This is a genomic window from Exiguobacterium sp. GL_137, assembly GCF_057834585.1.
Genome location: NZ_CM174406.1, coordinates 726285 through 783955, shown reverse-complemented (window position 1 = coordinate 783955; position 57671 = coordinate 726285). Strand labels below are relative to the sequence as shown.

50 protein-coding genes (2 of these 50 cut by a window edge) are annotated in these 57671 nt (G+C 45.0%); 16 read left to right on the top strand and 34 right to left on the bottom strand.

Features of this window, described 5'->3' with window-relative positions:
• A protein-coding gene (locus AC3IRK_RS04085; protein WP_131503911.1) for a carbohydrate ABC transporter permease crosses the window boundary here: on the bottom strand, positions 1–754 show its 5' portion. It extends 599 nt beyond the left edge of the window; only the first 754 of its 1353 coding nucleotides appear in the window; its start codon is at positions 752–754; its stop codon lies beyond the left edge, outside the window.
• A gap of 115 nt (positions 755–869) precedes the next feature.
• On the bottom strand, positions 870–2129 hold the full coding sequence (locus AC3IRK_RS04080; protein WP_426355384.1) for an extracellular solute-binding protein: 1260 nt from the start codon (positions 2127–2129) through the stop codon (positions 870–872).
• A 457-nt stretch (positions 2130–2586) separates the two neighbouring features.
• Between AC3IRK_RS04080 and AC3IRK_RS04075 the strand changes: the two genes are divergently transcribed.
• Both AC3IRK_RS04075 and AC3IRK_RS04070 read left to right on the top strand, forming a co-directional pair.
• The gene (locus AC3IRK_RS04075) at positions 2587–4374 is read left to right on the top strand and encodes a glycoside hydrolase family 13 protein (protein ID WP_426354835.1); all 1788 of its coding nucleotides are present in this window, start codon (positions 2587–2589) and stop codon (positions 4372–4374) included.
• 116 nt (positions 4375–4490) lie between these two features.
• A complete protein-coding gene (locus tag AC3IRK_RS04070; RefSeq protein WP_489170430.1) occupies positions 4491–5642 on the top strand; it encodes a cation:proton antiporter in 1152 nt (383 codons plus the stop codon).
• A 59-nt stretch (positions 5643–5701) separates the two neighbouring features.
• Here the strand turns inward: AC3IRK_RS04070 and AC3IRK_RS04065 are convergent, their stop codons facing one another.
• On the bottom strand, positions 5702–6475 hold the full coding sequence (locus tag AC3IRK_RS04065) for an enoyl-CoA hydratase/isomerase family protein (RefSeq protein WP_489170429.1): 774 nt from the start codon (positions 6473–6475) through the stop codon (positions 5702–5704).
• Positions 6476–6672: 197 nt separating this feature from the next.
• On the opposite strand from AC3IRK_RS04065, the gene AC3IRK_RS04060 reads away from it, so the two are divergent.
• The 7 genes from AC3IRK_RS04060 to AC3IRK_RS04030 all read left to right on the top strand — a co-directional run bounded on the left by AC3IRK_RS04060 (position 6673) and on the right by AC3IRK_RS04030 (position 13355).
• Positions 6673–8055 carry an MATE family efflux transporter gene (locus AC3IRK_RS04060; RefSeq protein WP_489170428.1) on the top strand — a complete coding sequence of 461 codons (1383 nt, stop codon included), beginning with the start codon at positions 6673–6675 and terminating at the stop codon, positions 8053–8055.
• On the top strand, positions 8015–8482 hold the full coding sequence (ybaK, locus tag AC3IRK_RS04055; RefSeq protein ID WP_131973242.1) for a Cys-tRNA(Pro) deacylase: 468 nt from the start codon (positions 8015–8017) through the stop codon (positions 8480–8482). Before AC3IRK_RS04060 ends, ybaK begins: the two co-directional genes overlap by 41 nt.
• Positions 8483–8503: 21 nt before the next feature.
• On the top strand, positions 8504–9250 hold the full coding sequence (gene pssA / locus AC3IRK_RS04050; RefSeq protein WP_012369649.1) for a CDP-diacylglycerol--serine O-phosphatidyltransferase: 747 nt from the start codon (positions 8504–8506) through the stop codon (positions 9248–9250).
• 118 nt (positions 9251–9368) lie between these two features.
• On the top strand, positions 9369–10127 hold the full coding sequence (locus AC3IRK_RS04045; protein ID WP_251138685.1) for a carotenoid biosynthesis protein: 759 nt from the start codon (positions 9369–9371) through the stop codon (positions 10125–10127).
• Complete coding sequence (locus tag AC3IRK_RS04040; protein ID WP_131503905.1) at positions 10096–10794, top strand: lysophospholipid acyltransferase family protein; 699 nt, start codon at positions 10096–10098, stop codon at positions 10792–10794. The genes AC3IRK_RS04045 and AC3IRK_RS04040 overlap by 32 nt, the downstream gene beginning before the upstream one ends.
• Positions 10791–11867 carry a glycosyltransferase family 2 protein gene (locus AC3IRK_RS04035; protein WP_489170427.1) on the top strand — a complete coding sequence of 359 codons (1077 nt, stop codon included), beginning with the start codon at positions 10791–10793 and terminating at the stop codon, positions 11865–11867. The genes AC3IRK_RS04040 and AC3IRK_RS04035 overlap by 4 nt, the downstream gene beginning before the upstream one ends.
• A 15-nt stretch (positions 11868–11882) precedes the next feature.
• The gene (locus AC3IRK_RS04030; RefSeq protein WP_131503903.1) at positions 11883–13355 is read left to right on the top strand and encodes a phytoene desaturase family protein; all 1473 of its coding nucleotides are present in this window, start codon (positions 11883–11885) and stop codon (positions 13353–13355) included.
• A 432-nt stretch (positions 13356–13787) separates the two neighbouring features.
• Here AC3IRK_RS04030 and AC3IRK_RS04025 read toward each other — a convergent pair whose 3' ends face one another.
• The 9 genes from AC3IRK_RS04025 to addB form a co-directional block, all read right to left on the bottom strand.
• Positions 13788–14615, bottom strand: a complete 828-nt coding sequence (locus AC3IRK_RS04025) for a phytoene/squalene synthase family protein (RefSeq protein WP_489170426.1) — start codon at positions 14613–14615, stop codon at positions 13788–13790.
• Positions 14581–16053, bottom strand: coding sequence for a phytoene desaturase family protein (locus AC3IRK_RS04020; protein WP_131503901.1), 1473 nt, complete (start codon positions 16051–16053; stop codon positions 14581–14583). Before AC3IRK_RS04020 ends, AC3IRK_RS04025 begins: the two co-directional genes overlap by 35 nt.
• The gene (locus tag AC3IRK_RS04015) at positions 16050–17540 is read right to left on the bottom strand and encodes a phytoene desaturase family protein (protein ID WP_489170425.1); all 1491 of its coding nucleotides are present in this window, start codon (positions 17538–17540) and stop codon (positions 16050–16052) included. Before AC3IRK_RS04015 ends, AC3IRK_RS04020 begins: the two co-directional genes overlap by 4 nt.
• A gap of 104 nt (positions 17541–17644) precedes the next feature.
• Complete coding sequence (locus AC3IRK_RS04010) at positions 17645–18643, bottom strand: class I SAM-dependent methyltransferase (protein WP_214854166.1); 999 nt, start codon at positions 18641–18643, stop codon at positions 17645–17647.
• Between the two features lie 150 nt (positions 18644–18793).
• Positions 18794–19174 carry a DUF1516 family protein gene (locus AC3IRK_RS04005; protein ID WP_489170424.1) on the bottom strand — a complete coding sequence of 127 codons (381 nt, stop codon included), beginning with the start codon at positions 19172–19174 and terminating at the stop codon, positions 18794–18796.
• Positions 19175–19236: 62 nt separating this feature from the next.
• On the bottom strand, positions 19237–21801 hold the full coding sequence (locus AC3IRK_RS04000; protein WP_188005210.1) for an ATP-binding protein: 2565 nt from the start codon (positions 21799–21801) through the stop codon (positions 19237–19239).
• Positions 21782–22159, bottom strand: a complete 378-nt coding sequence (locus AC3IRK_RS03995) for a response regulator (RefSeq protein ID WP_012369636.1) — start codon at positions 22157–22159, stop codon at positions 21782–21784. Before AC3IRK_RS03995 ends, AC3IRK_RS04000 begins: the two co-directional genes overlap by 20 nt.
• A gap of 148 nt (positions 22160–22307) precedes the next feature.
• Entirely contained in the window at positions 22308–25859 is a 3552-nt protein-coding gene (gene addA / locus AC3IRK_RS03990; protein WP_188005209.1) for a helicase-exonuclease AddAB subunit AddA, read from the bottom strand.
• On the bottom strand, positions 25856–29287 hold the full coding sequence (addB, locus tag AC3IRK_RS03985; protein WP_489170423.1) for a helicase-exonuclease AddAB subunit AddB: 3432 nt from the start codon (positions 29285–29287) through the stop codon (positions 25856–25858). The genes addA and addB overlap by 4 nt, the downstream gene beginning before the upstream one ends.
• Before the next feature lie 340 nt (positions 29288–29627).
• Between addB and AC3IRK_RS03980 the strand changes: the two genes are divergently transcribed.
• Together AC3IRK_RS03980 and AC3IRK_RS03975 are read left to right on the top strand one after the other, a co-directional pair.
• Positions 29628–30008 carry a truncated hemoglobin gene (locus AC3IRK_RS03980; RefSeq protein WP_188005207.1) on the top strand — a complete coding sequence of 127 codons (381 nt, stop codon included), beginning with the start codon at positions 29628–29630 and terminating at the stop codon, positions 30006–30008.
• Between the two features lie 59 nt (positions 30009–30067).
• Positions 30068–30409, top strand: coding sequence for a hypothetical protein (locus AC3IRK_RS03975; RefSeq protein WP_014969716.1), 342 nt, complete (start codon positions 30068–30070; stop codon positions 30407–30409).
• 101 nt (positions 30410–30510) lie between these two features.
• On the opposite strand, the gene AC3IRK_RS03970 is transcribed toward AC3IRK_RS03975, so the two are convergent.
• From AC3IRK_RS03970 to AC3IRK_RS03905, 14 genes are all read right to left on the bottom strand, one after another.
• Positions 30511–30921, bottom strand: a complete 411-nt coding sequence (locus AC3IRK_RS03970) for a hypothetical protein (RefSeq protein WP_026829065.1) — start codon at positions 30919–30921, stop codon at positions 30511–30513.
• A 103-nt stretch (positions 30922–31024) separates the two neighbouring features.
• Positions 31025–31510, bottom strand: a complete 486-nt coding sequence (locus AC3IRK_RS03965; RefSeq protein WP_489170422.1) for a competence protein ComK — start codon at positions 31508–31510, stop codon at positions 31025–31027.
• A 119-nt stretch (positions 31511–31629) separates the two neighbouring features.
• The gene (locus tag AC3IRK_RS03960; RefSeq protein ID WP_214854186.1) at positions 31630–33003 is read right to left on the bottom strand and encodes a sensor histidine kinase; all 1374 of its coding nucleotides are present in this window, start codon (positions 33001–33003) and stop codon (positions 31630–31632) included.
• Positions 33000–33662 carry a response regulator transcription factor gene (locus tag AC3IRK_RS03955; RefSeq protein WP_131503888.1) on the bottom strand — a complete coding sequence of 221 codons (663 nt, stop codon included), beginning with the start codon at positions 33660–33662 and terminating at the stop codon, positions 33000–33002. The genes AC3IRK_RS03960 and AC3IRK_RS03955 overlap by 4 nt, the downstream gene beginning before the upstream one ends.
• Before the next feature lie 128 nt (positions 33663–33790).
• Positions 33791–33946, bottom strand: a complete 156-nt coding sequence (locus tag AC3IRK_RS03950) for a hypothetical protein (RefSeq protein ID WP_188005206.1) — start codon at positions 33944–33946, stop codon at positions 33791–33793.
• Positions 33947–34043: 97 nt separating this feature from the next.
• On the bottom strand, positions 34044–34478 hold the full coding sequence (locus AC3IRK_RS03945; protein ID WP_131503887.1) for a methylglyoxal synthase: 435 nt from the start codon (positions 34476–34478) through the stop codon (positions 34044–34046).
• 76 nt (positions 34479–34554) lie between these two features.
• Positions 34555–36099, bottom strand: coding sequence for a fatty acid--CoA ligase family protein (locus AC3IRK_RS03940; protein WP_131973285.1), 1545 nt, complete (start codon positions 36097–36099; stop codon positions 34555–34557).
• A 125-nt stretch (positions 36100–36224) separates the two neighbouring features.
• Entirely contained in the window at positions 36225–37112 is an 888-nt protein-coding gene (locus AC3IRK_RS03935; RefSeq protein ID WP_131503886.1) for an SDR family oxidoreductase, read from the bottom strand.
• Between the two features lie 51 nt (positions 37113–37163).
• Positions 37164–38153: a lipoate--protein ligase gene (gene lplA, locus AC3IRK_RS03930; RefSeq protein ID WP_131973253.1), complete on the bottom strand. Its 990-nt coding sequence runs from the start codon at positions 38151–38153 to the stop codon at positions 37164–37166.
• Positions 38154–38183: 30 nt separating this feature from the next.
• A complete protein-coding gene (locus tag AC3IRK_RS03925) occupies positions 38184–38867 on the bottom strand; it encodes a DsbA family oxidoreductase (protein WP_214854189.1) in 684 nt (227 codons plus the stop codon).
• A gap of 136 nt (positions 38868–39003) precedes the next feature.
• Positions 39004–40659 carry a glycerol-3-phosphate dehydrogenase/oxidase gene (locus tag AC3IRK_RS03920; protein WP_131503883.1) on the bottom strand — a complete coding sequence of 552 codons (1656 nt, stop codon included), beginning with the start codon at positions 40657–40659 and terminating at the stop codon, positions 39004–39006.
• Positions 40660–40792: 133 nt separating this feature from the next.
• Complete coding sequence (glpK, locus tag AC3IRK_RS03915; RefSeq protein ID WP_131503881.1) at positions 40793–42283, bottom strand: glycerol kinase GlpK; 1491 nt, start codon at positions 42281–42283, stop codon at positions 40793–40795.
• Between the two features lie 34 nt (positions 42284–42317).
• Positions 42318–43142 (bottom strand): MIP/aquaporin family protein, encoded by an 825-nt coding sequence (locus AC3IRK_RS03910; protein WP_131503880.1) that lies wholly within the window; start codon positions 43140–43142, stop codon positions 42318–42320.
• A gap of 191 nt (positions 43143–43333) precedes the next feature.
• Positions 43334–43897 carry a glycerol-3-phosphate responsive antiterminator gene (locus AC3IRK_RS03905; protein ID WP_026833733.1) on the bottom strand — a complete coding sequence of 188 codons (564 nt, stop codon included), beginning with the start codon at positions 43895–43897 and terminating at the stop codon, positions 43334–43336.
• 174 nt (positions 43898–44071) lie between these two features.
• Here AC3IRK_RS03905 and AC3IRK_RS03900 point away from each other — a divergent pair, with 174 nt between their 5' ends.
• Entirely contained in the window at positions 44072–44698 is a 627-nt protein-coding gene (locus AC3IRK_RS03900) for a YczE/YyaS/YitT family protein (protein WP_131503969.1), read from the top strand.
• Between the two features lie 58 nt (positions 44699–44756).
• On the opposite strand, the gene AC3IRK_RS03895 is transcribed toward AC3IRK_RS03900, so the two are convergent.
• Positions 44757–45500, bottom strand: coding sequence for a DUF2705 family protein (locus tag AC3IRK_RS03895; RefSeq protein WP_131973256.1), 744 nt, complete (start codon positions 45498–45500; stop codon positions 44757–44759).
• Positions 45478–46395: an ABC transporter ATP-binding protein gene (locus tag AC3IRK_RS03890; protein ID WP_131503878.1), complete on the bottom strand. Its 918-nt coding sequence runs from the start codon at positions 46393–46395 to the stop codon at positions 45478–45480. Before AC3IRK_RS03890 ends, AC3IRK_RS03895 begins: the two co-directional genes overlap by 23 nt.
• Positions 46396–46543: 148 nt before the next feature.
• Here AC3IRK_RS03890 and AC3IRK_RS03885 point away from each other — a divergent pair, with 148 nt between their 5' ends.
• The 3 genes from AC3IRK_RS03885 (at position 46544) to AC3IRK_RS03875 (ending at position 50222) form a co-directional block, all read left to right on the top strand.
• Positions 46544–47029: a GNAT family N-acetyltransferase gene (locus tag AC3IRK_RS03885; protein WP_214854192.1), complete on the top strand. Its 486-nt coding sequence runs from the start codon at positions 46544–46546 to the stop codon at positions 47027–47029.
• 44 nt (positions 47030–47073) lie between these two features.
• The gene (locus tag AC3IRK_RS03880) at positions 47074–48672 is read left to right on the top strand and encodes a sensor domain-containing diguanylate cyclase (RefSeq protein ID WP_131503876.1); all 1599 of its coding nucleotides are present in this window, start codon (positions 47074–47076) and stop codon (positions 48670–48672) included.
• Between the two features lie 89 nt (positions 48673–48761).
• The gene (locus AC3IRK_RS03875; protein WP_489170421.1) at positions 48762–50222 is read left to right on the top strand and encodes a sucrose-6-phosphate hydrolase; all 1461 of its coding nucleotides are present in this window, start codon (positions 48762–48764) and stop codon (positions 50220–50222) included.
• A 68-nt stretch (positions 50223–50290) separates the two neighbouring features.
• On the opposite strand, the gene AC3IRK_RS03870 is transcribed toward AC3IRK_RS03875, so the two are convergent.
• Positions 50291–50785, bottom strand: coding sequence for a GNAT family N-acetyltransferase (locus tag AC3IRK_RS03870; RefSeq protein WP_131503874.1), 495 nt, complete (start codon positions 50783–50785; stop codon positions 50291–50293).
• Between the two features lie 226 nt (positions 50786–51011).
• Here AC3IRK_RS03870 and AC3IRK_RS03865 point away from each other — a divergent pair, with 226 nt between their 5' ends.
• Entirely contained in the window at positions 51012–53186 is a 2175-nt protein-coding gene (locus AC3IRK_RS03865) for an ATP-dependent helicase (protein WP_489170420.1), read from the top strand.
• 54 nt (positions 53187–53240) lie between these two features.
• On the opposite strand, the gene mscL is transcribed toward AC3IRK_RS03865, so the two are convergent.
• The 5 genes from mscL to hemH form a co-directional block, all read right to left on the bottom strand.
• The gene (mscL, locus tag AC3IRK_RS03860; protein WP_114596495.1) at positions 53241–53630 is read right to left on the bottom strand and encodes a large-conductance mechanosensitive channel protein MscL; all 390 of its coding nucleotides are present in this window, start codon (positions 53628–53630) and stop codon (positions 53241–53243) included.
• A gap of 20 nt (positions 53631–53650) precedes the next feature.
• Positions 53651–54544 carry a Cof-type HAD-IIB family hydrolase gene (locus AC3IRK_RS03855; RefSeq protein WP_255508424.1) on the bottom strand — a complete coding sequence of 298 codons (894 nt, stop codon included), beginning with the start codon at positions 54542–54544 and terminating at the stop codon, positions 53651–53653.
• Positions 54545–54617: 73 nt separating this feature from the next.
• A complete protein-coding gene (gene cls, locus AC3IRK_RS03850; protein ID WP_489170419.1) occupies positions 54618–56078 on the bottom strand; it encodes a cardiolipin synthase in 1461 nt (486 codons plus the stop codon).
• A 136-nt stretch (positions 56079–56214) separates the two neighbouring features.
• A complete protein-coding gene (gene hemG, locus AC3IRK_RS03845; protein WP_131503871.1) occupies positions 56215–57639 on the bottom strand; it encodes a protoporphyrinogen oxidase in 1425 nt (474 codons plus the stop codon).
• Positions 57629–57671 carry the 3' end of a ferrochelatase gene (gene hemH, locus AC3IRK_RS03840; protein WP_131503870.1) on the bottom strand. The gene runs 890 nt beyond the window's last position, so the window shows 43 of its 933 coding nt (coding positions 891–933); its start codon lies beyond the right edge, outside the window; it ends in the stop codon at positions 57629–57631. Before hemH ends, hemG begins: the two co-directional genes overlap by 11 nt.

Here is a 57671-nt window from a genome sequence, read left to right as displayed (position 1 = left end):
GGAAGAAACGTTTTCCTTTTAATCCTTTTTGATTTAACAAGACCGCAAGACCAATTCCAATCGCAATGACACCGGTTGTCGAAGCAACTGTCCAGACGAGCGTCCATCCCAAGACACTGACGAACGTGTCACGGAAGATATCGACCGTAAAGATGTTCAGGAAGTTTTGAATCCCGATCCAGTCGACAAGCTTTGCAGGCGGTGAGTTGTTGAACTTATAGTTCGTAAAGGCAATCAAAAACGTGAAAATCAACGGTAAGACGACCGTGAAGACGAGGAGAACCAACGATGGAATCAGCATCGCGTACGGGAATCCATTGTCCCGGAAGTTCCGCAGCTGCATTTTCAAAGAAGGTACTTCTAATTCCAAATCACGAAGTTTACCGATTCGATACGCATCGATAAAGTTCCAGACGTAAATGGCGATACCAAACACAAGCAGAATCAATGCAATGATTCCCTCGACCATCAAGAAGATCGAGTGATCCCCCCTTACGCCTGGTACCTCACCGAGTGTAATCAATCCCCAGATCGCTCCACGATCTCCGGGACCGTTCCCGGCACCTTTAAAAAACAGCTCGAAATTTACTAAAAAATATGACAGAACGACGATAAAGAATGTCGCACCTTTTAAAAATTGTTTATTGTACAGTTGCCCCATCCCTGGAACGATCGATATCGCTGCTGCAATCGTCCGGTGATTCGTTTTTGGCTTTGGTGTTTTCGTCGGTTGTGGTGTCGCAATGGCCGCCATCGTCTGTTCTCCTTTCCAAAGGTCATGTCTGACCTCAGGCTTCTCTTCCAACCATAAAGATAAGGGGGAATCCAAGATCCCCCTTTCTTTAATTCTGTGTCAGTGATTCAGTTGATTATTGATTGTTTGCTTCGATTTGTTGCTTGATTTGTTTTACAGCGTCATCAGCTGATTTTTGTGCGTCTTGTTTGTTTGTAGCAACGAGTTGAAGTGCTGCTGCCATCGGCTCCCAAACTTGACCCATCTCAGCGATGTTCGGCATTGGTACACCGTCTTTAGACTGTGCGAAGACAGCTGCTGCCACTTCGTTATCTTTGATTGTTGCATCTTCTTGAAGTGAAGTGACCGGTGGGATTTCATTGTATTTCTCAAACATCGCTTTCGCGTTTTCTTCGCCAGTCAGTGACGCAAGGAACTTTTCTGCCCATTCTTGATTTTCAGAGTAAGCTGAAACAGCATACGTCTTAACACCTACGAATGTTTTGATTGCTTCCCCGTTTGGAAGTTTCGGAAGTGCTGAAGCACCTAAGTTGATGCCTTTTTCTTTATAACTTGCGACTGCCCATGGTCCGTTCATGACTGCGACTGCTTTCTTGTCGCCGAACAATTGGTCCATTGCTTGACCACCGCCACCGCCGATTAAACCTTTCGGGAAGAGACCTTCTTTGTACCATTTACCGATGTAGTCCATTCCTTCAACTGCACCCTTGTTGTTAAGACCGATGTCAGCAGGATCAAGTTTTCCACCGTTTTCTTTAAAGACGTACCCACCGTATCCACCGATTGGACCGTGTGCGAAGTAGAAGTTATCCCAAAGTGCGAGGAAACCGTACTTTCCGTCTTTTTTCTGTTCTGTTGAGACTTTGTATAAGTCGTCCATTGAAGCAGGTGCTTCTTTTAACTCATCTTTGTTGAAAAGAAGGATTGGTGTTTCGACTGCTTTAGGATAGCCGTAAACTTTACCGTCAAATGTAACGGCAGATTTAGCTGTATCGATGAAAGGTTCGAGTGCTTTCTCACCGTCTTTGAGTTCAGCAATCAACCCTTGGTCAACGACTGTTCCGATTTGATCATGTGGAAGAAGAATGATGTCCGGACCTTTTCCTGCAGGACCATCAAGAGCGACTTTCTTTTGTTGATCCGTCATTTTAACTTCTTTGACTTCAACTTTGACGCCTTCTTTTTCTTCAAATGCTTTAGCAGCGGCTTTCGTTGTTTCCGATTTTTCTGTATCTTCCCAAATCACGATTTTCGTTGGTTTTTTACCGCCTTCTGAACTTGTATCAGAAGAACCTGAATCCGTTCCACCGCCACATGCTGCAAGAGCACCGATTGCCATGACAGATACTGAAAGACCTGCTACTAATTTTTTGATTTCCATGTTCGAAAATTCCTCCCCAAGTTAACGTACGAATGATAAGTTCTGATGCACAACGTTTGCATAAAGGCACAACCATTTTCTCATGATAACAACCGAGCGGTTGTAAGCGTTTTATGAAAACGTTTGCATCACCTTTACATTTTTATTATACAATCTAAAATCCTTTTGACAAGTCCTTTTCTTTAAATATTTCCTTACATTCAAAAAAGATTTTCGAAAAGTATTCTTAAAAACCGATTGGATGCATTAGTTAAATCATTTTAAAAAGAAAACGTTTACATTTAATCAATTTGCACAACTAAGTGCAATCGATTGCGCTGATGTGGAAGAATTCTTTATCTCCTCTTGTTTTTTCTGGAATTCCAATTGACTTTAAGAAAGCGCTTCACTATTCTTAGGTCGAAGACAATTATATTAGAATGCAAGCGATTGCACATAGGGAGTGACCAAAATGCTGAAAGAAGCTGTTTTCCACCGCGCGATGTCACCGTTCGTCTATAAGTATGATGACAAAACGATTCATGTTCGATTGCAGACAAAAAAAAATGATGTGGATCACGTCGATCTTATCTGGGGAGATCCATATGATTGGCATACCGAAAACCCGGATGATGCCGATTGGAATTTTGATCCGTCCAAATCGAATTATTGGAACACATTCGAAACACCTATGAAACGGAGTGGTTCAGACGAGTTATTCGATTATTGGTTCATCGATGTCGTTCCTCCTTTTCGTCGTCTGCGCTACGGATTCCGACTCCATGACGGACATTCGAGCCAGGTGTTTACCGAGCGTGGTTGGTTCGATGAAAAACCGTTAGATGACACCGGGTACTACTTCTGTGTACCTTATTTGAACAAAGTCGATGTCTTCCATGCTCCGGACTGGGTCAAGGATACGGTTTGGTATCAAATCTTCCCCGACCGTTTTGCCAATGGGGATTCAGCCAATGATCCTGCCGGTACTCTTCCTTGGAACAGTACTGCACCTACAACTACAAATCTGTTTGGGGGCGATTTCCAGGGTGTCATCGATAAAATCGATTACTTAGTTGATCTTGGAATCACCGGTATCTACTTCTGTCCGATTTTTGAAGCCAAATCCAATCATAAGTATGACACGATTGATTATTTAGAAATCGATCCCCAATTCGGAACAAAAGAAAAGTTCAAGGAAATGGTTGATTTGCTGCATGAAAACGGAATTCGTATCATGCTCGATGCCGTCTTTAACCATGCCGGTTTCCACCATAAAGCATTTGCTGACATTCGGGAACACGGTAGTAATTCTTCTTACCGCGATTGGTTCCACCTCCGCAACTTCCCGCTCGTAACCGAGCCGATGCCAAACTACGATACGTTTGCCTTTGTTCCGGAAATGCCGAAGTTCAATACGGAAAATCCGGAAGTAAAAGCATACTTACTCCATGTCGCCCGTTACTGGGTCGAAGAATTCGGAATCGACGGTTGGCGTCTCGATGTTGCGAACGAAGTCGACCATGCTTTCTGGCGTGATTTCCGTTCTGTCGTCAAAGAAGTGAATTCCGAGACGTATATTCTTGGAGAAATTTGGCATGATTCACAGGAATGGTTGCTCGGAGATCAGTTCGATGCCGTCATGAACTATCCGTTCACGAATGCAGCGCTCAATTTCTTTGCACTCGACAAAACATCCGCTTCTGCCTATGCGAATGATATGTCGCATGTCTTATTCTCGAATACGATTAACGTTAACGAAGTGACGTTTAACTTGATTGGCTCACATGATACGCCACGTGCCTTGACGCGTGCCGGAAACGATAAAAATAAGATGCGTCTGCTGTTGTTATCGATGCTGACCTTTTCCGGAAGCCCGGTCATCTATTATGGCGATGAAATCGGACTAGACGGTGATCAGGATCCGGGTTGCCGAAAATGTATGCCGTGGAATCCGGAAGAGCAGGATTTAAATCTACTGATGTATACGAAACATTTACTTCAATTGCGAAAGCAGCATAAGACACTTGCCAATCACGGTCATATCTCATTCGTCCATGCCGACGACGAAACCAATACCATTGTCATGCGCCGGATGAGTCAAGACGGGACGTATTACGTCTACTTCAATAACTCCAATCATCAAGCTACCATCCCCGCTCCTCAGTCTGGTCAAGGAATGGATCTCTTTTCAAACACACCACTTCCTTCATTAGAGATGACACTCGCTCCTTATACCGGAACAATCATTCAAGTAATTTGATTTTCAGACAGCCTTTTTGCTCACAAGCAAAAAGACTGTCTTTTTTCATTTCTGTGACAAACCATTAAGGCTTTTAAATTAGGGTAAAGAGAAAAGAAAGGAGGGAAGACTCTCTCATGGAAATATTTCTGTATGCGGGATTAATTCTGATCGGCTTGTTTGTCATCAGTTATCTCAGTGAAAAGTTTCATCTCCCGAGCATTCTTGCCTTTATCCTAATTGGAATCATACTTGGTCTTTATTATGATTTACCGGAAGAATTAAAGCTTGGTGGAGAAGCCGGCATCATCGTTTTGTTTTTCCTGCTGGGTTTAAAGTTTTCTGTCGCTGATTTGTTAATCCAGTTTCGCAATATCTGGAAAGCGGGACTGATTGATCTTCTGTTATCGTTTGGCGGTACCTTCCTCTTGACCTTGGCCTTTGGTTTTTCAGTACCCGAGGCATTTTTAATTGGTTGTGTCCTCTATGCAACAAGTTCATCGATTTCTGCTCGTCTGCTCGACCGTGAACCAGACAAACACAAAGACGTCAATCGGTTTGTCCTCTCGTTACTTATCTTTGAAGATTTGGCGGCCCCTCTCTTATTGACAAGTGCCCCCTTTGTTCTCGGAACACAGGAGTTCACCTTCGTAAAAGTCGGAACGATTTTCCTTGGCTTTATTTTCTTATTCAGTGCCCTGATTTTTTTAACAGTTTTCATCCGTCAAAAATCGAGAGTCGTCGATTCTCTTTACCGGCATCCTGACGCCGGAATCGGCATCATCGGATTAATTTTGACGTTCTCAGGAATCGGTATCTTATTTGGTTTGTCCGAAGTGCTGGGTGCATTCATCGTCGGGATTTTATTGACGGAAATTAAAGAGACACGTTATTTAAAAAGATTGGTCACACCATTTCAAGATTTGCTTTTACCGTTATTCTTCATTTCGTTCGGGATGTCATTTGAAATGACGGAAGGACTTCCATTAGACTGGTTTTTCGTTGCCCTGGTTGTCTGGGGACTTTTGTCGAAGTTCCTTGTCGGCTTTCTCGGTGGACGAGCTTTTGGACTTTCCAACTACCATGCGATTGAGTCCGGATTCTGTTTAGGACCACGTGGAGAATTCTCTATTTTATTCATCACGCTTGCCAGCGGAGCATTTGTTACGTTGACCGGATTGTATATTTTTGTTTCCGCCTTTCTTGGAATCATGCTATTTCGAATCTCAACCGGCCTAACGGATCGTACTCATGCGACCGCTCAAAAGATCAAACAAAAAATCAAGTGAATCACAATAGGACCTTCCGGCGGATTGCCGAAAAGTCCTATTGATCGTTCACACTATCATCAGCGACCGCTGAAAACGGGCGCTTTTTTTTCTAAAAACGCTTGAACCGCATGCTGATGATCTTCTGTCTTTCCGGCACGGGATTGATAAATAATCTCCTGAGCCAGCATATCCTCGAGTGTCGATTCGGAACTTGCTGCTTGTAACTGTTTGATATACCCGATGACTTTCGTCGGGCGATTGGCAAGTAGCTCGGCAAAAGAGGCCACTTCCTGTTCAAACTGTCCTGTCTCAACACTTTTTGTTACCAAGTGATAGTCGTACGCTTGCTGCGCCGTAATCGTTTCACCTAACAGAGCCAGTTCCAACGCTTTAGCCGATCCAATCAGCCGGGGTAAGAAGTAAGGGGCACCCGCATCCGGAACCAATCCGATATTGATGAAGCCAAGGGATAATTTTGCGTCATCCCGCACGATTCGGAAGTCACAGGCTAATGTCAGCGATAAACCTGCTCCCGCAGCTACGCCATTAATAGCTGCGATGGTTGGTTTCTTTGTCGTCGCAAGTGCTCGAATGACCGGGTGATAATATTGTTTTAAGTATTCGCCATGATCCATGCCAGGTTGAACGGTTTTTAAATCTTGTCCCGCACAAAATCCGCGCCCGGCTCCTGTCAAAATAATGACCCGAACGCTATCATCCTGATTTGCCTCTTCGATGGACTCCGCTAGCTCTGTTAAAAGTGTTGCTGTAAGTGCATTTAATCGTTCCGGACGTGATAACGTGATAGTCGCAATCTGCTCTTCGACGGTATAACTGACTTCAGTTTTCATTCCATTCCCCTCCATTTCAAAAATGAACATCCATTCATTATGATGTATTCGTGATGTTTTATGAAAATCCTTTTAAATACCTTCTTTTTTTATGAAAGCTCCACTTTTGCTCTTTCATTATGAAAATTGAAGGCGTATAGTTTCCAAAAGATACAGAAAGACAATACGTTTTAAGGACTTAAAGGGGAATTAAATTTATGAAAACAGTTAAACAACAATCATTATTCCAAATTACATGGCCGCTATTCATTGAAATCGCGCTTCATATGAGCCTCGGAATCATCGCTACATTGATTCTTAGTTACTATTCAGACAGTGCAGCAGCAGCTGTCGGTGTTTCCAATCAGGTGCTGAACATTTTCATCATCCTGTTTAACATCACATCCGTTGGAGCAACGATCATCATCGGTCAATATCTAGGGGCGAAACGGATTCAGGATGCTCGCCAGACCGCACGATCTGCTTTTTCCATCAACTTATATATCGGTTTAATCATTTCCGTCCTTGTTGCCTTGTTCGGAAAACAATTGCTCGGATTCTTCTCTTTAGAAGGAGAAACACTCGTATATGGCGAAACGTTCTTAAAGATTGTTGGTCTCTTCTTATTCTTGGAAGCCATCTCTCTTACACTCGGTGCCATCTTACGCAGTCACGGTTTTACAAAAAATGCTATGTACGTCACGTTACTGATGAACTTCGTGAGTGCTTTCGGTAATGTCATTGCCGTCCTCGGATTATTTGGTATTCCTGTCCTAGGAGTCGCCGGAGTCGCTTGGTCCATCGTCATTGCCCGGTCTGTCGCCGTCGCTTTACTCTTTTTCGTTGTTTACCGAAAACTGTCTTTACGATTTAAGTTAAAAGATTTGGTGCAAATCAACCGACGCGATATTAAAAGTATCATGAACATCGGAATTCCTTCTGCCGGAGAAGGTGTATCGTATCAATTTTCTCAACTGATCATTACCGGCTTCATCGCAACCATCGGAGAGTCTGCTCTCTCTGCACGCGTTTATGTCTCAAACATCACAATGCTTTGTTTCTTATTCACATTAGCCATCGCACAAGGAACACAATTGTTAGTCGCCCGCCAAGTTGGGGCGCAACAATTTGAAGCAGCGCATACACGTGCTGTAAAAACGCTGAAAATCGCTGTTTTTGCAAGCTTCGTCTCTGCCGTTGCCCTTGCATCAGTCGGCACATCTATTCTGTCGATGTTCACATCTAGCCCGGAAATCATCGCCATCGGTATTCCGTTATTATGGGCAAGTGTCATTCTTGAACCGGGACGTGCGATGAATATCGTTCTGATGGGAACATTGAAATCAGCCGGAGACGTTCGTTTCCCTGTCGCGATTGGTATTCTCTCAATGTGGGGAATTGCCGTCGTTCTTAGTTACACACTCGGCTTGCACTACGGACTTGGTTTACTCGGTATCTGGATCGCCTTTTCTGCAGACGAATGGTTCCGTGGCATCTTTGCCTTGAAACGTTGGAACAGTCGGAAATGGGCTCAATACGCTGTCGTCAAAGGAGACCAACATGACCACAACGAACGTCGCGAGACTTCTGAAGCAGTCTGACATCCCGTTTGATATGCTTTCCTATCCTGTCGATGAACAGGATTTATCCGCTCAAAATGTCGCTAGAAAGATTAATTACCCGCTTTCGTCTATTTTTAAAACATTAGTTTTAGAAACAGACTCCCATCAACATGTGTTTGCTGTCATTTCCGGCGAAGAAGAAGTCAGTTTAAAAGCCGTCGCCCGCACAGTGTCTGCTAAGAAAACACATTTGGTACCAATGAAAGACTTGAAGCAACTAACGGGGTACATCCGAGGGGGTGTCGCCCCGATTGGTGCGAAAAAACCTTTTCCGGTTCTTTTGTCGGATTCGGCTCTGAATCAAGAATTCATCATTATTTCGGCTGGGAAGCGTGGTCTGCAAATCAAACTCGCTCCTGATGATTTTCTGCGCTTCACGAATGGAATTGTCTTCATGAACCGCTGATATCTACCAGTTGTTTATGATATGATGGATAGTATCGAAGAAGTGGCAGGAGGAATCATTTTGTGGAAAGAACGTGTACGTAACTCTATTCCGAACCTCTTTACGTTCGGAAATTTATACTGTGGTTTTCTTGCCATCGTCATGGCGGCGCGGGGAGATTTTCAAAATGCGACCCTACTGATCGTCATCGCAATGATGCTCGACAGTTTGGATGGTCGGATTGCCCGGATGCTTGGTGTCGCGGGTGACTTCGGAAAAGAACTGGACTCGCTTGCTGATGTCGTGACCTTTGGTGTCGCTCCAGCCATGATGGCATATTACACTTATTTTTATGACTTTGGAGAAATCGGTTTGCTGATTGCGGCTTTGTTCCCTCTATTTGGTGCCTTTCGCTTAGCCCGTTTCAATCTTTCAGCTACCAATGTAGCTTCAGCTTATTTTTCCGGTGTCCCGATTACAGCGGCTGGAGGTATTTTAGCTGTCGTCACCCTGTTCAGTGGACGTATGAATGATTTAATGGTGCCGCTCGTCTTTACGGCTCTTGCTTTTTTGATGGTAAGTCGAGTCAAGATTCCGAGCTTCAAGGATATTCCGGTACCGAGACACACATTCGTCATCACATTTACACTGCTGTATGTAACTTATGTGATGATTGCCCGCAGCAACGAGTGGTCGACCTTCTGGTTCGTCGCAGTTCCGTTGTATATCGCTTTTTTATTATTTTCCTTCATCAAAAAGAAAAAACAAAAAAATCATCAAATCGATTAAGCAGACCGCTGCATACGGTCTGTTTTTTTAATACTATGAATTCCACCTCCATTCTGGCTCGGCGCCCTTTCCTACAGGTATACTAATATCAGAATAAATTAAGATGGAGGACACACTTATGATGGATCGATTTCAAAAAAAACTTTGGTTATTTTTCACGATTTGGTTTTTCATCGGACTGATTTTAGTCGGTTTCTCGTTACTGCCCCCTTGGCTTGAGTGGGCGAACGCCGTGTTTTTATTTGCATCCGGCTTGTATGCTGCTCTTTATCTTTGGGATGCCCTGCCAAAAGGACGCTTCATCATTCCGGTGATTTTCTTCGGTTCAATTCTTATCGAATCCATCGGCGTCCATACGGGGTGGCCGTTCGGTACATACGCCTATGAAGCAGATTTTGGTGTGCAACTGCTCGGTGTACCCATTACGATCGGTGCCGCCTGGTTATCCGTCATGGGAGCAAGTCTTGCCTTCTCACGCCGGTTTCCATTTCGCTTCAATACTGTGATTCTGGTGCCGCTGTTTGCCGTTTGGTTGGATTTAGCGATCGATCCGGTAGCAGCTAACGTCAAATCGTATTGGATCTGGCAAAATGGTGGATTGTATTATGACATACCAACCCAAAACTTTTTGGGCTGGTATGGAACGGCACTTTTCTTTGCGCTTCTGATTTCCCGGTTCGAACAGCAGGTTACCATTACGGCACTTGAGCGAAACAACCAGTATCTGTTTTTAATGCTCCATACGCTGTTCGGTCTGACGGCAGGTGTCGCCGGTCTTTACGGTGTCACGTTGATCAGCCTTCTCGCAGGTGTCACGTATTGGCTTACACAAGGAGGTGTTCCTTTTGCAAAAAGCAAACAAAAACAAGTTGGCTGAATACGCTTTTCATCTATACGTCAAAGAACGTTTAATCAGAAAACAATTCCACCGGATTCTCTACCGGGCGGATGATTTACCGACCCCCGGCTTGATGCTCGCGACGCACGGATCGTGGTGGGACGGCATGATTTTGTTTCATCTCGATCAAACGGTTTTGCGTCACGACCCTTACGTCATGATTGATGAGCAGGGACTGGAACGTTTTCCTTTCTTTACTCGACTCGGCGGCTTTTCCATTGACCGGAGTTCGTTTGCGGAAATCAAACAAAGCCTGCAGTATGCAAAAAATCAACTCGCAAACGGTAGCAGTGTCTGGATGTTCCCTCAAGGAGAAGAGCGGCATCAGGAAGAACGGCCGCTTCAGCTCAGCAGCGGAGCAACACATCTGGCAAAATCAGCCCGCTCCATCTCCCTGTTTTCGTTTTACTATTCCTTCAGTCATGAACAACAGCCGGACGTCTATATCCGGACCCGGACGATCCAGCTGCCCGATTCACGAAGTTCGGAGCAGTTACGTTATCTAACGAATGCGATGACCCGACTGTATGATGACGTCCGGACTGACGCAATCGAAGAACGGATTGAATCATATCGTGTATTGACTACGAGAAAGGAGCCGCTCCCCGCTAAAACGGAACAGTGGTTACAGGCGATCCGTTCATGATGGTAGTACTGTTCGTCATTGCAACTTTTGTTTGTCTCTACACGTTCATCAATCTGTCCTTTTTACCGAAATTAAGTGAACCTGTTCTTCCGCCAAGTCTTGCAATCTGTATTCCACTTCGAAATGAAGAACGGAATGTCGAGAAACTGATTCGTTCGTTACGACAAGCGCTTCATCCGAATATGCATGTCTATTTATATGAAGACCGCTCGACTGATCAGACACGTGATTTGCTAGTCCGCCTTGTCGGCAGAGAGGACCAGTTCACAATCATCGATGGTCTTGATTTACCATCTGGCTGGGCTGGGAAAGTCCATGCTTGTCATCAACTCGCGAGTGCGACGTATGAAGAGTACCTGTTGTTCTTAGACGCTGATATTACTTTGGCAGCAGATACGATTCCCCGGCTCTATGCGACATTGCAAAAAGAACAGGCTGTGTTCCTGTCGGGCTTCCCGTCATTCCCCGTTCCGACCTTTCTCGGAAAGTGTCTGATTCCGATGCAGCACGTCTTGATTGCCCAACATCTGCCGATTGCCTTTCGGAAGGTCAAACATCCTGCCTTTGCAGCGGCAAACGGTATGGTCGTGCTCGTCGAAAGGCAAGCTTACGAACACGTCGGTGGACATCAAGCCATTCAAATGGCACTCGTCGACGATTTGGAGCTGTGTCGTGCTTTTAAACAAAATGGTTTTACTACGACACTCGTTCATGTGGCTCCCTATGTTAGCTGTGACATGTATGCGACTAACCGCGATGTCTGGCAAGGTTTCCTGAAAAACGTTTTCCGCGGTATGAACGATTCTTATGCAGTAGGCAGCTATTTCCTGTTGTTTTACCTTGTCCAAGCCGCCGCTTTACCACTCGTGTTCATATTCCCGTCGATTTGGACACTCGGAGCTTTTCTTTTGATCATGATTGCCCGTTACCGCATTGACGGGAAGGCAATGATTTTTCATGCCTGGCTTTGGCATCCACTTGCGGTCATTCTTTATGTCGTCCTGCTTGCGACGGCGATGATTCGAAGATTCAATAAAAGGGAAATCAGTTGGAAGGGTCGGACATATTCTTAAGGAGGCTTTATTGTTATGAAGCATATCGCAGTCATCGGAGCGGGGCTTGGCGGTTTGAGTGCCGCCATCTCACTGGCTTCAAAAGGGTTTAACGTTACTGTCATTGAACGCAACGAACACATCGGTGGAAAGATGATGCCGATTACGTCTGAGGGACACCGGTTTGACTTCGGTCCCAATACCATCACGATGCCTGAAATCTTTCAATCCGTCATTTTAGAGTCAGGAGCAGATCCGGATGACTACTTTACGTTTGAAAAATTGCCACGTCATACCGTCAATCACTTTCCGGATGGACGTTCGTTAACGTTCGCCAGTGGTCGTGAGGCGATGCGGACTGAAGTCGACCGCTTCACGAATGGTCAGCTTGCTAAAAATGACATTACGGGCTACCAGGACGAGGTTAGAGAACTGTACAACATCGCTAAACAACAATTTTTCATCAATATCGACTCTTATTTCAATTTTTCCTTATTACGCGACATGATCAAGGTTCACCCTTTAAAGACACTTCATGGACTGCACAAAAAATATTTTAAGGATCCCCAGCTGATTCAAGCACTTGACCGCTATGCGACCTACATTGGAAGCAGTCCGTTTCAAGCACCCGCTACATTCGGTTTGATTGCCCATCTCGAGTTAAATGACGGTGTGTATTTCACCCGTGGCGGAAATACGACCATCGCCGAAGGATTTGCCCGTCGTGCCCGTGAACTTGGTGTTACTTTCCGGTTAGGAGACGAAGTGACACAGATTGAAGTGACAAATCAGTTGGCAACAGAAATTGAACTCAATCACGTAGATTATCTGTCTGTTGATTTCATCGTTTTAAACGGGGACTTGCTGACACAGTATCCACGATTGATTTCAGAAACCGTCCGGCCTGACTTCAAAAATCCAACACCTTCACAAATGGAGCCGTCGATTTCTGCTTATGTCCGGTGTATCGGACTTGGACGCCGTATTGATGGACTCGCACATCACAATGTCTTTTTCTCTTCTGATTATGAAGCTGAGTTCGAGGCTTTGTTCAATCAAAATCGTTATGCAGAAGAACCGACCATTTACATCTCGAACTCTTCGGTCACTGCACCGGAAATGGGAGAAGCCGGCGATAATCTGTTTGTTCTTGTAAATGCTCCAGCTACTCATAAAGGGTCTGCCATTGATTTTGATACGTATGATAAAATTATCAATCAACGTCTGCAACAGTTCGGAATCGATATCACGTCTGATGTTTTATTCGAACAGCGGATCACTCCGCAAGACATTGAACAAAAATTTTCAGCATATCATGGTTCGCTGTATGGTCTTTCTTCAAACGGCACACGTGGCGCTTTCATGCGTCCAAGCAACCGTTCAAAGAATGTTCACAATTTGTTTTTTGCCGGCGGATCGACGCATCCCGGTGGCGGTAGTCCAATGGTAACGCTTTCAGGAAAACTGGCAAGCGAACGAATCGTGTCCGCTGTCGCCTCCACCCTGTGAACGTTATGTGAATTGCATATCAATTACTTGTACGGACAACTTAGATTTGATACGATTACTTCGAGTTCAAGAGGTAGTGATTGACCCCACATCCTCAATCAAGCGCATGGTGACTTCCCCGAGTCAAAAGCGTTTAGGAACTTAACATATCTGTTTTGTCTCAATCATTTGTTCAAGACCCACTTGTTCAATAGATACACCACCGTAAACTGTTTGGCATGACTTACGACGTTCCCCCTTAGATCGTCTCATCCCAATCAGTTTACAGATGGCTCAATCATTAACAGATCCATCCCCGTGGATCGCGACCTGTCTTGTTGGAACTATGTATCTGATTTTGTACAAACAGATTTCAGTTTAGACTCCCCGGTCTAAACTCCATAAAAAAAAGACCTTGGTCCCCGCCAAGGTCTTTTTTTTATGGGGTTTTCGTTAAATCGTAGCGAGTAACTTCATCTTTTGCCACCGGCTGACATAGGCACGTTTTGTGAACACATCATATTGATTATCCCGTGCCGCGTCCAGAATCCCCCGGTAAAGTAAGGACGCCACTTTCAGCGCACGGCGACTTTCTTTCGGGTAGCGATCAAACCAAGGCGTTGCTGCATCATATAAATGTTCGGCTCTTAACGCCAATGCTTCCCACAATCCAGCAAAATCACCGGAAGGGGTTCCCGTCAGCAACGATTCCGTCGTCACACCATACTGATCCATCCAGTCTTTCGGTAAATAGACGCGTCCTCGTTTTGCATCCTCGCCTACATCGCGAAGAATGTTTGTTAATTGCATCGCGATTCCTAATTGAATGGCTGACTCCCGTAAATCATTTTGTTTGGGTGCAAGAATCGGCAACAACATCAAACCAACTGTACTCGCGACGTAATAACTGTACTTTTCCGTCTCTTCCAGTGATTGATATCGGTTTTTCTCGATATCCCACCGCATGCCTTCTGCCAGTTCTAAAAATGGCGTTTCATCCATCTCATATCTTTTAAAGACATCTGCGAGTGCAATCCATAATGGTTTATTAATCGATTGACCGGATCGAAATAAACGAAACTCTTCCAAAAATTCCGCTAAACTTTCTTTCGGAGTCGCTGATTCATCTACCGTATCATCAAGATGACGACAAAACGTATAGATGGCGTATACTGCCATTCGATCCTGTCTCGGCAATAAAGAGAAGGCTTTATAAAAGGTTTTTGATCCATCTTGAATCGTTTGTTCACATATTAGATATGCGTTCGTCACTGTATCCATTTTTCCACCTCATCTCTTGTTCCATTCGATTGACAAGTAATGTCGCTCCCATCATGACGATCGGAACGCCTCCACACGGATGGACAGATGCGCCTACTGCATACAACCGATCAATATCAGCATAAGGTTTGGCTTGTGTTTTCAAGGCGGCTGATTGACGAATCGTCGGTGCAATACCAAAACTTCCACCTTCATACAACCCAAAATCTTGTGCGTCTTGAGGTGTGCGTATTTTCATTTCTGTAACTTTACTTTGGAAACCAGGTAAATGCTGCTCGATTTTTTCTGAAATCTGATCAATAAACCCGTGCGCTTCATAGTTCTCTTGATTAAATCCGCGTGGTGATGGCACTAATGCATAGACGACACTTGTACCTGATTCCGTCAGCGAGTCATCAATCTTGCTTGGATTAAATAAATAGACAGCAGGATGTTCTGGCAACTCATTTTTTTTGAAGATGGACGTCATCAACGGTTTTAAATCACTTGGCATTAAAAAACGATGAACCGGTAAATCGACTTTCCCGTCAATTTTAAAGTACAACAGTAATGTTCCGCCGGATGGCACATACTTTTTCGGTTGCTTACCTTCTACCAGGTATTCCATCAATGGAAATTCACCGTTCAAGACAACGGTATCATACGTGTATTCTTGCCCTGCAGCGACAAGTCCCTTCGCCTGACCTTGTTGTATCAAAACACGGTCGACCGGTTGATTGAACTTGAACGTAACCCCTCGCTCGACTAATACTTCGTACATCCGCTCCGCTAAAGAGAAGTATCCGCCTTTAACGTACCAGACGCCCTCTTCTTGTTCCCGATAAGGAATCAGTCCATAAATCGAAGGTGTCGTATAAGGATTTCCTCCAATATAAAAAGTCGGAAAACTGTAAGCCATTCGCAAGTGTTTACTTTTAAAGAAACGTTTTAAATGATCATGTGCTGTTTCCATCGCATGCATCTTTACTAAAGGTGCTAACATATCCGGATGTAACAAATCACGTTTACGGAAATAGGTCCGCTCTAAAAATTTCGATACGCTGACGTCATAATCCTTTGCTTTTTGTTGCATAAATTCTTGGAATCCGCGACCTTCTCCAAATTGACGCTCAATCGCAATCGTTTGATCGACCACATCCGCTTGTTTTGTCACAATCGTTCCGTCATCAAAATGCAGATCATACAACGGGTCAATCCGCTCCAGCTCAACACCTTCCAGACCAGCTTCTTTCAGTTGTTCCTGGAGTTTTCCAGGCATCAAGACGATTGTGGGACCCTGGTCAATTCTTCCGCCTGTCTCGAAATCAACAGAAGCGAGTCGACCACCTGCACGTGACTCTTTTTCAAAAATCGTGATTTCCACTTCCGGGTATCGTTTTGTTAACAATAACGCGGCGTGTAAAGTTCCGACACCTGCTCCGACGAATCCAATCTTCATTTTCCGACACCTACTTCACTTGTCAATAAGTCCGCCGTGATCCGAGCTGATTCAAAGATGGTCGGAAGTCCACTTCCAGGATGTGTTCCGCCTCCCACTAAATAAACGTGATGCAGTTCTTCAAAACGATTGTGTGGTCTAAAGTACATCATTTGTGTTAATTGATGTCCCAAATTAAATGTTGCCCCTTGGTGCACGCCCATCGCTTCCCAGTCATCTGGTGTAAACATCTCTTCCACTTCAATTGCTGCTTCGACACCTTTATATGGAGAACGGTGTTCCAGTGCATCGAGGACACGACGACGCAGTTTAGGTCCTTCAATCGCCCAGTCAAGTTCGGAATAATTATTCGGAACGGGTACTAAGACGTACAAAGATGATTTCCCTTTCGGTGCAAGTGTTCCGTCGATGATTGATGGATTTTGGACATAAAATGAAAAGTCATCTGATAATTCCAATGTCTGAGTCATCTCCCGGACATTTCTTTCATAATCATCAGCAAAATAAATCGTATGGTGCGGGGCATCAAATGATTTATTGACACCTAAGTACAGCATGAACGTCGAACAAGAGAACTTTTTACGATCAATTTTCGGACGCGACCATTTTTTTAAAACACCTTCAGGAACAAGATGATTCATCGCATGCGCAAAGTCTGCTCCGACAACGACATCATCGTATAGAACATGTTCACCCGACTCGAGGATGACTCCTGTCGTGGTCGTCCCTTCCAAAATCAATTGACTGATCCCTGTATTAAGATGGACGGTTCCCCCGAGTTCTTCCACTGCCCGTTTCATCGCTTCTGGGATTTGATTCATTCCACCGATTGGATGATGGACACCGTAAGCATGTTCCATATAAGACAAGATAGAAAAGCCACCCGGGCACTCCCAAGCTGACATGCCTAAATATTTAGCTTGGAACGTAAAGGCATATTTCAATTCTTCACTCGTAAAATAATCGGACAGGACATCATATAAAGAACGCCCAAGAGAAAGACGCGGAAGTGCCGTAATGACGCGTGGAGACAGATAATCCGTTAGTTTATCGTGCTTCGTCTGCAGTATCGGCATCAGTTTCGCCAGCTTCAAGGCTTGTTCTGCCATGAAACGGTCATACCCTTCCCCATTTCCAGGGAAATGCTGCTCAATCGTTTGTTTCATCCGATCACGATCCGTCGTCATCGTAAAGTGATCTTTTCCCCCGTTAAAATAGAGGGTGTACATCGGATCCAGCGCTTTCAAATCCAAATAGTCCTTCATATCCAGACCGATACTTGTAAACAAATTTTCTAAAATGTGCGGCATATTTAAAAAGGTAGGACCACGGTCAAATTGATAATCTCCGACCTGTACGCGAGACGTTCGTCCCCCAACGATCGGTTGTTTTTCATATACGGTGACATCTATTCCTCTACCTGCCAGCAACATCGCACAAGCGAGCCCTCCAGGTCCTGCTCCAATAACGGCTACACGCTGCTTCACATGAATCTCTCCCTTTTCTCTACTCGTTTTAACTATTATACTAATCACATACTACTCCCCACAAATCTGAACTGTCCTGAAACTGTAAAAACGCCAAGCTTCCTTTAGGAAGTGGCGTTTGCAGTTACGATATACCAAGCTCCTTCTTTTAAAAATGGTGAAATCGACACATTTTTAAAACCGGCAGCATGAAGTTGTTCTGTCAATTCTTCTTTCCCCGGCAACGGGTAAAGATTTTCATGTAACGTCATGAACGCATTGAATGCCGCGGAGAATGGTGCACCATGTTCACTGTCGCGTAATGGTGTGACCAAAATGACCGTCCCGTCATCTTTAAGGAAACGCCGGACACCTTCTAAAAGACGAAGCCGTTCTTCTTTCGGGAAATAATACAAAATGTTGTTCATCATGACGCCGTCATATGTTTCTTTGACGTCGTATGTTTTAATATCCCCGACAGTAAAATCAATTTCTCCGGTCGTATCCCGTCGTTTCGCTTCCGCGATGACCGATTCCTCGATATCAATTCCTGCCAGTCGTAGTTCAGGCAATGCTTCGTGAATTTTACGTAAGTAACCACCGTAGGCACAGCCGATATCAAGTAGTGATGTCACATTTTGACTGCGGATGATGTGACGGACAGCAGGAAATGCAACAGTTTCCACCAGCGCAGATGTTTCTGCTACGATGTCGCCGTGTTCTTCGCCATCAAACTTTTTTTGTTGACCATGTTCTAAAAATTGCGGATAAGAGAACAAGGCAGGCAGATGAAGTTCCATCAACTCGGATAACATAAAACCGATGCTTCTCTCATCTGTTTTTGATAATTCAGGTAAAACATGACGTGTCGCTGTATAGCGCAAGTCTTTCTTTTTTAAATGTCCTACCGCCAACCCGACTTCAAACCAACGGGATAAGGCTTCTGTCGTCAACGGCTGCTTAAGACGGACTTGTGCTTCGGCCCGTGTCGCCCCTGATCCTAAAACATCAAACAGACCATACTTATATCCAATATAACCGTGCCATAACGGTAAAATCGGTTCTGCTCGCTTCATCCACTTTCTTGCCCGGAAAACTTTTGTCCATTCTTTCAACTGTGCCACAAGCGTTCCCCTCTCGACTGCGTAATATATCCCTTTTCCCAAATAACAACAGATTGTAAACACAAAAAAACACACGTTCCTCTCTATCATGAGAAACGTGTGTAAACCAAACAAACAGATTATTTTTTTGTCGTTTTGATTAAAATCGATTTAGAAGAATTGCATGCCGTATGGTAACGAGTAACCAAGGAAAATTGTTACGAGAACCAGCACTCCAAATCCAAGTAAGAAACCAGAATAAGATTTTCCTTTTTTCAAACGAACGAGTGTCAACTCACCCAAAATCAAGACGAGGAGACCTGCTGTAATCTTGGCGTGATACAAACCATCCGGATTAGCGGACATACCCATGATTTTGATGTAAAGATAAAGTCCGGTCGCAAACGTCAAGAGCAAAAAGAGACGAAACGCCATGTGAACACCTTTGGCAGCACTTTTTCCATTTTTGTACATCGAGAATGCAACAAAAAATGTAACGAGCAGTAAAACCCATAATAAAACGTGTGTGTGTACAAATGCAGTAATCGGCATTTGAATTCCCCCTTTATTCATTCTCCATTCATCGTATCTGATTTTAAGCTTCAGATATAGTGTTATTTTCCTGACATATCAATTCCGTCAGAAATAACGGCGTACTCCGAGACGTGTGTCGGTAGCTTCACAGTAAACGTGCTGCCCTGCTTTTCAATCGACTCGACCGTAATCTCTCCGTCATGTCCTTCGACGATTTCCTTACAAATTGCAAGACCCAGACCTGTCCCGCCAATTTTCCGGCTGTCTGAATTATCCACCCGATAAAATTTGTCGAATAACTTCGCCAAAGCCGATTTCGGAATTCCGATTCCTTCGTCTCGTACGGCAAACTGGACATGGTGTCGATTTGCTTCCAATACGACTTCGATATTACCGCCTAACGGAGAGTACTTGACGGCATTGTTCAATAGATTATTCATCAACTGCTTCATTTTTTCCTCATCCGCTTCAATCAGCGGACAAATGTCTGTTAAGGAATGGAACGTGATCGTATGGTTTGTTGTCGACGCCGCATAGAATTGAGTCGTTTCTTCTAAAAGCGGTTGTAGATTAAGTAATCCTTTTTGATAGGATTGAATTCTCGCTTCCATCCGTTGAACATCAAGAAAATCATTGACGAGATTCGATAAACGTTCCGTTTCTGAATGGATGGTTTTTAAATACTTGTCTTGTTTTGAAAGATCCATCTTCCGGTTCAACATCAGTTCCGTAAAACCATAGATGGAAGATAACGGAGTCCGTAATTCGTGGGAGACAGTCGAGACCAACTCCGATTTCAGACGGTCCATCTCTGTTTCCTTCGTCACATCACGCAAGACGAGCATCGTTCCTTTTCGAATTCCTTCGACTTCAATCGTTTCTACATAAAACTGAATAAAGACGACTTGTTGATGGATTGAAAACTGGAGACTGTCTTTTGGAACTTCGCCTCGTAAGATACCTTCCATATAGCGTGCAAACACTTCCGGTTCATCCACGACAGCATGAATGGTATCGAGACACCCTTGAAGGGTTTCGTTTTTTGTCGCTCCATATTGAAGTTCTGGAAACAGATCATACAAAGGACGATTGACGAATACTTCGTCTTTTCCCGGTTCGATATAGATGACGGCTTCACGAATTGAGTCCAGAATCCGTTCTGTTTTCGTCTTCTCACGGTTCATTTCATCAAATAACCGCATGCGGAGCAACGACAGAGACAGCTGACGTGAAAATGACATGATGTCACGCATCTGTTCATTCGTAAACTGGTCCCGGTAACGAACCAGATAAATGAACGCGATTGCTTCTTCCGACGCCGGATCGAGAATCGGGACTGCCGTCTCATACATATAGTATGGATACGGTAACGGATGATCACTTGCGACCTGTTTAGAGGAATGGACAGCTTTTTTCAATGACTCAGCCCGTTTCAATAAAGAAAGATCGCTTCCTAACAACCGCTCCGAAAGTTCATCTGTCATCCCGTGTGTCACAATCGAGTAGGCAGATCCTTCATCGACGAAGACAAGCGCTCCGATTTCCGAATCCGTGATGGCAATTAACTTTTCAATGATTTCCGGATAAGCCGTCAACGCTTCCCTTGCTGCCAGCGTTTCAGTCAAATCATTACGGTATTGCAGGTGTTGTTCGTTGCGCATCGTCAACTCGAGTGCTTCCTCCAGTTCCTGCTGCTGCGCCTGCAATTCTTCCTGTTGCGCCTGCAGTTCTTCCTGCTGTGCCTGCAATTCTTCGTTTTTGGCTAAAAGATGTTGTTTATTTTCGGAAATCGAGCTCGCCATTTGATTGAAGGACAAAGCTAAAATTCCAATCTCATCTTTCCGTCCAGAAACTTTGACATGTTTGATGTCTTCACCACCGGCTAGACGTTGGCTATTTTTGACGAGTGATAACAACTCTGCTGTAATTTTACGAATGAACGGATAAACGAAGAAGATCAATACACCGACTAATACGATGATGTTCGACAGCCAAATCAGTTGAGTCGTCTGAATTTCCCGCTCCAACTGTCCGCTTGTTTTTTCTGACCAGTCTTCTAAAAAGTCTCGATATCCGCCAAGTGCTAACTCACTTTTATTGATTTCCGACAAGACATCAATGTTTCCAGAAGTGTCTAGCTTGATTCGTCCATTCGCCTGCAACTCTTTTCCGAGCGGTAAGGAAGTTAGTGTCTTCCCTTCCAAAAAAGATTCCGTGACCGTTCCGGATTCCTTCGCTTCCACATACGATTGGATCAACGGCAAAATCGACTCGAAGTAGTACGCATAGAGTTCACGTGAAGAACGTGCATAATCTTTTCCTTGTTGATAAATTGCATTTTCTTCAAACCAGCGTGTTTGTTCATCAATGGTTTTCCGTTGATTGACCATCTTCTGATAAATTTCCTGATCACCAATCAGCGCATAGCCCCGCATGTTAAACTGCAGGTCCTGCCATTCTTCCCACAGTGCGCCGGCACGGGCACTTCGTTCTCTTATGTCTTCTAGCTTCAATCGGGTTTCTTGTAATTTCGTATCGGTATAATTGTAGACAATCAGTGAAGAAATCATAAGTGTCGTTAAAACGATATAAAAGGAGGCCATTAACTGGCGTCCGATTTTTCGATTAATCCACTGGATGATCACTCAATATTCCTCCTACGACATCAATCAATTCGAGTGGACTAAACGGTTTAGAAAAGAAATAATTCGCTCCAATTTCTTCTGCCCGTTCCCGATCAGATTGTTGGCTTTTTGCTGTTAACATCATGATTTTTAAATTTTGTTTGTCCGGATGACGTCGTACCTTTTCGATGACTTCAATCCCCGTCATTCCCGGCATCATATAATCGAGCAAAACGAGATCATAATGCTGACTCATGATTTTCTGATAGGCTTCATCACCATCTGTCGCTTCATCAATCGTATACCCTTCATCTTCTAATGTATCGAGCACCAACATGCGTAACACATCTTCGTCTTCCGCTAATAAAATACGTGCCATCTATAAAACCTCCTACGGTATCTGGTTATTCTTTTTACATACCTTTTCATTTTACACAGTTCTTTCATATTTAGAAATGAAAATCGTCTAACGAATTGATTCCGTTCCCTGAACAGGTGACAGAATCAATTCGTCAGACGTGAGGTAATCAGTAAATTTCAATCACTTCTTGGAGCGCAAACGCATAAATTAATTTCCGGCTGATTTGAATGTCTAAGATGGCTTCCAACGCTTCTTGATATAAATTCAACTGTGTTGCATAACGTGTTCGCAACATCTCTGCTTGATCCTGACCGTCAATCGTTTCAAAAACTTGGTCCGATTTATAATCGAGCAGAATATATGTTTCGCCGTCGTGAATCAGACAGTCGACAATCCCCTGCATGACGGCCTGATCACTTGGACCATGCCAGTCTGTCCGGAATCGGGCTGAATCAATCTTATAGGTGAACGGCAATTCACGGTAGACATCTCCCGTCACAAGACGCTGCTCAAATAATTGTCCGATTTCTGAAGCAAAGAACATCGTCAATTCAGGCATAGCTTCCCGCATCGTCCGGGCTTCCAAGTCTGAAATGCGTTCCGCCTGTTGCCAGTCGAGAATCTGCTCTTCAAGGGGACGACCGGACTCGTACAACTGCATCGCTAAATGCAAGACTGTTCCGCGTTCGGCTCCCGTTAATGTCGGACCTAAAAATTGGGGTGTCCGGTAATAGGTCGATTGCCGGTAGGTCGATTCAAAAGCAGCCCGTTCGAGTTGTTCTGTCCGCTTCAACTCCGTAACGGTTTGTTTCGCAGCGGTATCCGTCGCGACTTGATACGGATAGTGATACGCAAAAGCAGATTCAATCTGCGCATTCAGCGTCTCGTCACCCGCATAATCAATTTTCTCAAGGACACGGACGTGTTCGAGTTGCTCGACCATCTTGGTCAGTTCTTGATAAGGAGCAATCTCGTCATGTGCAATGACCCGGAATGCCCAGCGTTGTTCCTGTTCGTTCAGTAGGAAATTACGCAGGACAGCTGGTGCCACCCAGTCCGCATAGGTCTTAGCATTTCGGCGATCCAGTTCCGGCAACAAAAGCTCATCGAACGGTTGATCCTGCCATTTGGCAAGCTGATCTTCCAGACCTTTGATTGCCCCTACAAGAATCAGCTTTTCTTTCGCCCGTGTCATTGCAACATAAAGAACACGCATCTCTTCCGCTTTCATTTCACGGTCCATTTCCCGGCGGATGACTTCTTTCAGAAGTGTTCCGGAACGCAGGCGTTTAACGGGATCAATCGCATCCAGCGCAATGCCATACGTCTTATGCAGTTGAATCGCTTGGATTTGATCCTGTTTATTAAACTGCTTACCTAACTGGCTGACGATCGTTACCGGGAATTCCAGTCCTTTTGATTGGTGGATTGTCATGATTCGGACGACATCTTCGTCTTCCCCTAACGAACGGGCTTCTGAAAAATCTTCCCCGCGTTCGACTAAACGATGAATCAAACGTAAGAAGCGATACAATCCCCGATAACCGGAGGCCTCATACTGATGGGCTCGTTCGTACAGAGCATTTAAATTCGCTTGCCGGCTCCGTCCCCCGTTCAGACAACCGACGTATTCAAAGTAACCGGTTTGATCAAACAAGGAACGAATTAAGCTCGCAAGCGACTTCCCGCGTGCTTCCGTGCGCCAGTTTTGCAACTGATTGAGCGCTTCACCGACACGCAAACCAAGCGGTGTTTGTTCTTTCGCCACAAGAGTAGCTGCTTCGTAGAATGACCCGTCTTTCGATTTAGCACGAATCCGTCCTAAATCCCGATCCGTCAATCCAAAAATCGGTGATCGCAAGACACTGGCAAACGGGATATCCTGCAACGGATTATCGATTGTCTTCAAGAGCGCCATCATGATTTGAATCTCGGTTGCTTGAAAATAACCGCCCGTCGTATCCGCATAGACAGGAAGTTCGTATTGTTCAAAGACGTCGACCAATGCCTGGACCCGTTTTCCTCTCGAACGTACGAGGACGACGATATCACGGTATTCACATTTACGGAAACGCTTTTGTTTTGCATCAAATACGAGGTAGGGATTTTCATCATTCACCATCTCGATGATGCGTGTCGCTATGACTTGAGCTTCCAATTCTTCTTTATTCGTGTCTGTCTGGTCCACTAACAGCAATTCAGGATTGACTTGGGTTGATTCGACATATCCGAGATTCCCTAGCCGCAAATAAGCTGCTTCATCATAATCAATTTCTCCGACGGCTTCGTCCATGACTTGACGGAAAATATGATTGGTACCATCCAAGACTTCTAAACGGCTTCGGAAATTTTTCGTCAAATCAATTCGTGTCCCGACTTCTGTTTGTTGGAATCGTTTAAACTTATTCAAAAACAATCCGGGCTCGGCATGACGGAATTTATAAATCGATTGTTTTACGTCACCAACCATAAACAGATTTCCGGTTGCTTCATCTGATTTTGAAACAAGCCGCAGAATCCGTTCCTGCACTTCGTTTGTATCCTGATATTCATCCACTAAAACTTCAATGAAGCGTTCTTGGAGCAAACGAGCGACATCCGTTGCCTCTCCGTCCTGTTCCAAGATGGCTAATGCAAAATGCTCAAGGTCGGAAAAATCAACGATGCCCCGCTGCTGCTTCGCTTCAAGATAGGCTGCCGAGAAACTTCGAACGAGTGTGACGATCATCTGGACATGCCCCAGTTGCGAACGTAAATCTTCCAGATAATCAACCCCGTCCTTCTCAACGAACAAATCACGCATCTTTTTGAGATCACCGACGAGACGCGTCCGTTCGGTCTGGAATTTCTTCATTTCCTCGTCTCCGCGGATTCCTTTCCAGCGGCCGAATTCGACGGCCTGAAAAGCAAGGGCGACGGTCGTCCAGCGGTCCTGTTCCGGATTAATCCGCCGGATCGGTGCGACGTCCTGCACCAACATGTCTGCCATCTCGTCATATCCGGCTTGTCGCAGACGATACGATAATTCCATATACCGGTTGATGACCGGCGCGACACGTTCCCATTCGAGTTCAAATAATCGTGTCAACAAACTGGACTCATCCGGATCAATCGGTTGATCGTACTGCGCAATCAAGTGGTCATAAAATGCTTCCGGATCCGGGAGTGAACGAGAAAATCGATATAAGTTCGAGATTAAGGTCAACATTGCTTGATCGTCCCGGTCTGATGTGTAACTATCAATCAATTCATAAAACGCCGGATCTGCTAAAGCATAGTAGTTCTCAAACACTTCTTCCAAAACATCATCCTGCAGCAACAACAGCTCTGCTTCTTCCGCAATGCGAAAAGCTGGATCAAGACCAATCCGGTAATAGTTTTCGCGTAAAATCGATAAACAAAAGGAATGGATCGTCGTGATTTGAGCACGGTTCATCATTTGCCGTTGTTTTTTTAAATAAAGGTCATCTGGAGCATCTTTAATTTTTGCTTCGATTGCTTCGATGACACGTGTCTTCATCTCTTTAGCTGCTGCGTTCGTAAACGTCGCGACAAGAATCCGGTCGGCTGTCAACGGATCTTCCTGATTGATGACACGTTGCGTCAACCGTTCGACGAGTACGGCTGTTTTTCCTGAACCGGCGGCAGCGGATACTAAAATATGTCCACCTCTCGCATCAATTGCCCGTTGCTGTTCATCTGTCCACTGCACACTCATTCCGTCTCCTCCTTCAACCGTTCCAAGACTTCTTTTTCCGATAACGGTTTCAATTGCCGGTAGTCGTTTCCGAGAGATTGATCAAACTGGCAGACGGAACGGTACTCACAAAATGTACAAGGTATCCGTTCCTGGTAATCAAACGGATCAATCGCAATATCTCCTGCATACATCGATTGGCTGCTCGTCTTCAATTCATCCCAGGCGTGATCCATCAGTGCCGTCAATTCTTCTTCTTTGACGACACCTTTCGTGTGCGACTTATGAAGACCGGTTTTCGTGAATGTCACTTTGACGAGCGGTGACTTTTGACGTTCATCGTACGCAATCTGATCCATTGCCCGTAATACTTCATCATTTTCAACGATGATGCCTTGCATTTGATACGATTCGAGCAACAACCGGTTCCTTTCGATTTCATCCGCCGATAAATCTCCACGCATCATTGGGTTTTTGACGTGGAAATACAAGGCACCGGCCGGTTTTGCCTGCTGATTAAACAGAACTTCCGACTGTTCAACGACTGTTTTTAGATACAACAGCATTTGAATCGCCAAACCATAATAGATTTCGGCAAAATCCAACTCTTTAGCACTCGATTTATAGTCGACGACCCGGACGTACAATTGATCGCCAATTGTCGCTTGATCCACCCGGTCAATTCGACCGGTGAATTCGATTTCGGTACCATCCGGTAATGTGAAGCGAAGTGGTGGAAACATGGCGTTCCCAAAACTGATTTCAAATAAATCAGGTTCGAATTCAGAACGTTCCGCTTGTTTGACGAGCATTTTTGCAGTTTGCTCGACGACGTCCGTTAATTTTTTCTTGATGTATCCAAAACGATTCGAACTCATCAAAATCGCATTTTGAATTTCCGGTGTCACCTTCTCGACGGCTTCTTTCGCGAGATTACTGCACGATTGGTCATCCAGTTCACGCCAGCGTTTTCCCGAGGCTTTGATATTCATCGATAAATCATTGAGTGCTCCGTGGAATAGGTTCCCGATGTCCGGCGCTTCGAATTTATATAATTTCCGTTCTTTTAACCGCAATCCATACCGGGCAAAGTGTTTATAAGAACAAGCATTGTACGTCTCAAACCGGGAGACGCTGGCTTTGATGGTGTCACCATACAGGTTACGCGCCAAATCATCCGGTAACGGCTCTGCATGATTTTGATAAAACAAGGCACTGGAAAACAGCGCCATTCGTTCGCGGCCCCGACCGTTTTCGAGCAAACGATTGTACACATCAAACCAGGACGGTTGGATCGGATAACGACGTTGCAGCCGTCTCAACTCGATTGCCGCTGCCGCTGCCGCCCGTTCCGGACTCGTCACGAACTGAAGTTGATCATCCGGTGCATGATCACCGGCTTCTGCAAAGGATGTTTTCACAGGGCGATCCTGCAACAGTTGATGTTTGATCTGCTTGATGATGGATGCCGGCTGAAGGGCTTTGCCGTCCTCGTCAACCAGCGCATAACTGATATGCAACGCTTCACTTGGCGCTGTCACCCCTTGATAGAGGTAATACAATTCGTCGTCAAATACGTCCAAAGAGGCTTTACCGACCGGAATGCCTTGATCGTGGAGGAAGTCATGATCTCCTTCTGACAGCAATTTAGACTGGTCTTCCACGAGTGGAATCAATCCGTCATTGGCCCCGAGTAAAAAGACCACTTTCACCTGTTGTAAACGTCCCCGGACGTAATCCGTCGCAATCACTTGATCGAGCGAAGGCGGAACAAGGGAGAAGCGGAGACTTTCAAGTCCAGTCTCGACCATTTGGACGAATAGTTCTGTCGTCAATGTGGCTTCCGGTGCCGCAGCTTCCAACTGTTCAAAGAGATGCAGTACCGCTTCGTACACCTGATCATGTTCTCGTGCTTTGCTGAGTTCATTGACTTCGAGTGCTTGTTGCTTCCAAACCGTTAACCGGTCCGTCAAATGATGTTCTTCCAAGAAACGGTATAACGCCCGTGTGTATTCACTCATCGTCTTAGATGCTTTGAATCGCTTCTCCAGTGGTTCAATGGCTTCGACCAGGAATTGACGCCATTCGTTCAGTTCCTGTTCTTCTTGTAACTCAGCATCCGTTAAACTGATTTCATCAGCTAGACGTCGCTTCAATTGCCAAGGTTTTTTCCACATCGAACCTTTGATTCCCCGCTCCAGGACAAATGTTTCCAGACGATCAAGTGCTAATCGTGAATCCTCTGCCGGAAGTGGAATCAGCTCTGTTTTCAGCAGACGAAAAATAGATTCTTCCCGATATCCCGTCATGACGATTTCAAGGACGGCATGGACTAATTCGACAATCGGATGATGGACCATCGATTCCCGTTGATCCAGGAAGTACGGAATGTCATACAGTTGAAAAGCACGTTCTAAATGATCGGCGTACGGTTCAAGGTGGCGGACAAGAAACGCGATGTCCTTGAACCGATACCCTTCATGGCGTACCAGTTGAATCACCTTTCTGACAGCCGCTTCTGCTTCAACTTGACGATTAACTGCGGCAGAAAGCGTCAACCCGTTCACTTCGTCATCCGTCGCCGGGTATCCGGGCGACAGTAACGCTTGTTCAAGCATCTGTAACCCTGTTGTCTGAAATTTAACGGTCTGTGTGTAATAGATGTCTTCATGCGCAATCTGTCGTTTTTTCATCTGTTCGATCAACTGCATATAGCAGCGTTGTGACACACCAAACTCAGACTGTTTCGCATAGACGTCTTCGACATCCAGTGTAAAACTAAGATGCATCTCTTTCGTCAATTCCATCAATCGCAGTAAGACCTGTTGTTCCTGTAACGAAAATTCATAAAATCCATCAACGAAGACTGAAACGTCACTTAAATCAGCTTTCGGTAACAGCTCAATCAATGTCGTGAAATAATCGTCCGCATGAAGCGCCTTATTTGAGATTCGTTCAGTAAAGCGCTCGTAAATCAGCGCTAAATCATTTAATTTCGGTGAACGTTCGGGAGATGCACTGCTGATTTGACGCAACATATCCGGATTTACCAAAGAACGTTTAAACGAGGCAATCAATTCGTCCAATCCTTTGTAGAAGCCGGGCATATTTTTCGTCCGTTTAAAAATCTTCAATTCTTCTTCCGCTTCTTCGACAACTTGACGCAGTAACAACTGTGTCCCGGTCTCGTCTAAAAAGGGAATCGCCTGGTTTCCATGATCCCGGATGATATGGAAAGCAAACCGGCGTAAACTCATGACTTCCATCCGGACAAGACCCGACAGCCGGGGATCCGTCGCGATACGACGTTCCATCTCAAAAGACATCTGATCCGGTACGATGAAATAGATGGATGGACCAAGCGGTTGCTCAGCTAACCGGTCAATTACCTGCTCAATTAATGTTGTCGTCTTGCCTGTACCGGCACGACCTAAATGCATGTAATTCATTGTGTCAGATCAGCTGACACCTGTTTTCGTACCATCAGGTGGGCTGATCTTCACCTCCTTTAATTAATATCGATGAGCTTTATGCTGTCTTTTTTCCGCTCATATGAGATGAGTATTGAAAACAACAAGCGCGCTCATCTATAAGGATGATTATATGTACTATTATCTCATAAATACGAACAAACGTCCGTTTTTCAATCCAGATAACTTGTTTTCTTTTTCGTCCTCTTCCTTGTCCATTTTAAATCATTTGTCGATCGGTTTGTGTGGAGTTGCAAAAAGCGGGTAAAGATTGAGATAATGATTGTCTTCATCAGCTGGAACAGAAAGAGGGACAAGTATGCTATACGAAGACCTTGGTCAAAAAGACGCACTCGAACAACTTGTCACACGATTCTATAATCGTGTGTATACAGATGATGTTCTCCGTCCGTTATTCCCGCCGGACCGCCAACGTGTCGAACAAGCACAAATCCGATTTTTGATTCAACTCACAGGTGGTCCAAAACAATACGATGGACAGGATGAACGGATGAATCTGGCGATGATTCATCGCCTTTTGCCCATCAGAGAAGTACACGCTGTGCGATGGATTGAATTGATGATGCTGACCATTGAAGAGACCATCGAGGACACAGAGGCAGCCACGCGTTTAATTGAGCGCCTACGAATCGGTGCCTTCAATGTGCTACGCATTTGTGATGCCCATCAGAACGGATGAGGGATTTTCCTTTCTCATCGGTACGTTTCAATGTAAAATAAGAACTGGAGGCGATAACTATGACTGAAGAACAAGATAAAAAGAGTGAATTGGTAAAAAGCGCACTCGAACAGGCTGAAGCAGCTAAAACGACAGAAGAACCTGTTGAAGAAGAAAAGTCAGATGAACAAAAACGTTTAGAACATATTCGGGCACTTGTGACGCTTGAACGTGGCTCTGATTATTACCGGGTTGTCTTCTACGATGATCATAAACATTTGATTTTCAAAGAACTCGATTACGATCGAGTCGAATTCGTCGGCCGATTCTACAATGACAGTTTTGATCCAACCAATCAAAAAGAACTAGAAGAAATTTCTGAGAAGGCTCTTGCGACATCGATTCGTAAACGTTTTTTATAAGAAACTGCAGTCTTCCTCACATAAAAGCCGTGCTACCCTCATTCATTCATGGGGAGAGCACGGCTTTTACTATATCCAGACGATTCGTCATCTGTTTTAGGTTATAGCTGTTCTTTTGTATTTCGTTTTTTCCGGCGCATAACGTACGCCAATACTCCACCGGCAACTGCCAATCCTGTTGCTGCCAGTACAGGTAATAGTACTTTTTTCGACGTCAGTTTTTGTTTCACTTGCTCCAATCGAGATTCCGTGACCTCTTTCTGAGCAACCGATGCACGACGGTTGATGGTCATGTGTTTTGCGGCATCCGTTACAACGATTCGTTTCGTCACCCACCGTCGATTTCCTGACTCGTCGACGACAAGCTGCCGGGCGCGTTTGACACCTTTGACTCTTTTACCCGGCGTATTTTCAGGACGAACAATCCGTGAACTGATAAAACGCCGTCCACCGTTCACACCAAATCCAGGTTGTAATTTTCTACGGTTTAACCATTCATATGATTCATTCATCGTGTAGCGGTCTTTCGACCGCTTCACCTCCCTTTAATTCTCTCTCTCGCACTTTACTGTCTATTCGCTGTATTAAGTAGTGATTCCTGTTAGATTGTTCCACTTATCGCGCTTTATTAAACGTCGTCGGTCGTTCTTCTTGAAATCTCCGTTGCATTTCGTAAGCCAATTCCAGTGTTTTAATCCGTTGCCGTTCGATGCTGTAAGCCGAAGCATCAGTTTCAATCCGTTGTCCTGTTTGAAATTCCACTTGAACGGTATCCCCCTTTTTTTGAACGGTTTTCATCTGCTTGAAATTAATCCAAATACATTTCGCCTTCTCCTTCGCAGTCGTCGGGAAGAAAATCGTTTGCGCCTTCCAATCGATTAAGACCGGTGTTTTCCGATTCGGCCCCAGGATATGTCGAGCCGCTTCAATTCTTCCGCGCATCGACGAACCAAAATACAAACAAGATTCTTCAATCAACTTGATCGGATGACCTTCTAACACGACTTCTGACTGTTCTTGAATAAGTAAAGTTTGCGGTTCACCGTATGGACCATACTTTGGTACAAGGGCTAATGTTTCTTCCGTAATTTTATGTCGCATCCTGATTTCCCCTTTCTTGTATTAGTATGGTTATATCAAATTCAAAATGACTTTGTCTGAACGACCTCATTATTTCCCGAAATAAAAAACGAGATACGGCTATCTCGTTTTTTAAGATCTTATTTTTTTCCGGCTGTTTCTTCCTCAAAATGTCTTGGAAAATTAAATTTTACGCAAACTTTATTTTCTTCATTTCCCGCAATCAGATTATCAATTGTCACTTCTCCTTCGTGCCGTTCGACAATCCGTTTAACGATGTATAACCCAAGACCAAACTTGCCTTCTTTTCCACGAGAAAATTGATGGAACAGCGGAGAGGACGTTTCTAACGGCGGACCGTCATTCAGGATTTCGACTGTCGCCGACTGCCTTGTGCCGGACAGGCGAATCTCAATCGTGGACTCGGCATAACGAATCGCATTATCCAATACATTTTCCAATGCCACACGTAATTGTTCCCCTTCGCCTAACACAATGCCCGCTTCCCCGGAAATTTTCCATGTCAATACTTTTGTGCCGACAAACCGTTTTTGAAGCAAATGAACCATGCGGTCCAAATCCACATGATCCCATGTTGAACGATCCAGTTCAAAATAATCAAGTTTTGTTACATATAACAAAGCTGCGACTTTTTTCTCCAATCGTTCCGCTTCTTCTTCGATGACGGAAACAGAACCGGTCAAATCACCGTCCGGATAAATTCCGTCCGAAATCGACTGGGCATAACTGCGAATGACCATGATCGGTGTTTTTAAATCATGTGAGATATTTTGAAGCAAGGATTTTTGAGCTTTATCCTGTTTTTCCAAGTCCATTCGCATCGCATCAACTGACCTGGCCAATCGTCCGATTTCATCGCCACGGTCCAAAGGAAGAGGTGTATCCCACTTCTGAGCTGCAATCTTACCGACCGCCCGCTCAATCTCGATTAAAGGATGGGTCAGTCGTCTGGCTAGCCAAAAGGCAATGAATAAGGTCAAGATACTGACAATCGCAACGACCCAGCCAATTTTCGAAAATAACTGAGTGATGAGTTCCTGCCGATAGGCATCCCAAACGTATGAAACACGGTAATAGGTTTCCCCTTTAATCTCCATCTTTAGGATACTGTAGTAGACATCTTCCTTATCAAGACGGGTCGTGTATTTTTGCATTTCTTTTTCTTGATCGATAGCATCACGATACATTTGATTGACCAGCTGTTGCGGTGCCCCGCCATAGTATAACTTTCCATTTTTCGATAACAATAAGACATTGACCGAGCGTGACTCCTGTTTCCGTCGATCGAATTCAATCGGATTGTCTTGTAACATCTCGATGACAGAGGCATCTTCCGAAAAAAAGACTTCACTGTTTTCTAATGTCGCATAGACTTGCTCATCGATGAAGTTACCAATCGACGACCGCATGACGACTAATATGACAATGGAGAGTGTTGCAATGACCAACAGGAACATCGCCCAGATTTGAAAACCCAGACTCCGATTCTTCATGCAGCCACCAAACGGTATCCGATTCCGTAAATCGTTTCAAGTTCTAGTTTGGAAAGTTTTTTTCGTACACGGCGTACGAGATCATCGACGACACGGTCTGATCCGAAATAATCGTCGCCCCATACGCTCACTAAGATTTGTTCCCGGGACATCGGTGTTCCGATTTGCGTAGCAAACAGAATCAGTAAATCATATTCTTTCGAGGTCAAATCAATCTCTTGACCATTCTCTTCGATAACTCGCTTTTCCGGATAAATCGTATAATCCCCGTACCGGATGAGACCGGTTTTCGGTGTCGCATACGCACGTGCTAAAATTTTCTTTACACGAATAACCAGTTCGCGCGGTAAAAACGGTTTAGCGATGTAATCGTCCGATCCCATCTCCAGTCCAATGATTTTATCAATGTCTTCATCCCGGGCCGAAATGAAGATGACCGGCGTCGTTTCGTCGTGCGCTTTAATCCGTTTGATCAACTGAAAGCCGTCCAAGTCCGGCAACATGATATCAAGTATCCACAAATCAGGTTTTTCAATGATGGCAGATGCCGCCGCTTCCCCGGATGTAAACGATTTTACTTGCCAACCTTCCTGTTCCAAATACTTGACCAAAACGCGGTTCAAGTTCACCTCATCGTCAACTAAATAAATCGTATGCATCTTCATCACTCCTGCTTAAGTTCTTTTTTTCAGTGTAACAAAGGATTTCCGCAGAATTATGGGAGAATCTAAAATTATACAAAAAAACGCTCTTTTCTGAAGAAAAGAGCGGCGTTCAGTCCAACTAATTATTTTACAAGGCGCAACGACGGATATGTCGCACGTTCTACATGTGTTTTTGTGTTTGCCGATACATGACGACGTTCCGTTTTCACTACGTGTGTCAGGAACGTGGCGCCGCCACCAAGTAAGACGGTTACACCAGCCATTAAAATAATTTCCATTGTTTTCGCCACCCTTTTCTATCGCAATTGATAATCAGTATCATCCTCAAGATGACTATATCATGCTTGATAGAAAATGAGAAGCATTCTCAGAGAATTAATCGGTTAAAAATTTCCGTTGTTCTTCTTCATGACGTTTCCGAATGATTTCACGCCATTGAAACTCGCCCTGTTCCAATCCGTTAATCAAGATTTCGGCGGTTCCGACATTTGTTGCAAGCGGTAAATCATAGACGTCACATAATCGAATCAAGGCCGATACGTCGGGCTCATGGGGTTGGGCTGTAAGAGGATCACGCAGAAAAATGACGATATCAATTTCTCCCCGGGCGACCATCGCACCGATTTCCTGATCTCCTCCAAGCGGTCCCGACTTACAGCGGTGGACCGTTAATCCTGTCGCCTCCATGATCCGTTGCCCTGTCGTACCCGTGGCATATAACGTATTTTTGGCAAAATAAGCTTCGTATGCTCGTGTAAACATCATCATCTCGTCTTTTTTTTCATCATGCGCAATTAAAGCAATATTCATTTTATCTCCCCCTCCTTACCTATATGCACACAAAAAGAACTTCAGAAACCTGAAGTTCTTTTTTTCTATATTGAAATCATGAACTGGTTGGTTGTTTTTTCAAGACAGTCCGTAAGATCTTACCCGTTGTATTTCGTGGCAGTTGTTCAATAAATTCAATTCGTGTCGGGCACTTATACTTAGCGAGTGAGATGGCACAGAAGTCGAGGACTTCCGTTTCCGTCAACGGTTCACGTACGACAACAAATGTTTTTACCGCTTCGCCCATTTCTTCGTCGGGTACACCGATGACGGCGGCTTCGACAATCGATGGATGTTGATATAAGATTTCCTCGACTTCACGTGGATAGACATTATATCCGCCAACGATAATCATATCTTTTTTCCGGTCGACGATATAGAAGTATCCATCCTCATCTTGTCTTGCTAAGTCGCCGGTGTAGAGCCATCCTTCTTTTAACGTCGCTTGCGTTTCTTCCGGCATTTTATAGTAACCGGTCATGATGTTCGGACCACGTACGATTAATTCTCCGACTTGACCGATTGGTACTTCCTGCCCGAGTTCGTCGACGACCCTGTTTTCGACATCGATGATCGAAGGTCCGATCGAGCCCGGCTTTTGTACTCCGTCCAAAGGATTGAAGCATGTGACGGGAGACGCTTCGGACAGACCGTATCCTTCAAGGATATGACAGTTAAAGGTTTGATCAAAGGATTGAAGCAACGGTACCGGTAAACTCGCTCCACCTGAAACGAATAAACGGATGGATTCAAACGCATTCGTATATTCCGGATGCGCCTTTACTGTCTGTAGCAGGAAGTTATACATCGTCGGCACACCCGCAAAAATCGTGACCTGTTCTTTTTTCGCCAGTTCAAACGTCTCCTGTGGTGAAAAGCGGGCAGCAATGACAACCGTTGCCCCGTGTGCCAGTGACGCATTGACCACGACCGTCAAACAAAAGACATGGAACATCGGTAACACAGCGAGTGTCCGGTCCTGTTCCGAGACATTTAAGTATTCCCCGATGGAACGGGCATTGGAAGTCAGGTTTCGATGTGATAACATCGCTCCTTTTGGTTTCCCTGTCGTTCCGCTCGTATACAGGATAACAGCGGTCTCATCCATTTCATACGTCACTTCCTGAATCGGATGTTCAATCTCTAACCACCGCTCAAGCGTCGTGAACTGAACATTTCCAAGTCGTTCTTCCGGACCGACTTGACCGTTAAACGGAACGGAGACGACGACAGAAAGATGCGGTAAATGAACCAATCGCTCTTTTGCTGCTTCGACAAGCGGTGCGATTCCTAAAATCCCTTTAACATCGCCGTTCATTAAGATGTAACCGAGTTCATCCGGCGTATAGGTCGGGTTGATTGGGATGGCAACTGCCCCCTGCTTCATGACAGCATAATACCCAATCAAAAAAGCCGGACTATTTCCAAGTATTAGAGCAACGTGATCCCCTTTTCGAATTCCATGTGACTCGAGTGCTCCGGCGGCCCGGTGAAACTTCTCAACAAATTCATGATAACTGACTGCGACATCTTCAAATACGTAGGCGATGCTATCCGGACGTTGCCGAGCTGTTTCTTCCACCGAATGAATCAATCCCATCATAACTAGCTTCCCCCTTCGAATGAATAACCGTTCATTTTTAATGCAAAAAAAATCCATACATGACGTGTCCGCCTGTATGGATAGTGTAGCATTTTATGGAAACGTTTTCACGTTCTTTCTTTTTAACCGTTGACGATGACGCCACCGTTTAGATGCAGGACTTGACCCGTCATATAACTTGAATCGTTACAAGCTAAGAAGACGTAGGCCGAAGCCATTTCTGCCGGTTGTCCCGGACGATCCATCGGTGTGTTTTTACCAAACGTTTTGACCGATTCATCCGGGAATGTATCTGTGATCAATGGTGTCCAAATTGGACCTGGAGCAACGGCATTGACACGAATCCCTTGTTTCGCAAGATTCATTGACAGACTACGTGTGAAGCTGACGATGGCTCCTTTTGTCGACGAATAATCGATTAAGAGGGAGTTTCCTTCGTATGCTGTCGAAGACGTCGTATTAATGATGGCCGAGCCGAGTGTCAAGTGAGGTAAAGCCGCACGTGCTAAGCGCATCATCCCGAAAATATTTGTTTTGAATGTTTTTTCCATTGACTCGTCTGTAATGTCGAGCAACGAATCTTCCGGTTTTTGCATACTCGCATTGTTAACGACGATATCAAGACGACCAAAACGGTCGATGGTTTTTTGGACGAGTTCTTCACAATACGCGCCGTCTCCGATGTCTCCTTGCGAAAGTAACACTTCGCCACCAAGTTCTTCGAGACGGGCTTTTGTTTCTTCTGCACCTTCTTGATCACCATAAAACGCGATGACGATTTTAGCACCTTCTAATGTATAGGCAATCGAGATCGCACGCCCGATTCCTGAATTACCACCCGTTACGATAGCCACTTTGCCTTTTAATTTCCCGGCAGCACGGTAATCGTCCCGTTCATAATACGGCAACGGTTGTTGATCTTCCGTTTTCGGTAAGCCTTCCGAAACTTTTTCAAAATTGATGAAGTCGTTTAATGTACCCTCTAAAAAGTTATCTTTATTGTAGCCCATGAAAAAAGCTCCCCCTATGCAAGTTGATAGAGAGAGTTTTCCCAAAAAAGCTTATGCTAAAACGTCAAGCACTTCGTCCAGCTCCACGGCACCAAAATATTTCTTTAATTCGTACTGACTCAAGACTTCGCGTAACGAAGACCGGTCATACCGTTTGCCTTCCAATGCCCGTGCGATTTCCTCGGCATCCTCGACTCCGAAGAAATCGCCGTAAATTTTCGCTTCTTCGATGACTCCCTTTTTCACATTCAAGCGGAAATCAATCGTTCCAATCGGGAAACGTTTTTTATGGATCACATCAAACTTCGGTGATTTACCGAAATTCCAATCCCAGTTCCCGTACCGTTCTGCTGAAATCGCATGGACTTTTGCCCAGTCTTCGTCCGTCAAGACATAACGTTCCATCTCTTTTCCTTCATAAATCGATTCAAGGAGATGTTCGACGAACTCATCCATCGTCAACGGCTCTGTTAAAAATTCAGAGATGTTTGCGACCCGGCTGCGGACCGATTTAATTCCTTTTGAACGCATTTTTTCTTCACTGACGACCAACGCATTGACAACTTCCTCAATGTTTGAATCAAGCATCAATGTACCGTGGCTGAACATCCGGCCTTTTGTCGTAAACTGGGCGTTTCCGCTGATTTTCCGGGTTCCGACATGAATGTCATTACGACCGGACAGCTCTGCTTCGACACCCAATTTGTGCAGTGCTTTTACGACCGGCTCCGTGAATTTTTTATAGTTATTGAACGAATCTCCATCATCTTTTGTCAGGAAACTGAAGTTCAGGTTTCCGAGGTCGTGGTAAACGGCACCACCGCCTGATAAACGACGGACAACATGAATGCCGTTTTCCTCAACATATTTTAAGTTGACTTCCTCGTTCGTGTTTTGGTTTTTACCGACAATAATCGACGGACCGTTGATGTAGAACAGGAAATAATCTTCTTCGCTGACATTTAAATTGTTCAAAATAAAGTCCTCGACAGCAAGATTGATCCGTGCATCGTGGATATCTGGATGGAAAATGAATTTCATAAGTTTCATGTACTCCTTTAACAATCAAATTTAGTTACAGCCGTCGACTCCGCAGGCATCACCTTCAGCTACGATTTCTACTTTTTGTTCTTGTTGCACCCGGTCCAATACTTGGCTGAATGCTTCAACAGGCTGCGCTCCTGAAATGGCATATTTCCGGTCAAATACAAAAAACGGCACACCGGTCACACCGAGTTCACGAGCCATATCTTCTTCCTGACGCACTTCATCGGAAGACTCGTCAGATGCGAGGAAGGTTTCTACCGTTGTTGGATCGAGTCCAACAGTAGTCGCAATGCGCATCAAAATCGAATCGTCGTTTAAGTTCTCACCATTCATGAAATAAGCTTGGAATAACTCTTCTGATACTTCATCCATTTTATCATGCTTTTTCGCAAGTTGAGTCAGGCGGTGAGCCTTAAATGTGTTTGCCGGAACAACGCGGTCCATCTCATAGAACAGACCATCGGTTTTCGCCGCATCGACGACACCTTGCGACATCGATCGAGCTTGATCAACAGATGTCCCGTACTTTGATGCTAAAATTTCGTACAATCCCATCGTTGGTGTTTCCGGTGCTGACGGATCGAGTTCAAAACTTTTAAATTCAACTTCGACGTTTGTCGCTCCATTCTCCTGAATCGCTTTTTCCAAACGTTTCTTACCGATATAACAAAATGGGCAGGCATAATCTGACCAGACTTCAACTTTCATCGTGTTCCATCTCCTTCATGTAGTTATCATGTATGTTTAGCATAATCGCCCGGGCGTTCGCTTGCAATGAATCTGATTTCATAGGACAGTAAAAACTCCTTCGCCGAAAGCAAAGGAGTTTTTGTCGAACAAGTATTTATTCTGTGACGAGTGCGTGAGCTGCGTCCTCAATTTCGATCTCAAGTTCTTTTGTATATTCTGCTGTTTGTGCAGCTGTCCAGTTCAAGTGACGGGCCATCTCTTTGATGACTGCTTCTTTATGCTGACGTGCCCAAGCAATATCGAAGAAGACGGCGCCGGTCCGACGGATGAAGAAGTCGATTGGACGTGCCACCATTTCGTGGTTGATTCCGTAATGAAGCTGTGCATAGACATCACGCGGTAATTCTGTTTCCGCCGCATCATACGATGCCGCATATTCAAGAACGACCGGTATGTTCGAACCGTATCGTTTCGCAAGGAATAACACTTCTTCTGATGTTAATCCGTTTGCCGGTGCTTGTGATTTCAAGAACTTCGCGTACCCGGCTGCCCCTCCGACATGGCCACCTGAAATCGGCATGTTTTTTGTCGCACAACGTGTATAGGCACGGTTTGTTTCTTGTTTTAATAATTTGGCGACGAGATCAACGACGTGCTCACCCATTTTACGGTAGCCTGTCAGTTTTCCGCCGGCAATCGTAATCAAACCGGATTCAGACTGCCATACTTCGTCTTTCCGCGAAATTTCAGACGGGTCTTTTCCTTGTTCATAAATCAATGGACGAACACCGGCCCAGCTTGATTCCACATCTTCCGCTGTCACTTTCACTTCAGGGAACATGTAATGAATTGCATCGAGAACATATTCCTGGTCTTCGACTGTAAATTTCGGATGTGATGTGTCTTTGTCAAAGAACGTATCCGTTGTTCCGACATACGCTTTTCCGTCACGTGGAATGGCAAAAATCATCCGGCCATCCGGTGTATCGAAATAGACAGCTTGTTTCAGCGGGAATTTTGACTGGTCGATGACGACGTGAACCCCTTTTGTCAAACGCAGTTGTTTGCCGACTTTCGAACCGTCTTTTTCACGCAATTCATCGACCCAAGGACCCGTTGCGTTGACGACTTTTTTCGCACGAATTTCATGTACGTCTCCTGTCGCAAGATCCGTCACACGCATTCCGACGACTTTTCCGTTTTCATACAGAATTTCTTCCGCTTTCGTGTAGTTGACGACACGTGCTCCGTGAGCAACCGCTTCTTTCATGACTTCGATCGTTAAACGGGCGTCATCTGTCCGGTACTCGACGTAGTAACCGCCGCCTTTTAGACCGTCTTGTTTTACAAGCGGTTCTTTTGCCAATGTTTCTTTGGCTGACAACATTGAACGCCATTCTGAACGTTTAACGCCTGCCAGGAAATCATAAACACGTAATCCGATTGACGTACTGAACGGTCCGAATGTACCGCCTTTATGCATCGGTAACAACATCCATTCCGGTGTCGTAACGTGTGGTCCGTTTTCATACACGATTGCCCGTTCTTTCCCGACTTCGGCAACCATTTGGATTTCGAATTGTTTCAAATAACGTAAACCACCATGTACCAATTTCGTTGAACGGCTTGACGTTCCCGCTGCAAAGTCCTGCATCTCAACGAGTCCAATCTTCATGCCACGTGACGCAGCATCAAGAGCGATTCCTGCCCCCGTGATTCCTCCACCTACGACAAGTAGATCGAGTTCTTCACGCGTTAATCGATTGTAGACCTCTGCACGGTTTTTGCTTGAAAATTGTTGGTTTGCCATGAATAGTTCCTCCTGTTTAGGTTCGAAAAAAAAGAGACCACAACAAACAGACTGACGGTGTCAACTGTTGCTGTGGTCTCTCCATATTCTCCGACCGGTTTATTAACTTGTTGTTACTATAACATATGTCACATCATTTAAACAACATCGTCGCTTGAACAGCTTTTTTCCATCCACCGTAAAGATCTTCGCTTTCCGCTTCCGCCATGTTCATCTCAAAGCGACGATCCATCTTCCAATGCGCCGAAATCTGTTCTTGGTTTTCAAAGAATCCGACAGCCAGACCAGCGAGATACGCCGCGCCAAGAGCCGTTGTCTCATTGATTTCAGGACGCTCGACCGGTGCCTGAATGATATCACTCTGGAATTGCATGAGGAAATCATTTTTGACGGCCCCGCCGTCGACACGTAAGGCAGACATTTCGATTCCGGAATCCTGTTCCATCGCCGTCAAGACATCACGCGTCTGATAGGCGAGTGACTCAAGTGTCGCCCGGATGAAGTGCTCTTTTTCCGTTCCGCGCGTCAGACCGAAGACTGCACCACGGACATCGCTGTCCCAGTAAGGTGTCCCGAGACCGACGAAGGCAGGAACAACGTAAACACCGTCTGAAGAAGTCACACGTGTCGCGTAAGCTTCTGTTTCCTTCGCATCGTTAATCAGGCGAAGACCATCCCGTAACCATTGAATCGCTGAACCGGCCACAAAAATACTGCCTTCGAGCGCATACTGGACTTTTCCGTCGATTCCCCACGCAATGGTCGTCAAGAGACCGTGTTCCGATGTCACAGCTTTGTCGCCTGTGTTCAGTAGCATAAAACAGCCCGTTCCGTACGTGTTTTTCGCCATTCCTTTTTCAAAACAAGCTTGACCGAATAAAGCAGCCTGCTGATCTCCGGCAGCACCGGCAATCGGAACTGATTCACCGAAGAAATGATAGCCAGCTGTATGGGCATAAACTTCAGAAGACGGACGGACTTCAGGAAGCATCGCTTTTGGAACATCGAGAAGCTGAAGTAATTCGTCATCCCATTTCAGTTCATGGATGTTATACATCAACGTCCGGCTGGCATTGGAGTAATCCGTGACATGGGCTTTACCGCCTGACAACTTCCAAATCAGCCATGTATCAATTGTTCCAAACAATAGTTCACCACGTTCAGCCCGTTCCCGTGAACCTTCAACGTGATCAAGAATCCACTTCACCTTTGTTCCGGAGAAATAGGCATCAATCAATAAACCTGTTTTTGCACGGAATAGTTCGGCATGACCGGCACTCCGCAACTCGTCACAAATCTCAGCTGTTTGTCTCGATTGCCAGACAACTGCATTATAAATCGGTTTTCCAGTCTCTTTCTCCCAGACGACTGCTGTTTCCCGTTGGTTTGTGATACCGATTCCGGCGATTTGTGTCGCCTTAACGTTAGCTTCCGTTAGACAGGTTGCAACAACTGCAAGGACACTTCCCCAAATTTCATTAGCATTGTGTTCAACCCAACCCGGTTTTGGAAAGTACTGCGTAAACTCACGTTGTGCGGAATGAACGATTTCTCCAGAACGGTTGAATAAAATCGCCCGTGTACTCGTTGTTCCTTGGTCTAATGACAAAATGTAGTTCTCCATCTCTTCCCCATCCTTTGTATCTAGTAAGTTAAGCTTAAGCTGACTTCGACTTCACTGACGTTGATTTATTCGGACGAACACCGAATTTATAGCATAAACCTAATATGATGATTGTCACAAGTCCGACAATCACAAATGCCGGTGTATCTTTCCCGGAGAAGACAGATCGGTAAAACAATCCACCGAGACTTCCACCAAGAACCGGACCAAGTACCGGAATCCAGGCATAACCCCAGTTAGAAGAACCTTTTCCTGCAATCGGCAAAATAAAATGCGCAATTCGCGGACCTAAATCACGTGCCGGATTCATTGCGTATCCTGTCGTCCCCCCAAATGACATTCCGAGACCGACAATCAAGACACCGACAACCAATGGATTCAGACCGTCTGAAAACGTATTGGCTCCAATCGATAAAATTCCAATGACGAGCAAAAATGTCGCAATCAATTCACTCATGACATTCGCAAATGTATGTGGAATCGCAGGTGATGTCGCGAAAACACCCAGTTTTGCCGCCGGATCTTTCGTTTCTGCCCAGTGCGGTAAGTAATGAACGAATACGATACTCGCTCCGGCAATTCCACCTAATATTTGTGCCACGATGTATCCCGGAACGTCCGCCCATGCAAATGATCCGTCAAAAGCAAGACCAAGTGTTACGGCCGGATTCAAGTGGGCGCCACTGAATTGACCCACCGCATAGGCAGAGAGCGCTACCGCAAACCCCCAGGCTAACGTAATGACGATCCAGCCGGCATCTTTTGCGTAGGATTTGGTTAATGTAACACCTGCTCCGACACCATTCCCGAATGCTACGAGAAGCGCTGTTCCTAAAAATTCTGCTAGTACCGGTGACATACGTATTTCCCCCTTTGTATGTGAAAAAAGCAACAAAAAAAAGAGATTCGCGCCTCGGCTTTTTGAATGTTCTCAAAAAGCATGAAAGCGTGAATCTCCGATTTCTCCGTCACTTCGTATCAACTTGTTTTCACTATAACAATCGATGAAAACGCTGTCAAACGATTTACGTGATCTTTATCATAGCGTTTTCATTTGTTTGGTTCAAAGTATTTCCATAACTCTTTATTGGATGTCGTAATACTCGATGCTCCAGCCGCGATTGCCTGTTCTACTTCCTCAACGGTATCAATCAATCCACCCGCGAATACCAGTTTGCCGGTTTTTCGTTTGACCTCTTCGATATACTTCGGCATCAATCCCGGTAATACTTCGATATAATCAGGTTGCGTCCGCTCCATCAGATGATAACTTTTTTCAAGCGAACTGGAATCAAGTAAAAACATCCGTTGCATCGTCTTGACCTTTTTTTGACGGGCTTTTAAGATGACACTCGCTTTTGTCGATATGACCCCATATGGCTTTAATTCCTGGCAGACATATTCGGTCGCAAATTCATCGTTTTTTAACCCTTGGACTAAATCCATATGCAAAAACATTTTTTTATCATACCGGTGTGCCAATTCATAAACGGCCTTTAAGCGCGAGACGTGCATCTCGAGTAGTACACCGTATTCATAAGGACTTTTCAACATTTTTTCAAAGTCTTCCAACTTTCTTACAGACGGTAGAATCTTTTGACCAAAGTACGTCATATAGCGTCCTCATTTCTTTGATTTGTTCTTAGTATGTCGTCTCCGCAATGTTTTCCGCAATCCTCTTTTTATGAAAACAAATGAAAAGAACGATTAAATTAGGGTATAGCTTAACGATACTGATTTGAAATGGAGGTGAGAAGCATAGGGAGAAGCTTTTCCCCTGTGCCTCGCATGAGTCAACAAAAAAGAATCATCATTTATTTATTTTCCATCCTTATTAACGCCCTCGGCAACAGCTTCATGGTCACGGCCGCCATCGGGAGCGCCCCGTGGACATCTGCCAGTGAAGCGTTAGCCCGAATTTCGCCGTTGACCGTCGGACTCGCCATCGTCGTCCTGCATGTTTTTGCGCTGATCAGTGCTTTACTCCTTGGCAGCCGTTTCAGTTGGTGGACGATTTTACTTAGTTTTTCCCTTGTCGTCCTGTTCGGGACAGCGATTGATTTCTTCTTATCGATTCACCAGCTCCTTTATACACCGGTCGCCTTGTGGGCGCGTATTTTGTATATGATCATCGGGATGCCGTTGATTTCGCTCGGACTTGCCCTGTATCTGCAAATCGGTTTCGTCCTGATGCCGCCCGATTACTTGATGAAATCATTGATCAGCCGATTCAACAGTACTTCGATTGGTGCAACGGTCAGCCTGGCGATTCCATTTTTGATTGCCAGCATCTTGTCGTTTGTCGAACACGAATTGATTGGGATCGGTGTCGGAACGTTCGTCTTTCTGTTGTTAAATGGTCCACTGATTGAATTTTTCCAAAAGACATTTCCGATCACCCGTCGTGTCACCTGACGCAGAAAATCCTGTCCGCGCTGTGAATGTCACAGTGGAGACAGGATTTTTTTTAGATTTAAAGATATGATTTTTTTTGGAAAATCAAAATTGATCCGCCGAATAACACCAAGATGTGTGCCAGAACGAAGATGACAGAAAACGTCAATGTCGTTCCCATCGGTTCTGCCGTTCCATATGTCAAGGCGCCTTTGAAGTACATCGACCAGTCCAAATGCATCAAAACAATCCATTTCGCGATTTCCGGTTTGAAGGCGAGTAACACATTCCCGACAATCGACGTAAAGAACTGGGCGAGCACGGTGAAGCCGATAATCATCCCGACAGAGCGGAAGATAAGTGAGAAGAATAACGTCATGAAAATTGTGAAAACCGGACTAACGAGCGACAACACGGTATCACGCCACTGGATGCTGTCACCGGCTTCAGAAAAGGCAAACGAAGCAGCGTACGTAATGACCGCGATGAAGATGAATTGTCCAAGCATGACTAAAATTGAGAACAACAGCTTTGAAAAATAAATCATCATCCGCGAATACGGACTCATCAATAGGTGTTTCATCGTATCGTAGCGGACTTCATTCCCAACGGTTTCCGCCGTGAAGACAATCGTAATGATGCCAAGCAAGCCGAATAAAATTGTCGAAACCAACGTATAATAATCACTGCGCGTCATGTCAAAATCATTCATTTTCGTAATAATGACAAGTCCAACGACGATAACGACGTATAGAGCTAAGACGATTTTTGATTTTTTCATCGTCCACCATTTCATCCATTCATTTTGTATGAGCGAAAGCATGTGAATCCCCCTCTTTTTTCGTCACTTGCAAGAATTGTTCTTCCAGTGTCATTCGTTTTACAGTCAGTTCATGTAAATCAGCAATCGGGACGATTAATCGGGCGATAGCCGGTGTCTCGGTTTCAGGTGCCGTGATGACGATTTTATCGTTCAAGCGTTCGGCCGGATAGTTGGCAACCCGCAATGCTTCAATGACGTCGCGTACGTTATTTTCCGGAACACGAATCATGATTTTGGCTCCCGTCTCATTTCGGACAGACTCGACCGATTTGATGACCCCTTGGTCGATGATCGCATACCGGTCACTGATTTGTTCCATCTCACCTAACATATGGCTGGAAATCAAAATCGCAATATCCTGCTCGCGTGCCATTGCCCGGAGATATTCGCGCAGTTCGGCAATCCCGGCCGGATCCAGTCCATTCGTCGGTTCATCCAAAATCAAAACTCGCGGATTATGTAACAAGGCCCGGGCAATTCCAAGACGTTGTTTCATCCCGAGTGAATATTCACCGACTTTTTTCGACAGTTTTCCTTCAAGACCAACGAGTTTCGCTAATGCCTCATAGTCAACCTGAGTCAGACCCGGAATCAGATTCTTGGCATGAACAAGATTTTGCTTGCCCGTCATGTAGGTGTAGAATGCCGGATTTTCGACGATAGCACCGATTTGTGTCAATGCTTTTGAGCGTTCATGGACGACGTCAAAACCATTGACGGTGACTGTCCCCTCATCCTGTTCCATTAGTCCTGTAATGATTCGGATGGTCGTTGTTTTCCCTGCCCCGTTTGGTCCAAGAAATCCAAACACTTCTCCTGGCGACACTTCAAAGCTGACATCCTTTAAAATCTGTTCTTTGCCTAAACGTTTTGATACGTGTTCAATTTTCAGCATCTTTTTTCCTCCTCTTGCTGTTCTTCTTACTTCAGTGTACGTGATTCAACGTAAAAAAGTTCCTATCCTTACAATTATGTAATCCATTTCCAATTCAAAATCGTATACTAAAAGATGTTCACTACTCTATTTAACTGTAGGAACCCTGATGCCACTTCAATTTGTTCCTGTGACAAAAATAGATTTTCCAACCATTCAATCCATCTATGCTGAACACCCGCACTATGTTCAACTGGAAGGTCGATTACTTCCTTTATCAGAACACGAATTAGAAGCAGAATTTTTAAATCACGATACGATTAGCCTCCTTTGTCTTGACGGGGAAGATATACTTGCCCTCATCGATTATTTACCGGAACACCTAACCGATCATTCCACCTGGATCGGGTTGTTTTTAATGCCCGAACGGCTTCATCGCCAGGGCATCGGTTCGATGATTTTCCGTCTTTTCCACGAACAGTATTTACATGATTGTCCTGTCATTCGTCTAGCCGTCCTACCTGAAAATGTATCAGGACGTCGCTTTTGGGAAGATCTCGGTTTCCGCTTCGAACGATATGGAATATCCAATCACAATCAACCCGTCGAAGTTTTCATCAAAATGAAATCATGCGATGATCGTATGCTAAAATAATGAGAAGAATCCTGTTTATCTCATTAATGGAATTGGAGTTTATTATGAAGAAATTTTCTATCCGTTTTGATGTTTTACTCGCCTTATTGATTGCCGGTCTTTTTTTCGTCATGACACTTTCCTTGACGTTTTTAATCAGCAATCGTGCAACAGACCGTCTACAGGATGAAGTAGGAACGACTTTGTCTGCCACTGCCTATCAGTTATCCGATAAACTGGATCACTATATGTGGTCCCGTACCGCTGAAGTCAACGTCTTACGGACGTTACCGACGATTCGTGACGAACAAAATCCGGCTGAAACACGCAATACGCTTGAACAGTTGCAACAACAAATCCCTGACTTTTCATGGATTGGCGTCATGGATCCTGATGGACAAGTCGTTGCATCGACCGGGAAAATTCTAGAAGGTCAATCAATCAAAGCGCGTCCTGTCTTTCAGGAAGCACAAAAAAAACCGTTTATCGGAGATGTGCATGATGCTGTTTTACTGGCCAAATTACTTCCCAACCCGAGCGGCGAACCGTTACAGTTCGTCGATATCAGCACACCGCTATTTATAAACGGAAAAATGAGTGGCGTCCTCGCCGCACATCTCAGCTTTGAATGGGCCAAGGAAATCGAACAAAGCTTCCAAAGTTCTACCGCACAGATTAAAGATGTCGAATTCTTCATCGTCAGTAAACAAAACCGGACGGTCCTTCTCGGTCCGAAACAGTGGCGCGGGAAAAACTTACCGTCTGCCTGGTTAGCCGGAAATCAAAAAGGATACCGGATTTCCGACTGGGAAAAAGGGCAGGAATACTTAACCGGTGTCGCCAAAAGTAAAGGCTATAAAAACTACGACGGTCTCGGCTGGACCGTTCTCGTCCGCCAACCGAGTCAAGTTGCCTTTTCAGATGCAAGCACTCTGAGAAATTACATCTTGATTGCCGGATTGATTGCTTCTTTGCTGACAGCCATCATCGGTTGGTTCGTAGCCCGATTGTTGACTCGCCCCTTAAAGAAAATCACGCAGGCAGCAGAAGCCATGCAACACGATCGATCAAAATCGATTCCGTCACATACCGGGATTCGTGAGATAGAAGTACTGTCCGTCGCGTTACGCGAACTGACGACGAAATTGACCCATACCGAGCAAGAACGAACGACCTACGAGTCACTCGCCCTTCATGACGCTTTGACCGGACTGCCGAACCGGAATGGTTTATCTGATTATCTGGATGAACTGTCTCGTAAAACGCATGATCAGATTTACCTGTATCTTGATTTAGACGGATTTAAAGCAATCAATGATCAGTATGGTCATGCGATGGGTGATTTATTGTTAATCGAAGTTGCCGACCGTCTTCAAAAATCCTTACGCTATGAAGGGATTACGGCACGGCTTGGCGGGGATGAGTTTCTGATTATCCTCAACGAACAGATTTCGACGGAAGATATCGACCGGTACGGCAAGGACATCATCCACACGCTTTCGTATCCGTATCTTCTGAATCAACAAACTTTGTTTATTGGAGCCAGCATCGGAGTCGCCGTTCGTTCGACCGAAGAATCGATCGAACAAGTCATTCACCGTGCGGATCTTGCTTTGTATGATTCCAAACACCGGGGCAAAGGATGCTTGACCTTCCATCATTAAGAGGCTTCATTGACAAGATCACCGCTTCTCCGTAATGTGAACGCATAGAAGAAGCAATCCCCAACTACTTACAACAAGGAGCTGACAACATGAATCAGTGGACACGCGAAGCACGCTATCGCCCGCTTTCCGATCTTGCACCGGAAGTGTATCAACTCATGAAAGAAGAAGTACGCAACTCACCTTGGCGGTTTTCTTTCCACATTCAACCCCCAACCGGTTTGTTGAACGATCCGAACGGATTTGTTTATCACAACGGCACGTATCATCTTTTTTACCAATGGTTCCCGCTCGGCCCCGTTCACGGATTGAAATACTGGTACCACATGACTTCAAAGGATTTAGTGCACTGGTTTGATGAGGGAGCAGCCCTTATTCCAAACGATGATCCTGATTCACACGGTGCTTACTCCGGAAGTGGTTTCATTAAAAATGATCAGGTCCATATCATGTATACAGGAAACAAACGGGATGCAGATTGGAAGCGACACACGAGTCAAATCGTTGGTCACCTTCGTTCGGACGGCCGGATTGACAAGCATCTGCCGCCTGCCATTCCAACCGTTCCAAACGGCTATACCGAGCATTTCCGGGACCCTAAAGTGTTTCAGCATCACGGTACATGGTATTGCATCATCGGGGCTCAACGTGACGATCTGACCGGCTGCACAGTAATGTATCAATCCGAAGATGCGGAGAGCTGGACCTTGATGGGCGAACTCGTCACCCGTTACGATCAATTCGGTTACATGTGGGAATGTCCTGATTATTTTGAACTGGACGGAAAAGGACTATTACTGTTCAGTCCGCAAGGGATTGCTCCCGCAGGAGATCGTTACCAAAACATCTTCCAGTCGGGATATTTGATGGGACAACCACTCGCCCTTCCCGAGCTTGCTTTCCAACATGAGGATTTTGTGGAACTTGATTTCGGATTTGATTTTTATGCTCCCCAGACGACACTTGCAGCAGACGGACGCCGGATTCTTGTCGGCTGGATGGGGTTACCTGACATCTCGTATCCAAGCGACCGTTATAACTGGGCACACGGTTTGACGTTGCCGCGAGAACTGACACTCGAAAATCAGCAGTTGCGTCAAAAACCCGTTCAGGAACTAACGTCACTCCGTAAAGAAACGTTGTACGAAAAGGAACTGAAGTTGGTCCGTGAAGTCCTGCCTGCACAAGCAGAAATTTTCGAGCTCGAGTTGTCCCAGTTGCAACTTTCTTCCGACCAATTGGAAGTGAAGCTTCGGGTCAGCGAGCAGGAAGAAACCGTTCTGCGATACGATCAACAAACGAATCGATTTACCATTGATCGCGCATTATCAGGGGCAGAGGTGCCAGCACTCGAATATGGTACGACTCGTTCTACCGTATTGACCGAACCATTGCATACCTTACGGGTGTTCGTTGATCGTTCGTCAATCGAAGTATTTCTAAATGACGGGGAAGCCATTGCTTCCGCCCGGATTTTCCCGAAAACGACGAGCCAAGGCATCGTTCTGACAGGTGACGCGACGGCTCAGCTGGCCATTTACAGCCTGTAAGCCGTTGATTCTTTTTTATTCCTGCAAAAAAAGCACATTCCTCACAGATCAGCTGTGGAATGTGCTTTTTATTGAGGAGCTGTTTCTTTTTGAAGATCAAAGGCTAATATGTGTTGTTCGCCAATCGGACCCATGACAGATTGTAACGTGTCCACATAACCTGTTTTAAAGTACAAGGATTTTGCCGCGATATTCTTTTTATTGACCGCTAACGTAATCGCCGTTACTTCTGGAAAATGTTCATTCACGAATGCAGGTAATTGCATCATTGCTTCTTTGGCATAGCCTTGTTGCTGATGTCTTGCATCAATCGAAAAAGCCCGCAACAGGACACTGCGTTCATCTGTCCGGTATGTTTTCGGTGGATTTAAATGCAGGATGAAAAATCCGACGACTTCCATCTCTTTTTTTATGACGACCGGAAACTTGTCCGGATTACTTACCGCTTCCGACACGACTTCGGTCGGAAATGTCGTAAATTGGATTTGTTCTTCCGGAAGAATAAACGCATCACATTGTTCATAATGTTCATTGGTATACATAAACAGCTTTACTTGAGACATACTTTTTTCCGCCTTCCATTAGTCAAGGAGACCCAACACTCCCCTTACATCTATTTCCATTTTACATGTTCTAGATGTTTTAGCCAATGATTCAGGAACGTTCCTGTAAAAGATTTTATCTTTACTTATATTCCACTTCTTGTGTAGACTTAATCAATTGTCCGGCTGAAAATGCTAAACTAAGAAAAGAAAATTGAGTTTACAAAGGTAAGAGGTGAATAAACCGATGTCCCCAGACTTTTTTGAACGCATGGAGATGGAAACCGGGACCAAACTAAATGCTGTCCAGCGCCAAGCGATTGAGCACGATCGAGGTCCGCTCCTATTACTCGCTTCCCCGGGTTCAGGAAAAACCACAACATTGAACTTTAAAATTGCCTATTTGATTCTCGAAAAAAAGGTGAATCCCCGGTCTATTTTAGGATTAACTTTCAGCAAAGCCGCTGCTCATGAGATGGCAGAACGTTTTCATGATTGGTTTCATCATTTAATCGGGACGACGGCTTCCTTTTCGACGATCCATAGTTTTGCCTTTCAAGTCGTCCGTGATTATGCGGCAACACGTCGCCTTCAGTATACGATTATCGAAGGAGCCGTTGAAAAATCGGCAACACATCGTCCGGAACAGCCGTTGCATAAACGAATGATTCTTCGCCGGATTTTCCAAGAAATTAACCGGAGCGTCATTACGGAAGATCAGATGGATGAATTACTGCGAATGATTTCTTTCGTTAAAAATCGGTTATTGGTAACGAAGGATGTTGAAACATTAAAAACGACCATTAAACATTTTCCGGAGATTTACTCAGCTTATGAACAATTTAAACTGCGGGATCCCCTCCATCCGCTGATGGACTTTGATGACATGTTGACGTATGCCAATACGATTCTGTCAGAAGATGCCGCACTGCTTAGATCGTACCAACGGCGTTTTGAGTATATTTTAACGGACGAAAGTCAGGATACGTCTTTAGTTCAGCATCAACTTGTCGAAAAACTGGCACTGCCTCACAATAACCTTTGTGTCGTCGCCGACGATGATCAAACGCTGTACAGCTGGCGCGGTGCGGATGTATCAAAAATCATCCACTTTAAAGATACGTATCCCGATGCGACCGTATTGTACATGGAACAAAACTATCGTTCCTCTAAAGAAATCGTCGAGACCGCCAATCGGTTCATTCAGCGTAATAAGGTCCGTTACCCGAAGAAAATGTATACGGAAAATCCGTCGTCCCGTGCCATCACCGTTGAAACGTTACCGGCGTACGAAGACCAAACGCGGTATGTCATTCGTCAATTACGTGAGGAAACGAATTTTAAAGAAGTAGCGATTTTATACCGTAATAATTCGTCCTCGATAAACATCATGAATGCTCTTGATCTAGCCGGCATTCCTTTTTATATCAAGGACGTCGACCATAAATTCTTTAGCCATTGGGTTTTAAAGGATATCTTACATTTCATCGAATTGGCAAACGACCCTTCCGATGTGGATGTTTTGGCGAAAATTCATACGAAATTTGCAGGGTATATCTCAAAAGTTCAATTACAGCGTCTGTACGAATTACGGAACGGAGAAAACGTGTTTGATTTGTTGCTTCATCATGTCGAGATGAAGTTTTATCAAAAAAAACAACTCAAAACCATTAAATCGGTCTTTGCTGCCATGCAAACTGCCCGTCCTGCTGCCGCATTGGCACTGATTCGTAATGAACTGGGCTATGAAAAAAACCTGAAAAAAATGAGTGACAGTCTTGGATTCAGCATTGATTTTTTACTTGAAATGCTCAATACGATTGAAAATGTTGCAAGTGATCTTCCGACGTCCCTTGCCTTTAAAGAACGGATTTTGCATCTCGAACAATTAATGCGTCAAGCGAAGTCCAATAAACATCAAAATGCCGTTACCTTATCGACTTTCCACAGTGCCAAGGGACTTGAGTTCGATCGTGTCTTCATGATTGATCTGATCAACGGTGTTCTTCCGTCGTCTGATAACATCAAATCTTACAAAGACGGACAACTCGAAGAAATGGAAGAAGCAGTCCGCCTGTTTTATGTCGGTATGACACGGGCACGGCACGATCTTCATCTTTTGTCTTACCGGTATAAGTCAAAGCCGGTCGAAGAATCCTTATTCATCGCAAATATCCGACAGATTCTCAATCCGGATCAAAAGGCACAAAAAGAAGCCCGCTATGCTCCGCGTTTGAACGATACACCGGCAGGACCGCTTCTTGCCGTCGAGAAGAACATGCGAATTCGTCATAAATCCTTCGGCGAGGGAACGATTGTTCATTTGATGGACGACGTTCTCGAGATTCAGTTTGATAAGGGCATCGATAAGCAACTGTCCCTCCAAGTCTGTTCCGAAAATCATCTGATAACGATTCTTTAAAAAAGACTCATTTTTCACCGGACGAGCTCCAGTGGAAAATGAGTCTTTTGTTGATCATGTCATGCGTTCATCATTTTGACGGACCAGTGCATCACGGATTTCCGTAAGCAGTTTTTCTTCCGTCGTCGGAGCTGCGACTTCTTCCGTCGTCTCCTCTTTCCGACGAAAAGCATTGATGCCTTTCACAAACAAAAACAAGGCAAATGCAATCAAGATGAACTCAATGCTCGCTTGCAGGAATTGACCGTATAACAAATTAGCATTTCCGACCTCGACGGACAATCCTTTGACATCAATTCCACCGATGATTATGCCGATCAACGGCATGAAGATACTGTCGACCAAAGATTTGATGATGCCACTGAAGGCAGCCCCGAGGATGACCCCTACTGCCAAATCAATGACATTTCCGCGAAACGCAAACTCCTTAAACGCTTTGAACAATGCCTGTTACCCCTCTCTTGTTACGTCCATGCCCGATCAGCCAACTGACGAATCGCATAGCCGACCCCATTTTCATTATTTGTTTTCGTCACTTGATGCGCAATCGCTTTTGCGTCGTCATGACCATTCCCCATCGCTATCGCCATTCCGGCGACTTTGAACATCGGAACATCATTTAAGTTGTCCCCGATGACGGCGACCTCTTCGATTGACACTCCAAGGTGCTTTGCCAGTGTTTTGACCGCTGTTCCTTTATCGGCACCAAGTGCCATGACTTCAATGTTGTCATGACCGGACGACGTCACATAAATTCCGTCCACTTTTTGTTCGATTTCTTTCCAAATCTTTTTCATCAACTCCTGATCAAAAGAGAAGGAAATGAACTTAAAGACCTGCCCTGCTTGGTTACGAATGAATGAGCGGAATCCATCAATCATCTTGACATCTTCATTGACGTAATAACGATTGTGGAAAAAGTCGAGCACATCCTTTGCCCGGTCGCTTTCCTGACTCATTTCCTTGAGCGAATCATAGGCGGCGTCAATCGTTGATCCTTGTGCCGTGACGAGACCTTGGTCACAAAACATCTCAAAAAATACTTCGTATTGGCTGATGATGCCGTAAATTTGTTGCGCTTGCTCAGTTGTCAGCGTCGTCGCACTCAGTTCTTCCCCGTCAACGGTCAAAACGCGCGCTCCGTTCGACGCGATGATCGGACATGTGATCCCTGCCTGATCCGTCAATTCTTTTGCATTTAAGTAGTTTCGTCCTGTCGCAATCGCAAAATCAATGCCTTGTTCTTTTGCAGCTTCAATGGCTGCAATCGTTTCCGGTTCTATTTTCTGTTTACTGGATAACACCGTACCATCCATGTCTGAGATCAATAATTTGATTGCTTTTGCCAAAACGTTCACTCTCCTTTATCTTTTTCCATTTTACTATACCATTTTCAGCATGATATTCCTGTTCCGACCCTTTTGATTCCGCTCAAAGGATCGGAGACAACAATCGGGAAATACTCTCTTTAAACTTAATGAGTCGGGAACGTTTCGCATATTTTTCAGCCGTCAGTTGCTCACAGACGAGACAGTCTGCTTCAAACAGACGGGCCAGTTCTTCTGCAACATGCTGATCGTAGACGATCGAGTTCATCTCAAAATTCAATCTGAAGCTCCGGGCATCGATATTCGTCGTTCCGACGGAGGCGATTTCCTGATCGACGACAATCGTTTTCGCATGGAGAAATCCAGGTTCATACGTATAGATTTTTGCTCCATAATCAATTAGTTCCCCTGCTGCCGCTGTCGTCGCCCAGTAGACGAACGGATGGTCCGGCTTGTTCGGAATCATAATTCGGATTTCGACACCTGCCAGTAACGCCATTTTGCAGGCGTCCATATAACTGGTATCCGGAATGAAATAGGGCGACTGGATATAGATCGATTCTTTCGCGGATGAAATCATTTTAATCAGCAGATTTTTGAGATGTTCCGTTTTTGAATCCGGACCCGACGTCACAATCTGCATCGGCAGCTCCTGTTCAATCGAATGGGCGCCATAATAAAAAGCATTTTTTGCCGTATAGCTGTCACTGGCCTGATTCCAGTCCAAAATGAACCGGTCCAGTTGATCATGGACGACTTCTCCTTCTAACCGGAAATGCGTGTCGCGCCAGTAGCCGAATTTTTCGTCGATCCCTAAATACTCCGTTCCGACGTTAAAGCCGCCGATATAACCAATCTTCCCGTCGACGATACATGACTTCCGATGGTTTCGGTTGTTGAGACGGAAGTTGATCAAACCGATTGTCGGCGGAAAAAAAGCGAACACTTCCCCGTTGTATTTCATCAATTCCTTAAAGTCGGACCGTTTCAAATCACGGGAGCCGACCGCATCATAGAGCAACCGGACTTTGATTCCTTGTTTCGCTTTATGTGTCAAAGCGGCAATTAACGCTTGTCCAAGCGAATCCTTTTGAATGATGTAATACTGGATGTTAATTTCGTGTTCCGCATTTACGATGTCGGTCATCATCCGATTAAATTTTTGCTCACCGTCCGATAAAATGACGACCTCATTTTTAAAACTGAGCAACGCATCGTTCGACACTAAATTCATCCGGATCAGTTGGTCATACCGGACGATAGCAGGATGACGCTGTTGTGTCTCGAATTTATCCAATTCGGTTAATTGAAGCGTCACGCGTCGTGATTGTTCTTGTTTTTCCGTTTGTTCGACGTGATAAAAATTTGTTTTTTTCAAGAGACGTCCAAAAAATAAATAAATCAGAAACCCGATCAACGGAACAAAATACAAAATCAGAACCCATGCCCATGTTGCGCCAATGTCTCGTCGTTCCAAAAAAATAACGGTGACGACCGCCAATAAATTCATGATAATCAAGCCGTAAGCCAATATGACGAGCATCGTACTCAACACGTCAAGCACTGGATCTCCTCCTTTGTTCTACCTGTCACCTTTTCCCGCTGCAATGTATAAGGTATTCCTTATTTTCAAAGTAAATAAAACAAAAAAGTGCAGGAAACTCCTAAAAAAGATGGAGTTTCCTGCACTGGATAAGATTTTATGATTCATTGACGGATTCATCCGCGTGGGATTGTTCCAATTCAATTGATTCAACCATTGTTTTTGCACTGGCTACACAATCCGGCAATCCTACCCCGTCATAGGCAAGTCCTGCGAGATAAATGCCGGGATATTGTGCCAATACTTCCTCCCGGACGCGCTGAATTCGATCGGCATGACCGACTGTATATGCAGGAAGACCATCTACCAACCGGCTGATGATGACTTGTTTCGGTTCTAATGCCCGTCCACAAATCTTCTCTAAATCCTGCAACACAGCTTGTTGCAGAACTTCATCTGATTCATAAACCAAATGATCATTGCCCGGTCGACCGACGAATGCACGCAGGACCGTATGATTTGGAGCGGAATGATTCCATTTTTGATCGATCGCCGTACAGGCCGTGATGGAGTACGGTGCCCGTCGATTGACGACAAAACCTGTTCCTTCAATCGGTAACGACTCTTGTTGATCAAAAATCATCGTAATCGTCGCCGTCGAGTGCGTCGTCAACTGTTCAAGCTCCGGCAAGTGGGCATCCGGCAACAATTTGACGACTTGAGGATGCGGAATCGTCAAGAGTACGTAATCTGCATACTCCGGACCATGATCCGTTTTCAACCGGTAGCGTCCGTCTTCACGTGAAATCTCAAGCAATGGCGTTTCCAGCCGCACTTCCGAACGTTCGAGCATCTCTTCCAATCGTTCAATCAATGATTCAAGTCCTGTTTCGAGCGATAAAAACTGTCCCGTCGCTTTGATTGTTGTTTGCGGAGTCTGCGGCAATTGATCGAGCGGACGCATTAAACGCATCCCTTCAAACAATGAACCGGCTTTTTGTTCGTTCGCGACGAATTGGGGATACGTCGCAAACGTACTCATCTGATCGATGTTACCGGCATAGATACCGGACAGCAACGGTTCAATCAGTTTTTCGACTAGTGCATCCCCGAGCCGCGGACGTAAATATTCTCCGAGCGGAATGTCCTGTTCCGGAATCCTTAACTCCTCCGACGGATGCAACAACAAGTCAGCGACTTCCTGTTTTTCCTGTTCTGTCAGTAACGTCGTTTCCCGAAACAGATCAAGATCCGTCGGAATTCCCATGACCGCACCCTTAGGAATCGGGTGAAGGCCACCCGTATCCAAAATAAATGCTTGGGACGTGTTATTTCGGACCAGTTTTTCACCCAGTCCGATTGCTTCAATCAAATCCGTCAAAATATGTTTTCGGGCGACGTAAGAATCCGGTCCGCGTTCAATCGTAAAACCATCTTCTCGATACGTCGCGACTTTTCCGCCCAGACGTTCTCCAGCTTCAAGCAATGTGATGTTCAAATCGGGAAAAGTACGTTCTGCGTAATAGGCAGCGGCAAGACCAGTAATACCACCGCCGACGATGACGAGACGTTTACTTGACATAACTGCCGACCTGTTTCGAAACAGCCTCGGTG

Excerpts from the sequence above, each read along its gene's own strand:
- AC3IRK_RS03880 (WP_131503876.1), top strand. The coding sequence starts at position 47,074 with ATGAAGAAATTTTCTATCCGTTTTGATGTTTTACTCGCCTTATTGATT.
- AC3IRK_RS03950 (WP_188005206.1), bottom strand. The coding sequence starts at position 33,946 with ATGGAAATTATTTTAATGGCTGGTGTAACCGTCTTACTTGGTGGCGGC.
- lplA (WP_131973253.1), bottom strand. The coding sequence starts at position 38,153 with ATGAAATTCATTTTCCATCCAGATATCCACGATGCACGGATCAATCTT.
- AC3IRK_RS03955 (WP_131503888.1), bottom strand. The coding sequence starts at position 33,662 with ATGCATACGATTTATTTAGTTGACGATGAGGTGAACTTGAACCGCGTT.
- AC3IRK_RS03935 (WP_131503886.1), bottom strand. The coding sequence starts at position 37,112 with ATGGGCTACAATAAAGATAACTTTTTAGAGGGTACATTAAACGACTTC.
- AC3IRK_RS03905 (WP_026833733.1), bottom strand. The coding sequence starts at position 43,897 with ATGACGTACTTTGGTCAAAAGATTCTACCGTCTGTAAGAAAGTTGGAA.
- AC3IRK_RS03885 (WP_214854192.1), top strand. The coding sequence starts at position 46,544 with ATGCCACTTCAATTTGTTCCTGTGACAAAAATAGATTTTCCAACCATT.
- AC3IRK_RS04060 (WP_489170428.1), top strand. The coding sequence starts at position 6,673 with ATGAAAACAGTTAAACAACAATCATTATTCCAAATTACATGGCCGCTA.
- AC3IRK_RS04020 (WP_131503901.1), bottom strand. The coding sequence starts at position 16,053 with ATGAAGATTGGATTCGTCGGAGCAGGTGTCGGAACTTTACACGCCGCG.
- pssA (WP_012369649.1), top strand. The coding sequence starts at position 8,504 with ATGATGGATAGTATCGAAGAAGTGGCAGGAGGAATCATTTTGTGGAAA.
- glpK (WP_131503881.1), bottom strand. The coding sequence starts at position 42,283 with ATGGAGAACTACATTTTGTCATTAGACCAAGGAACAACGAGTACACGG.
- AC3IRK_RS04005 (WP_489170424.1), bottom strand. The coding sequence starts at position 19,174 with ATGCCGATTACTGCATTTGTACACACACACGTTTTATTATGGGTTTTA.
- AC3IRK_RS03965 (WP_489170422.1), bottom strand. The coding sequence starts at position 31,510 with ATGCGACATAAAATTACGGAAGAAACATTAGCCCTTGTACCAAAGTAT.
- AC3IRK_RS03900 (WP_131503969.1), top strand. The coding sequence starts at position 44,072 with ATGAGTCAACAAAAAAGAATCATCATTTATTTATTTTCCATCCTTATT.
- AC3IRK_RS03890 (WP_131503878.1), bottom strand. The coding sequence starts at position 46,395 with ATGCTGAAAATTGAACACGTATCAAAACGTTTAGGCAAAGAACAGATT.
- AC3IRK_RS03975 (WP_014969716.1), top strand. The coding sequence starts at position 30,068 with ATGACTGAAGAACAAGATAAAAAGAGTGAATTGGTAAAAAGCGCACTC.
- AC3IRK_RS03995 (WP_012369636.1), bottom strand. The coding sequence starts at position 22,159 with ATGGCACGTATTTTATTAGCGGAAGACGAAGATGTGTTACGCATGTTG.
- AC3IRK_RS03870 (WP_131503874.1), bottom strand. The coding sequence starts at position 50,785 with ATGTCTCAAGTAAAGCTGTTTATGTATACCAATGAACATTATGAACAA.
- AC3IRK_RS03940 (WP_131973285.1), bottom strand. The coding sequence starts at position 36,099 with ATGGGATTGATTCATTCGGTGGAAGAAACAGCTCGGCAACGTCCGGAT.
- AC3IRK_RS04075 (WP_426354835.1), top strand. The coding sequence starts at position 2,587 with ATGCTGAAAGAAGCTGTTTTCCACCGCGCGATGTCACCGTTCGTCTAT.
- AC3IRK_RS03970 (WP_026829065.1), bottom strand. The coding sequence starts at position 30,921 with ATGAATGAATCATATGAATGGTTAAACCGTAGAAAATTACAACCTGGA.
- hemG (WP_131503871.1), bottom strand. The coding sequence starts at position 57,639 with ATGTCAAGTAAACGTCTCGTCATCGTCGGCGGTGGTATTACTGGTCTT.
- AC3IRK_RS03895 (WP_131973256.1), bottom strand. The coding sequence starts at position 45,500 with ATGCTTTCGCTCATACAAAATGAATGGATGAAATGGTGGACGATGAAA.
- AC3IRK_RS03960 (WP_214854186.1), bottom strand. The coding sequence starts at position 33,003 with ATGAAGAATCGGAGTCTGGGTTTTCAAATCTGGGCGATGTTCCTGTTG.
- AC3IRK_RS04035 (WP_489170427.1), top strand. The coding sequence starts at position 10,791 with ATGATGGTAGTACTGTTCGTCATTGCAACTTTTGTTTGTCTCTACACG.
- AC3IRK_RS04025 (WP_489170426.1), bottom strand. The coding sequence starts at position 14,615 with ATGGATACAGTGACGAACGCATATCTAATATGTGAACAAACGATTCAA.
- AC3IRK_RS04045 (WP_251138685.1), top strand. The coding sequence starts at position 9,369 with ATGATGGATCGATTTCAAAAAAAACTTTGGTTATTTTTCACGATTTGG.
- AC3IRK_RS03980 (WP_188005207.1), top strand. The coding sequence starts at position 29,628 with ATGCTATACGAAGACCTTGGTCAAAAAGACGCACTCGAACAACTTGTC.
- AC3IRK_RS03875 (WP_489170421.1), top strand. The coding sequence starts at position 48,762 with ATGAATCAGTGGACACGCGAAGCACGCTATCGCCCGCTTTCCGATCTT.
- addA (WP_188005209.1), bottom strand. The coding sequence starts at position 25,859 with ATGAGTGTGCAGTGGACAGATGAACAGCAACGGGCAATTGATGCGAGA.
- AC3IRK_RS03920 (WP_131503883.1), bottom strand. The coding sequence starts at position 40,659 with ATGGCAAACCAACAATTTTCAAGCAAAAACCGTGCAGAGGTCTACAAT.
- AC3IRK_RS04065 (WP_489170429.1), bottom strand. The coding sequence starts at position 6,475 with ATGAAAACTGAAGTCAGTTATACCGTCGAAGAGCAGATTGCGACTATC.
- addB (WP_489170423.1), bottom strand. The coding sequence starts at position 29,287 with ATGAATTACATGCATTTAGGTCGTGCCGGTACAGGCAAGACGACAACA.
- AC3IRK_RS03945 (WP_131503887.1), bottom strand. The coding sequence starts at position 34,478 with ATGAATATTGCTTTAATTGCGCATGATGAAAAAAAAGACGAGATGATG.
- AC3IRK_RS03925 (WP_214854189.1), bottom strand. The coding sequence starts at position 38,867 with ATGAAAGTTGAAGTCTGGTCAGATTATGCCTGCCCATTTTGTTATATC.
- ybaK (WP_131973242.1), top strand. The coding sequence starts at position 8,015 with ATGACCACAACGAACGTCGCGAGACTTCTGAAGCAGTCTGACATCCCG.
- AC3IRK_RS03910 (WP_131503880.1), bottom strand. The coding sequence starts at position 43,142 with ATGTCACCGGTACTAGCAGAATTTTTAGGAACAGCGCTTCTCGTAGCA.
- AC3IRK_RS04070 (WP_489170430.1), top strand. The coding sequence starts at position 4,491 with ATGGAAATATTTCTGTATGCGGGATTAATTCTGATCGGCTTGTTTGTC.
- AC3IRK_RS04030 (WP_131503903.1), top strand. The coding sequence starts at position 11,883 with ATGAAGCATATCGCAGTCATCGGAGCGGGGCTTGGCGGTTTGAGTGCC.
- AC3IRK_RS03865 (WP_489170420.1), top strand. The coding sequence starts at position 51,012 with ATGTCCCCAGACTTTTTTGAACGCATGGAGATGGAAACCGGGACCAAA.